This window comes from Paracoccus sp. UBA889 (assembly GCA_002294185.1).
GTDB lineage: Bacteria > Pseudomonadota > Alphaproteobacteria > Rhodobacterales > Rhodobacteraceae > Paracoccus.
Genome location: DBFD01000022.1, coordinates 1 through 43388, shown reverse-complemented (window position 1 = coordinate 43388; position 43388 = coordinate 1). Strand labels below are relative to the sequence as shown.

43 protein-coding genes and 1 pseudogene are annotated in these 43388 nt (G+C 67.1%); 22 read left to right on the top strand and 22 right to left on the bottom strand.

All coding sequences use genetic code 11. From position 1 onward, the window contains the following. Positions 1-147 precede the first annotated feature (147 nt). Positions 148-1194 carry a Leu/Phe/Val dehydrogenase gene (locus B4L36_RS03740; protein WP_292952571.1) on the top strand — a complete coding sequence of 349 codons (1047 nt, stop codon included), beginning with the start codon at positions 148-150 and terminating at the stop codon, positions 1192-1194. 97 nt (positions 1195-1291) lie between these two features. Here the strand turns inward: B4L36_RS03740 and aroB are convergent, their stop codons facing one another. Both aroB and B4L36_RS03730 read right to left on the bottom strand, forming a co-directional pair. Beyond that, on the bottom strand, positions 1292-2413 hold the full coding sequence (gene aroB / locus B4L36_RS03735; protein ID WP_292952568.1) for a 3-dehydroquinate synthase: 1122 nt from the start codon (positions 2411-2413) through the stop codon (positions 1292-1294). Continuing rightward, positions 2410-2961: a shikimate kinase gene (locus B4L36_RS03730; protein ID WP_292952565.1), complete on the bottom strand. Its 552-nt coding sequence runs from the start codon at positions 2959-2961 to the stop codon at positions 2410-2412. Before B4L36_RS03730 ends, aroB begins: the two co-directional genes overlap by 4 nt. A 128-nt stretch (positions 2962-3089) precedes the next feature. Here B4L36_RS03730 and B4L36_RS03725 point away from each other — a divergent pair, with 128 nt between their 5' ends. Genes B4L36_RS03725 through B4L36_RS03710 form a run of 4 tightly spaced genes read left to right on the top strand, consistent with a single transcriptional unit; the run spans position 3090 to position 7068 of the window. Continuing rightward, positions 3090-3230 carry a hypothetical protein gene (locus B4L36_RS03725; RefSeq protein WP_292952562.1) on the top strand — a complete coding sequence of 47 codons (141 nt, stop codon included), beginning with the start codon at positions 3090-3092 and terminating at the stop codon, positions 3228-3230. Next, a complete protein-coding gene (locus B4L36_RS03720) occupies positions 3223-4761 on the top strand; it encodes a hypothetical protein (protein ID WP_292952559.1) in 1539 nt (512 codons plus the stop codon). Before B4L36_RS03725 ends, B4L36_RS03720 begins: the two co-directional genes overlap by 8 nt. Next, positions 4758-5759: a tyrosine recombinase gene (locus tag B4L36_RS03715; protein ID WP_292952556.1), complete on the top strand. Its 1002-nt coding sequence runs from the start codon at positions 4758-4760 to the stop codon at positions 5757-5759. Before B4L36_RS03720 ends, B4L36_RS03715 begins: the two co-directional genes overlap by 4 nt. Beyond that, entirely contained in the window at positions 5740-7068 is a 1329-nt protein-coding gene (locus tag B4L36_RS03710; RefSeq protein WP_292952553.1) for an HlyC/CorC family transporter, read from the top strand. Before B4L36_RS03715 ends, B4L36_RS03710 begins: the two co-directional genes overlap by 20 nt. A gap of 108 nt (positions 7069-7176) precedes the next feature. On the opposite strand, the gene B4L36_RS03705 is transcribed toward B4L36_RS03710, so the two are convergent. From B4L36_RS03705 to gmk, 8 genes and pseudogenes are all read right to left on the bottom strand, one after another. Beyond that, complete coding sequence (locus B4L36_RS03705; RefSeq protein ID WP_414692133.1) at positions 7177-8766, bottom strand: Do family serine endopeptidase; 1590 nt, start codon at positions 8764-8766, stop codon at positions 7177-7179. Positions 8767-9530: 764 nt separating this feature from the next. Continuing rightward, positions 9531-10496: pseudogene (gene hflC, locus B4L36_RS03700) on the bottom strand (protease modulator HflC); the annotation flags it as partial. Between the two features lie 14 nt (positions 10497-10510). After that, entirely contained in the window at positions 10511-11767 is a 1257-nt protein-coding gene (gene hflK, locus B4L36_RS03695) for an FtsH protease activity modulator HflK (RefSeq protein ID WP_292952550.1), read from the bottom strand. Positions 11768-11894: 127 nt separating this feature from the next. Further along, positions 11895-13280: a glutathione-disulfide reductase gene (gene gorA / locus B4L36_RS03690; RefSeq protein WP_292952547.1), complete on the bottom strand. Its 1386-nt coding sequence runs from the start codon at positions 13278-13280 to the stop codon at positions 11895-11897. Continuing rightward, positions 13280-14035 (bottom strand): ribose-5-phosphate isomerase RpiA, encoded by a 756-nt coding sequence (gene rpiA / locus B4L36_RS03685; RefSeq protein ID WP_292952544.1) that lies wholly within the window; start codon positions 14033-14035, stop codon positions 13280-13282. The genes gorA and rpiA overlap by 1 nt, the downstream gene beginning before the upstream one ends. Before the next feature lie 184 nt (positions 14036-14219). Next, the gene (locus B4L36_RS03680; RefSeq protein WP_292952541.1) at positions 14220-15347 is read right to left on the bottom strand and encodes an ATP-binding protein; all 1128 of its coding nucleotides are present in this window, start codon (positions 15345-15347) and stop codon (positions 14220-14222) included. A gap of 7 nt (positions 15348-15354) precedes the next feature. Then, a complete protein-coding gene (locus B4L36_RS03675; protein ID WP_292952538.1) occupies positions 15355-15876 on the bottom strand; it encodes a gamma carbonic anhydrase family protein in 522 nt (173 codons plus the stop codon). Positions 15877-15881: 5 nt separating this feature from the next. Continuing rightward, a complete protein-coding gene (gene gmk / locus B4L36_RS03670) occupies positions 15882-16505 on the bottom strand; it encodes a guanylate kinase (protein ID WP_292952535.1) in 624 nt (207 codons plus the stop codon). A 207-nt stretch (positions 16506-16712) separates the two neighbouring features. On the opposite strand from gmk, the gene B4L36_RS03665 reads away from it, so the two are divergent. Then, positions 16713-17477 (top strand): PAS domain-containing protein, encoded by a 765-nt coding sequence (locus B4L36_RS03665; protein ID WP_292952532.1) that lies wholly within the window; start codon positions 16713-16715, stop codon positions 17475-17477. Between the two features lie 88 nt (positions 17478-17565). Here B4L36_RS03665 and B4L36_RS03660 read toward each other — a convergent pair whose 3' ends face one another. After that, positions 17566-17754: a hypothetical protein gene (locus tag B4L36_RS03660; RefSeq protein ID WP_292952529.1), complete on the bottom strand. Its 189-nt coding sequence runs from the start codon at positions 17752-17754 to the stop codon at positions 17566-17568. A 95-nt stretch (positions 17755-17849) separates the two neighbouring features. Here B4L36_RS03660 and tkt point away from each other — a divergent pair, with 95 nt between their 5' ends. The 4 genes from tkt (at position 17850) to B4L36_RS03640 (ending at position 22889) form a co-directional block, all read left to right on the top strand. Beyond that, positions 17850-19874 carry a transketolase gene (tkt, locus tag B4L36_RS03655; protein WP_292952526.1) on the top strand — a complete coding sequence of 675 codons (2025 nt, stop codon included), beginning with the start codon at positions 17850-17852 and terminating at the stop codon, positions 19872-19874. A gap of 88 nt (positions 19875-19962) precedes the next feature. Next, a complete protein-coding gene (locus tag B4L36_RS03650; protein ID WP_292952523.1) occupies positions 19963-20886 on the top strand; it encodes a DMT family transporter in 924 nt (307 codons plus the stop codon). Further along, entirely contained in the window at positions 20883-21755 is an 873-nt protein-coding gene (locus B4L36_RS03645) for a lysophospholipid acyltransferase family protein (RefSeq protein WP_292952520.1), read from the top strand. The genes B4L36_RS03650 and B4L36_RS03645 overlap by 4 nt, the downstream gene beginning before the upstream one ends. 114 nt (positions 21756-21869) lie before the next feature. After that, on the top strand, positions 21870-22889 hold the full coding sequence (locus B4L36_RS03640) for an LLM class flavin-dependent oxidoreductase (RefSeq protein ID WP_292952517.1): 1020 nt from the start codon (positions 21870-21872) through the stop codon (positions 22887-22889). Between the two features lie 98 nt (positions 22890-22987). Here B4L36_RS03640 and B4L36_RS03635 read toward each other — a convergent pair whose 3' ends face one another. Together B4L36_RS03635 and B4L36_RS03630 are read right to left on the bottom strand one after the other, a co-directional pair. After that, a complete protein-coding gene (locus B4L36_RS03635; RefSeq protein ID WP_292952514.1) occupies positions 22988-24454 on the bottom strand; it encodes an aldehyde dehydrogenase family protein in 1467 nt (488 codons plus the stop codon). A 60-nt stretch (positions 24455-24514) separates the two neighbouring features. After that, the gene (locus tag B4L36_RS03630; protein ID WP_292952511.1) at positions 24515-25102 is read right to left on the bottom strand and encodes a (d)CMP kinase; all 588 of its coding nucleotides are present in this window, start codon (positions 25100-25102) and stop codon (positions 24515-24517) included. A 196-nt stretch (positions 25103-25298) separates the two neighbouring features. Between B4L36_RS03630 and B4L36_RS03625 the strand changes: the two genes are divergently transcribed. After that, positions 25299-26063, top strand: coding sequence for a helix-turn-helix transcriptional regulator (locus B4L36_RS03625; RefSeq protein ID WP_292952508.1), 765 nt, complete (start codon positions 25299-25301; stop codon positions 26061-26063). Positions 26064-26343: 280 nt separating this feature from the next. On the opposite strand, the gene tsf is transcribed toward B4L36_RS03625, so the two are convergent. The 3 genes from tsf to B4L36_RS03610 all read right to left on the bottom strand — a co-directional run bounded on the left by tsf (position 26344) and on the right by B4L36_RS03610 (position 29831). Continuing rightward, positions 26344-27222 carry a translation elongation factor Ts gene (gene tsf, locus B4L36_RS03620; protein ID WP_292952505.1) on the bottom strand — a complete coding sequence of 293 codons (879 nt, stop codon included), beginning with the start codon at positions 27220-27222 and terminating at the stop codon, positions 26344-26346. A 94-nt stretch (positions 27223-27316) separates the two neighbouring features. Next, positions 27317-28114 carry a 30S ribosomal protein S2 gene (rpsB, locus tag B4L36_RS03615; protein WP_292952502.1) on the bottom strand — a complete coding sequence of 266 codons (798 nt, stop codon included), beginning with the start codon at positions 28112-28114 and terminating at the stop codon, positions 27317-27319. A gap of 166 nt (positions 28115-28280) precedes the next feature. Then, a complete protein-coding gene (locus B4L36_RS03610; protein ID WP_292952499.1) occupies positions 28281-29831 on the bottom strand; it encodes a trimethylamine methyltransferase family protein in 1551 nt (516 codons plus the stop codon). A 182-nt stretch (positions 29832-30013) separates the two neighbouring features. Between B4L36_RS03610 and trhA the strand changes: the two genes are divergently transcribed. From trhA to B4L36_RS03595, 3 genes are all read left to right on the top strand, one after another. Then, positions 30014-30682 carry a PAQR family membrane homeostasis protein TrhA gene (gene trhA / locus B4L36_RS03605; RefSeq protein WP_292952496.1) on the top strand — a complete coding sequence of 223 codons (669 nt, stop codon included), beginning with the start codon at positions 30014-30016 and terminating at the stop codon, positions 30680-30682. A gap of 76 nt (positions 30683-30758) precedes the next feature. Then, positions 30759-31403 (top strand): bifunctional 4-hydroxy-2-oxoglutarate aldolase/2-dehydro-3-deoxy-phosphogluconate aldolase, encoded by a 645-nt coding sequence (eda, locus tag B4L36_RS03600; protein ID WP_292952493.1) that lies wholly within the window; start codon positions 30759-30761, stop codon positions 31401-31403. An 8-nt stretch (positions 31404-31411) separates the two neighbouring features. Further along, positions 31412-32602, top strand: a complete 1191-nt coding sequence (locus tag B4L36_RS03595) for an MFS transporter (RefSeq protein WP_292952490.1) — start codon at positions 31412-31414, stop codon at positions 32600-32602. Here the strand turns inward: B4L36_RS03595 and selD are convergent. Further along, complete coding sequence (gene selD / locus B4L36_RS03590) at positions 32523-33665, bottom strand: selenide, water dikinase SelD (RefSeq protein ID WP_292952488.1); 1143 nt, start codon at positions 33663-33665, stop codon at positions 32523-32525. The two genes, B4L36_RS03595 and selD, sit on opposite strands and share 80 nt — an antisense overlap. A 116-nt stretch (positions 33666-33781) precedes the next feature. On the opposite strand from selD, the gene hisF reads away from it, so the two are divergent. The 5 genes from hisF to aat all read left to right on the top strand — a co-directional run bounded on the left by hisF (position 33782) and on the right by aat (position 37499). After that, on the top strand, positions 33782-34543 hold the full coding sequence (gene hisF, locus B4L36_RS03585; protein ID WP_292952486.1) for an imidazole glycerol phosphate synthase subunit HisF: 762 nt from the start codon (positions 33782-33784) through the stop codon (positions 34541-34543). Next, positions 34540-34854: a phosphoribosyl-ATP diphosphatase gene (locus B4L36_RS03580; protein ID WP_292952484.1), complete on the top strand. Its 315-nt coding sequence runs from the start codon at positions 34540-34542 to the stop codon at positions 34852-34854. The genes hisF and B4L36_RS03580 overlap by 4 nt, the downstream gene beginning before the upstream one ends. Before the next feature lie 132 nt (positions 34855-34986). Further along, on the top strand, positions 34987-35505 hold the full coding sequence (gene accB / locus B4L36_RS03575) for an acetyl-CoA carboxylase biotin carboxyl carrier protein (RefSeq protein ID WP_292952482.1): 519 nt from the start codon (positions 34987-34989) through the stop codon (positions 35503-35505). Positions 35506-35512: 7 nt separating this feature from the next. Then, positions 35513-36859 (top strand): acetyl-CoA carboxylase biotin carboxylase subunit, encoded by a 1347-nt coding sequence (gene accC, locus B4L36_RS03570; protein ID WP_292952479.1) that lies wholly within the window; start codon positions 35513-35515, stop codon positions 36857-36859. Positions 36860-36869: 10 nt separating this feature from the next. Continuing rightward, a complete protein-coding gene (aat, locus tag B4L36_RS03565; protein ID WP_292952476.1) occupies positions 36870-37499 on the top strand; it encodes a leucyl/phenylalanyl-tRNA--protein transferase in 630 nt (209 codons plus the stop codon). Here aat and B4L36_RS03560 read toward each other — a convergent pair. The 5 genes from B4L36_RS03560 to B4L36_RS03540 all read right to left on the bottom strand — a co-directional run bounded on the left by B4L36_RS03560 (position 37466) and on the right by B4L36_RS03540 (position 40940). After that, on the bottom strand, positions 37466-37816 hold the full coding sequence (locus B4L36_RS03560) for a DUF2155 domain-containing protein (RefSeq protein ID WP_292952473.1): 351 nt from the start codon (positions 37814-37816) through the stop codon (positions 37466-37468). The two genes, aat and B4L36_RS03560, sit on opposite strands and share 34 nt — an antisense overlap. Then, positions 37813-38298 (bottom strand): outer membrane lipid asymmetry maintenance protein MlaD, encoded by a 486-nt coding sequence (locus B4L36_RS03555; protein ID WP_292952470.1) that lies wholly within the window; start codon positions 38296-38298, stop codon positions 37813-37815. Before B4L36_RS03555 ends, B4L36_RS03560 begins: the two co-directional genes overlap by 4 nt. Beyond that, a complete protein-coding gene (locus tag B4L36_RS03550) occupies positions 38299-38682 on the bottom strand; it encodes an NADH:ubiquinone oxidoreductase subunit NDUFA12 (protein WP_292952467.1) in 384 nt (127 codons plus the stop codon). A gap of 194 nt (positions 38683-38876) precedes the next feature. Continuing rightward, positions 38877-40142 (bottom strand): ATP-dependent Clp protease ATP-binding subunit ClpX, encoded by a 1266-nt coding sequence (gene clpX, locus B4L36_RS03545; protein ID WP_292952464.1) that lies wholly within the window; start codon positions 40140-40142, stop codon positions 38877-38879. Positions 40143-40307: 165 nt separating this feature from the next. Beyond that, positions 40308-40940 (bottom strand): ATP-dependent Clp protease proteolytic subunit, encoded by a 633-nt coding sequence (locus B4L36_RS03540; protein ID WP_292952461.1) that lies wholly within the window; start codon positions 40938-40940, stop codon positions 40308-40310. Positions 40941-41082: 142 nt separating this feature from the next. On the opposite strand from B4L36_RS03540, the gene pth reads away from it, so the two are divergent. The 3 genes from pth to B4L36_RS03525 are packed head-to-tail and all read left to right on the top strand — an operon-like array spanning position 41083 to position 43310. Next, entirely contained in the window at positions 41083-41805 is a 723-nt protein-coding gene (pth, locus tag B4L36_RS03535; protein ID WP_292952458.1) for an aminoacyl-tRNA hydrolase, read from the top strand. Next, positions 41802-42875, top strand: coding sequence for a DUF2332 domain-containing protein (locus tag B4L36_RS03530; RefSeq protein WP_292952455.1), 1074 nt, complete (start codon positions 41802-41804; stop codon positions 42873-42875). The genes pth and B4L36_RS03530 overlap by 4 nt, the downstream gene beginning before the upstream one ends. Positions 42876-42935: 60 nt before the next feature. Next, positions 42936-43310, top strand: coding sequence for a DUF2237 family protein (locus tag B4L36_RS03525; protein WP_292952452.1), 375 nt, complete (start codon positions 42936-42938; stop codon positions 43308-43310). Positions 43311-43388: the final 78 nt, after the last annotated feature.

The window sequence follows — 43388 nt, the reverse complement described above, 5'->3', positions numbered from 1 at the left end:
GCTCGCCAATCCGGCCTTTTGCAAATTGCGCGTTCCGGCCACGATCTTTGCAGATGATCCCTGGCTTGCAATACCGTCTTTCGCGGCGTTTCTGACCGTCCATGTCGATCCGTCATCCGGGATCGCGCGAGATGGGAGGAACCGAACATGGATGTCACGACACGGGATCTGGACCCGCCCCGGGGCTTCGAGAGGCTGGTCCTGGCCGAGGCGCCCGAGGCCGGTCTGCGGGCGCTGATCTGTCTTCATTCGACGGTGCTGGGCCCCGCGGCCGGAGGCTGCCGGATGTGGCCCTATGCCAGTGATGCCGAGGCGATCGCTGATGTGACGCGGCTCGCGGCCGGGATGACATCGAAGAACGCGATGGCCGGGCTGGGGCTGGGCGGCGGCAAGGCGGTCATCATCGGCGACGCGCGACGCGACAAGTCACCTGCGATGATGCGTGCCTTCGGCCGCGCGGTCGAGACCCTGGGCGGCCTCTACTATACCGCAGAAGACGTCGGCGTTTCGCCCGACGACATGGCCCTGGCCGCGCAAGAGACGCGCTATGCCGTCGGATTGTCGCAGGGCTCGGGCGATCCCTCGCCCTGGACAGCCGAGGGCGTGTTCCGCTGTCTTCGGGTCGGCGCGCGGCACGTCTTTGGCAGCGACGATCTGGCCGGGCGCCGGGTGCTGGTCCAGGGGCTGGGCCATGTCGGGCTGTCTCTGGCCGAAAAACTGCATCGGGCGGGCGCGGACCTGATCGTCACCGACATCCACGCACCGGCGCTGGCCGATGCCGGCAGGCGGCTGGGGGCCCGGATCTGCGCGGCGGGCGCGGTCTTCGATCAGCCGGCCGAGATCCTTGCGCCCTGCGCCCTGGGCGGCGTGCTGACGCCGGATGCCGCCGACAGGCTGCAAGCGCGGCTGATCTGCGGCGCGGCCAACAACCAGCTTGCGACGCCCGGCATCGCGGCCCGACTGCACCGGCGCGGCGTCGTCTATCTGCCCGACTACGTCGTCAATGCCGGCGGGATCATCAGCGTCGCCAGCGAAATCCACGGACAGGACGACGCCTGGCGGCAGTCCCGCCTTGAGGCCATCGCCGGGCGGATGCAGACGCTGCTGCAACGCGCCGAGGCCGAGGATCGCACCACGACCGATCTTGCCGATGACATGGTGCGGGCGATCCTGGCGGGCCGCGAAGTCGTCTGACGCCGCGTCCCGGCGCAGGCTGGCGCAGGCTGGCGCGGCTTCGCCCCCCGGCTTGCCGACCGTGCCCGCCGTTTCGCCGTCGGGACCGGCGCCCCCACTACCCGTCGCGGGATTCGCGCAACAATTGGCGCAGCAGATCGCCCGGAACCTGGTCGCAGACGAAAGCCGCGCCGATATCGCGGGCCAGGACAAAGCGAAGCCGCCCGTCCAGCACCTTCTTGTCCTGCCCCATCAGCGCGACCAGCGCCGCATCATCGGGCAGATCGCCCGGAATCTCCGACAGGCGCGCGGGCATCCCCATCTGCCGCAGATGCTGGGCCACCCGCGATGGCGCCTCCTGGCTGCACAGCCCCATCCGCGCCGACAGATCGAAGGCCAACGCGCAGCCGATCGCCACCCCCTCGCCATGCAGCAACCGGCCGGAATATCCGGTCGCGGCTTCCAGCGCGTGTCCGAAGGTGTGGCCCAGGTTCAAAAGCGCGCGCTCACCCTGCTCGGTCTCGTCGCGGCTGACGATGGCGGCCTTCATCGCCACCGAATGGGCCACCGCGTGTTGCCGTGCCGCCGGATCGGATCGCAGCCGCGACGCATTCGTTTCGAGCCAGGCGAAGAAATCCGCGTCCCCCAGCAGCCCGTATTTCGCCACCTCGCCATAGCCGGCCAGAAAATCGCGCGTCTCCAGGCTGTCCAGCAGCGCGATATCGGCCAAGACCAGCGCCGGCTGGTGGAAGGCGCCGATCAGGTTCTTGCCATGGGCGGAGTTGATACCGGTCTTGCCGCCGACACTGCTGTCGACCTGCGCCAGCAACGACGTCGGGACCTGGACGAAGCGCACTCCGCGCCGAAGGATCGCGGCCGCGAAACCCACCAGATCGCCGATCACGCCGCCGCCGAACGCGACCACCATATCGCGTCGTTCGATCCGGTTTTCCAGCAGCCATTCCACCACGCGGGTCAGGTGCGGCCAGCTTTTGGTGCCCTCGCCCGCCGGCAGCACCAGCGCCTCGCAGGCGATGCCCGCCGCCGAGAGCGCGTCGCGAAACGTCGCCAGGTGCAGGCGCGCGACATTTTCGTCGGTGACGACGGCCAGACGCGGGCGGATCAGCAGCGGCGCGATCTCGGCCCCCGCGCGTCTGATCAGACCCGCGCCGATGCGCACCTCGTAGGCACGCGCGCCCAGCGGCACATGAACGGCAACAGGGTCTTCGGCGACAGTCATTTCGTCTCCTGCAAAAGGTCGGCATCGGCGTGGCGGATCGCCTGCAACAGCCGGGTCGCGGATTGTTCGATGCTGTCGCCCGAGCGGACCCGAAAGTCCAGGTCCGCCATCGCATAGACCGGTGCGCGCTGCGCCAGCAGATGCTCCAGCGTGCCCTTGGGATCGGCGGTCTGCAACAACGGCCGGGTCGCGCGTTGCCGCACCCGATGCCACAGGATCTCCAGATCGCAATTCAGCCAGACCGACATGGCCCGCCGGCGGATCATCTCGCGATTGCGCGCCTGCATCCAGGCCCCGCCCCCGGTCGAGATCACGCCCGGTCCCTGACCCAGGATTCGCGCGATGACCTGTGATTCGCGGTCGCGGAAGAAGGCCTCGCCGTCGCGGGCGAAGATTTCCGAGATGGTCATCGCCGCGGCGGCCTCGATCTCGGTATCGGAATCGGTGAAGGGCACGCGCAGACGGCGGGCCAGTTCATGGCCCACGGCGGTTTTGCCCGCCCCCATCATGCCGATCAGCAGAATATGCCGACCCAGACGCTGCGCCATTCCCGTCTCCCCTGTTCTGGGCTGACTGAATGGCGTGATCTTTCGGAAATTGCCATATATATTCAGGCCGAGCGGGCGAAAGACCGGCCGAAAGACACGAAATTTCACGGCGAGCGAGGCAAGATTCGATGCGGTTGATCAAGGTTCTGGTGGTGCTGATTCTGGCGGCTCTGTTCGGGCTGGTCGGTTACGCCTATTTCGGCGACATGCAGGCCGACCGACAGGAAGTCCGCAAACCGATCCCGACCATGGGCGGTTCCGGTGACTAGAGACCTTTCCTTTCGCCTGATGCGCGGCGCGACCCTGGCGCTGATGCTGGGCCTGCCTGCCGCCGCCCAGCAACAGCCCCTGTCGGCAAGCGACTGGCTGTCGGGCAGCCTGAAGGCGCCGCCGCGCGAAAGTTCGTCCTGGCGGCCGGGGCAGAAACCGCCGCCCGGTGTGGAAGGCGCGGCCGGAAATCCGCGCCCGGTGGCCCCTTCCGGCTCGGTCGGGCAGGTTCAGGTGACGCGGCTTGGCCATGGCGATCCGGATGCGGCGGGCACGCAATCGCCGCGCCGCGCGGGTCTGCCCGCCGATCTGTGGCAGGGCAGCGCGACGGCCGATCTGCTGGATCCGATCCGACAGACGCCCGCGCGCCTGCCGGCGATGACCGCGCTGATGCTGCGCCTGCTGACCGCGCAATTGCCGCCGCCGATCCCCGGGCCCGCCGATGCTCCGGCCGATACCGATAGCGGTGCCGATACCGGTGCCGGCCCGGCTGCCGTGGAAAGCGGGCAGCTGCTGCTGGCGCGGGCCGACAGATTGCTGGACATGGGCGCGCTGGACCGGGCCCAGGCGCTGCTGATGGCGACGGGCGCGGGCGATCCGCAGATCTTTCGCCGCCTGTTCGATATCGCGCTGCTCGAGGGCGACGAGAGCCGCGCCTGCGACATCATGAACACCACGCCCGGCATCGCGCCCAGCTTTGCCGCGCGCATCTTCTGCCTGGCCCAGACCGGCGACTGGGCCGCCGCCGCGATCAGCCTGAGCGGGGCCGAACGCCTGCGTCTGATTTCCGCCGATCAGGCGCTGCTGATGCAGCATTTCCTTGACGATACCTTCGTCGATAGCGGCGAGGTGCTGGAACCGTCGCAGCCGATGACGCCGCTGAATTTCCGCATCTTCGAGGCGATCGGCCAGCCGCTGCCCAGCCTGGGCCTGCCCATCGCCTTCGCCCAGTCCGACCTGCGCGCCAATAATGGCTGGAAGACGCGCCTGGAAGCGGCCGAGCGTCTGGCCCGGATCGGCGCCATCGACCCCGGTCGTCTGCGCGCGATCTATGCCGAACAGAAACCCCCGGCTTCGGGCGGGGTCTGGGAACGCGCCGGGGCCATGCGCACGCTTGAGGCGGCCCTGGCACAGGGCGATCCCGCCGCCGCCCTGCCGGCGGCCTTCGATCAGTTCCGCGCGGCCGGCATGGCGGATGTGCTGGCCGCGATGGTGGCCGACGAATTGCCGCCGAACCTGGAAGGCCGCGCGGGCGAGGTCGCGAGCTGGCTGCGCCAATGGCAAGGCCTGCCCGCCGCGACGCCACTGCCGACCGATCCCGTGCTTCTAAGCGGTCAGACCCCGCCTCCGGCCCAACGGCGCGGCGAGGCGCTGCTGGCCGCGATGGCCGATATCGATGCCGGACTTGATGGTGATCTGGCCCGCGCCGGGCGCGGGCTGGCGGTCTTGCGCGGACTGGGCCTCGAGGCGGATGCCGATCTTGCCGCCGCGCAGCTTTCGCTGCTGCCGGTGATGACGAAAGCGCCGCAATGACGCCCGATTACCGCGCCATCTCGGCCTTTCTGGACGCCCAGGCCGCCGAAGCCGGGGCCGCGCGCAATACGCTGCTGGCCTATGGCCGCGATCTGCGCGATCTGTCCGACTGGCTGGCCCGGCGCGAATCCTCTCTGGCGCTACTGGGTCGCGAAACGATCGAAAGCTATCTCGCCCATTGCGACGCCCAGGGCCTGTCGCGGGCCACGCGCGCAAGGCGGCTGTCCTCGATCCGCCAGTTCACCCGCTTTGCCCTGGAAGAGGGTTGGCGCCAGGACGACCCGGCCATCCGCATCACCGGTCCCGGCCGCGCCCACCGCCTGCCCGCGACGCTGGACCGGGCCGAGATCGAGGCCATGCTTCGGGTCGCCCCCGAGATCGGCCGGACCCGGACTGATCGGACCCGCAACCGGTGCCTGATCGAGCTGCTCTATGCCACCGGAATGCGCGTCAGTGAACTGGTCGCGCTGCCGGTCGCGTCCTGCCGGGGCGATCCTGCCGTGCTGCTGATCCGGGGCAAGGGCGGCAAGGAACGCATGGTCCCGCTGACCGGACCGGCCAGGACGGCGCTTGCGGAATGGCTGCGGATCCGCGATCGGGCCGACAGGTCCAGCCCGCTGGGCCGGGCGATTGCCGACAAAGGCGCGCGCTGGCTGTTTCCCGCCCCCGGCGCCGCCGGTCATCTGCCGAGGCAGGGCCTTGGGCGCATCCTGAACGACATGGCTGCCCGGGCGGGCGTCGATCCGTCCCGCGTGACGCCGCATGTGATCCGCCATGCCTTTGCCACCCATCTGCTGGAGGGTGGCGCCGATCTGCGCAGCATCCAGTCCCTTCTGGGCCATGCCGATCTGGGCACCACCGAAATCTATACCCATGTGCTGGACGAGCGGATGCGCGATCTGGTGCTGAACCATCATCCGCTGGCCGGCGTTCCGGCGCCGGACGAATCCCTTCCCGCCAACCAGGACCGACAGGACCATGGACGACCCTCCGATTAGTTTCGACGCCGCCATCTGGCTGACCGCCGCCGCCATCGTGGTCCTGCTGGCCCTGTCCGCCTTCTTCTCGGGATCCGAGACCGCGCTGACGGCCGCCAGCCGGTCCAAGCTTCGCTCGCGCGCCGATCGCGGCGATGCGGGCGCGATCGCCGCGCTGAACGTGACCGAGGACAGCGAAAAGCTGATCGGCGCGATCCTTCTGGGCAACAATGTCGTCAACATCCTCTCGGCCAGCCTCGCCACGGCCATGTTCACGCGGCTTCTGGGATCCAGCGGCGTCGCCATTGCCACGCTGGTGATGACGGTCCTGGTGCTGATCTTCGCCGAGGTGATGCCCAAGACCTACGCGATCTCCGGCCCCGAGACGCTTGCCAGCCGGGTCGCCCGGCCGATCCGCTGGGTCACGCGGGCCCTGTCGCCCATCGTGGCCATCGTGCGCATGATCGTGCGCGGCATCCTGTCTGCTTTCGGGCTGAAGACCGATCCCGGATCCCACATGTTTTCGGTGCAAGAGGAAATCGCCGGCGCCCTGTCCATCGGCCACGCCGCGGGCGCAGTTCAGAAAGAGGATCGCGACCGGCTGCTGGGCGCGCTGGATCTGGGCAACCGCACCGTCGAAGAGATCATGCTGCACCGCTCGCAGATCCAGATGATCGACGCCGAACTGGCCCCCAGCGAAATCCTGGACCGGGTGCTGGCCAGCCCGCATACGCGGCTGCCGGTCTACAAGACCGAACGCGAGAACGTGGTGGGCGTGGTCCATGCCAAGGATCTGTTGCGCGCCGTCAACCGCGCCGTGCGCGAGGCCGGGGACGCGGCGGCGGCGCGGAACTTCGACGTCATGGCGGTGGCGATGCAGCCCTATTTCATCCCCGACACCACGGCGCTGGACGAACAGATGCGCGAATTCCTGAAGCGCCGCACGCATTTTGCGCTGGTCGTGGACGAATATGGCACCCTGCGCGGCCTGATCACGCTGGAGGATATCCTGGAAGAAATCGTGGGCGAGATCGCGGATGAACACGACACCGAGGCCGACCAGACCCTGACGCCCAATGCGCAGGGCGATTACACGGTGGATGGCGGCATGACCATCCGCGACCTGAACCGCCAACTGGACTGGAACCTGCCCGATGACGAGGCCAATACCGTCGCGGGTCTGGTCATCCACATGGCGCAATCGATTCCGGAACAGGGCCAGGTCTTTTCGTTCCACGGCTACCGGTTCGAGGTCGTCACCCGTCGCGAAAACCGCATCACCCGCCTGCGCATCCGCCCACTGGCCAACGGCGCGGCCACCAAGGAGTAGGCCGGGCCTTGCCCGTGGCGCCGTTTCCGGGCCGTCTGTCGGCGCCACCGCCCGAAACGCGAAAGGGGCGGCCCGCCCGACCGCCCCCTTGCAATTCTTTCAGCCGCCTTACTGGCTGTCGCTTTTCGCGTCTCCGATCGGCAGGGCGACAAAACGGGGCTCGCCCTCGCGGCGGATCAGCACCAGCACGGATTTCCGGCCGGCCTTGCGGGCGTCATCGATCCGGGCCTTCAGATCGGCGATGCTGGCGACCGGCTGCTGGCTGGCCTCGGTGATGACGTCACCGGCGGCCAGTCCCTTGTCGGCGGCAACGCCTTCGGGATCGAGTGCCTCGATCAGCAAACCCTTGGTGCTGGGATCGGCGCCAAGCTGGGATGCGATTTCGGGCGTCAGGGGCACCAGGCTCATTCCCAGCATTTCCTGATTGCCACCCTGGTCCGGCGTCGCGCCGCCATCGGCGTTGTTGCCGCCCACGGCGGTCTCGCGCCGACCCAGCGTCACCGACAGGGTCTTCTCGCCGTCGCCGCGCTGGACGACGACCTCGACCGCCTGGCCCGACGGCGCCTCGGCCACGCGCTTGACCAAGCCGCGCGTATCCTCGACCGGCTGACCGTCGAAGCTGGTGATCACGTCGCCTGCCTTCATCCCGGCATCCTTGGCCGGCCCGTCAGGCACATCGGTGACCATCGCACCGCGATCGGCCTTCAGTCCAAGCGCCTCGGCCATGTCTGGGGTCACGTCCTGGATCTTGACGCCCAGCCAGCCGCGACGGGTCTCGCCATATTCCTGAAGCTGGTTAATGACTTCGCTGACCACGTTGGAAGCCATCGAGAAACCGATCCCGATCGAGCCGCCGTTGGGCGACAGGATCGCGGTGTTCACGCCAATGACCTCGCCATCCATGTTGAACAGCGGACCCCCGGAATTGCCCCGGTTGATCGCCGCGTCGGTCTGGAGAAAATCGTCATAGGTGCCCGACAATTCGCGATTCCGCGCCGAGACGATCCCGGTCGAGGCCGAGAACCCCTGCCCCAGCGGGTTGCCGAGGGCCATGACCCAGTCGCCCACGCGGGCCTTGTCGGAATCGCCGAACTTCACGAAGGGCAGCGCGCTGTCGCTGTTCACCTTCAGCAGCGCCAGGTCGGTATTGGGATCGGTCCCCACCACCTTGGCGGGCAAGGTCTTGCCGGAATATAGCTCGATCTCGATCTCGTCGGCGCCGTCGATGACGTGGTTGTTGGTCACGATGAAGCCGTCGGCGGAAATCACGAAGCCCGAACCCAGTGAATTCGATCGCTGCGGCATCTGCCGGCGCGGCTGACCGTGCTGCCCGGGCTGGCCGGGTTCGCCAGGCTGGCCCTGAAAGCCGAAATCGCGGAAAAGTTCGGAAAACGGGCTGCCTTCGGGAAAGGTCGGCCCGCCGGCCGGCTGGGTCACGACCGAGGTCGTGGTGATGTTGACGACGGCGGGGGCGACCTTCTCGACCAGATCGGCAAAGCCGCCGGGCATCATCTGCGACGATTGCTGCGGCGAAACCGTCGTGTCCAGAGGCTTGTTGTTGTTCGCCGCTTCCTGCGCCTGCTGGCTGACTTGCGGCGAGACGTCGGAGTTGCTCTGCTGCGCGCCGGCCACGCCAAGGCCTATGGTCAGCGCCAGGGCAGAGGCGGTCAGAAGATGCTTGGGGGAAGGCGTTTTCATTATGGATGTCCTCTTGATTCAATCACTGCGCCGGGGCGAGGCCGTCCCGGAACTCGACTGAATACAAACGGGATCCGCCTCCGAGTTGCAAATAAACCACGCTCTCGCAAAGTGAACTGATCGTGACATTTGTTTCAACATCCCGCGTCCCCGTTCCATCCGCGCAATCCTGCACCGATTCTGCCGATGATACCAGAAATCCGTGGCGCCATGCCGGGGAAGGAAACGGACCGGGCGCTGCCCGGTCCGGTCGCTGCCGCTGGGCGCGAAGCCGCGCGGCACGCGCGGCGGGAACGCGAAGGGGGATCCGGGACCGGCGTCGAGCGGAAACGAAAAAAGGGCGAATGCCGCACGGCATCCGCCCCGTCCTTCTCTGTCGCCGCCACCCGGCCTCAATTGCCGCCGGTCGTGTCCCCCGCGGTTCCGTTCCGGGGCCGCGCTGTATCGGAACTGCCGCCAGCCTCGGGCGCCGGATCGGCGGCGGGCGTCTGTTCGGCGGGTGCCGCGGCGGGTGCCGGCGTCTGCGGTTGAGACGATTGCCCGGCCCCGCCGGCGGAAGCGTCACCAGCCCCCGGGGTCGTTTCGGGCGCCGCTGTCTGGCCAGCGGGCTGATCGGCGGTCGCCGAGCCCCCGGTCATGGGGCGGACCACCTCGGACGGCCTTTCGGGCGGGGTGGCCAGGCTTTCGGGAACCGGTGTCAGCTTGACGCCCGCGCTTTCGCCCAGGGGCTTGCCTTCGCGGTCGGTCACGGTCGGCGTCACCAGATCCTCTTCCTCAGTCGTCGCTGCGCCATCGGCACCGCGCGCGGCATTGCTTTGCGCCGAGGAACCGGGCGGCGTGGCCACCGGGGCGGGATTGGCCCGGCTTGCGCCATCGTCGCGCAGATAGCTGAAGAACTCGCCGTCGGGCTGGATCACCATGCTGCTGTTCTGGCCCTTCAGCGCGCGTTCATAGGAGGTCATCGAGCGCGTGAAGGCAAAGAATTCCGGATCGCGGCCGAACGCGTCGGCATAGATTGCGTTGCGTTCCGCATCCGCCTCGCCGCGAACGATCGAGGCGCGCTTCTGGGCTTCGGAGGTCAGCTCGACCACGGTCCGGTCGGCAGCCGCGCGGATGCGCTGCGCGGCCTCTCCACCACGGGCAATCTCGTCCGCCGCCTCGCGCTGACGTTCCGCCCGCATCCGGGCATAGGTCGCGGTCAGGTTCTGTTCGGGCAGATCGGTCCGGGTCAGGCGCACGTCGATGATCTCGACGCCAAGGCCGGTCGAATTGTTGCGCGCCTCGTCGCGGATCTGGTTCATCAGCCCGGTCCGGTCATCCGACAGCACGCTGGTCGAGGGAACCGAACCCAGAACCTCGCGGATGGCGGTGTTGACGATCGGCTCCAGCCGGCCAAGGGCGGTCTGGATGCCGCCGGTGCCGACGGCCTGCCGGAAGCGCACCGGGTCGGTGATCCGCCAGCGAGCGAAGGCGTCGACGACCAGCCGCCGATCGTCCAGCGGTGTCACCTCCAGCGGCGAGGTGGGCAGGCCCAGGATACGATCGTCGTATTTCGCGACGTTGTCGAGGAACGGCACCTTGACGCCAAGGCCGGGCTGCTCTTGCACATCGACGACCCGGCCAAGGCGCAGCACCAGCGCCTTCTCGCGTTCGTCGACAATGAAGATCGAGGACATGGCGACGACGCCCACGACGATCAGCGCGGGGATCGCCAGCGCGGAAATGGTCAGTCTGCGGGCGGCCATCAGTTATTCCCTCCGGTCGTCATGTTGCTGCGATTGGTATTGTCGGTCTGGCTGGCGCCATTGCCCGAACCCGAACCGGATCCGGATGGCCGCCGCAGCTGATCCAGCGGCAGATAGGGCACCACGCCCGATCCGTTCGCGCCGCCGCCGATCCCCTCGCCGATGATGACCTTGTCCACACTTCCCAGAACATTTTCCATTGTTTCCAGATACATCCGGCGGCGGGTGACCTCGGGGGCCTTGATATATTCCTCGTAGATCGAATTGAAACGCGCGGCCTCGCCCTGGGCGTTGTTGACAGCCTCGGCGCGATAGCCCTCGGCCTGTTCCAGCGTCGCGGCGGCATCACCGCGGGCCTGGGCCAGGACGCGGTTGGCATAGGCGTCGGCCTCTTTCTCCAGCCGGTCGCGTTCCTGCTGCGCGGCCTGCACCTCGCGGAAGGCGTCGATCACCTCGCCCGGCGGGTCGGCCCGGTCGAGGTTGACGCGGACCACGTTGATCCCCGACTGATAGGCGTCCAGCGTGCGCTGCACCGCATCCTTCAGGTCATTGGCGATGGAGCCGCGATCGCGGTTCAGGATCGGCGCCAGTTCCGACCGCGCGATGATGTCGCGCATGGCCGATTCGGCGACCGCCCGGATCGTGTCGGCCGGATCGGCAAGGTTGAACAGGAATTTCTCGGGATCCGAGATGTTCCAGACGACCTGATATTCCATGTCCACGATATTCTGGTCGCGGGTCAGCATCAGCCCGCTGTCCATCGGACCGGACCGGCCGGTGCCGATCTCGGTCACGCGTTCATTGGTGACGGGGACGACTTCTGCGGTGACGAAAGGCCAGGGCGCAAAGTTCAGACCCTCGCTGCCCACCGCAACGGCGCGGCCGAACAGGAATTCGACGCTTTTCTCGTTGGTCTGGACCCGGTAGAAACTGGCAAAGGCCCACAGGCCAAGCGCGACCAGCCCGCCCAGCACCAACGTCGAGCGGTTGAAGCCGAAGCCCGGCCCCGACGGCCCGCGACCCGAACCGTTCGGACGGCCGCCGCCGCCGCCACGCCCGCCCATCAGCACGCGCAGACGTTCCTGGCCCTTCTTCATCAGTTCCTCGATCTCGGGCATCTGTTCGCCGCCGCCGGGCCGGCGCGGACCCTTCGGCGGCTGATCGTTGCCCCAGGGGCGGTCCGACGGGCGCTTGCCGCGATCCTCGTCATCCCCGCCGCCATTTCCGCCGCCGCCCCACGGGCCCTGACTTGCCATGCGCTCGATCTTCCTTTCGTCGATGAATTTCCCTGACTGACACTTAAGGGGCCGGGGCCGATGGTCAACCCTTGCCGGCCAGCCGGTTTCCCCGGCCGCCTGCGGCACGGGGCCGCGCCTCCATCCGTCAGACCGCCATCGTTTCGATCCGGTGCCGGCGGACCGGATGCCGCATCGTCACCAGTTCCTCGGCCGCGGTCGGATGGACGGCGATGGTTGCATCGAACTGCGCCTTGGTCGCGCCCAGGGTGATCGGGATCGCGGCCAGCTGGATCATCTCGCCCGCCTCGGGGCCGAAGATCTGGCAGCCCAGCACGCGGTCGGTCTCGGGTTCGACCAGCAGCTTCATCATCGTGCGCGCGTCCGAACCGGCGAACATCGACCGCATCGGTCTGAAGGTGGTTGCATAGACATCGACCGATCCCGCCACGCGGGCCTGTTCCTCGGTCAGCCCGACCGTGCCCAGTTCATGCGGGCGCAGATAGACGGCGCTGGCGACGATGCCGTGATCGACCTTGCGCGGGCCATCGCCGAAGATCGTGTCGGCGAAACTGTGCCCCTCGCGGATGGCGACCGGGGTCAGGTTGACCCGGTCGGTGACATCACCCACCGCGAAGATCGAGGGAACCGAGGTCTGCGACCATTCGTCCACCGCGACGGCACCGTTCGCCCGCAGCGTCACCTCGGTCCGTTCCAGGCCCAGATCCTGGCTGTGCGGCGCGCGCCCGGTCGCAAAGATCACCCGGTCCACGATTTCGTGGCTGCCATCGGCAAAATGCACCGCGATCCGGCCGTTCCGTTCGTCCAGCCGCGACGGCGTCAGGCCCAGCCGCAGATCGATCCCGATATCCTGAAGCTGCCGCGTCGCCATCTCGCGCGCTTCCAGATCGAAGCCGCGCAGCACCGCGTCGCCGCGATAGGTCTGGATGACATCGACGCCCAGCCCGTTCAGGATGGTCGCAAACTCGCAGGCGATGAAGCCGCCACCGACGATCAGCGCGCGCTGCGGCAGGGTTTCCATCAAGAACAGGTCGTCCGAGATCATCCCCAGTTCCTGACCCGCGATGCCCGGCCAGACGGGCCGGCCGCCGGCGGCGATCAGGATGTGCTTGGCGCTCAGCCGCGTGCCATCGGCCAGTTCCACCTCGTGATGGCCGGCCAGCCGGGCGCGCTGGTGGTGGATCGTCACCCCGGCCTTTTCGGCGTTGGTGGTATAGGCGCGCTCCAACCGGTCCAGTTCCGCATCCAGTTTCTCGCGGAAGATCTGCCAGTCAAAGCGACCGGACTCGGCATCGCTCCAGCCATAGCCGCGCATTTCCTCGGCCATCAAGCCGGCCTGACTGGCAAAGATCATCAGCTTCTTGGGCACGCAGCCGCGAATGACGCAGGTGCCGCCCATGCGGCTTTCCTCGGCCAGTCCGACCCTGGCGCCATGTTCACCCGCCGCGATGCGCGCCGCGCGCACCCCGCCCGAGCCGCCGCCGATGACGAAGAGATCGTAATCGAAACCCATCAGAACTGCTCTCCCTCGCCGGCCAGGAAATCGGCATCCATGCCCGCGTCGCGGTTCAGTTCCACGACGCTGCCATCAGCCTTGCCAATGATGGCCAGATCGCACATGCCGAGGAACAATCCATGTTCGACCACGCCCGGAATGGCCGACAGCGCATGGGCCAGCGCGACCGGCTCGGGGATCGCATCCAGATGCAGATCCAGGATCCAGTTGCCCTCGTCGGTCAGCCAGGGATCGCTGCCCCGCAGCCGGTGCATGACGTCGTGTCCGCCAAGGCCCAGATCGTCCAGCGCACGGCGGATCAGCTTGCGCGTCGTCTCGAAGCCGAATTGCAGCACCTCGACCGGCAGGGGGAACTTGCCCAGCTGATCGACGATCTTGCCGGGATCGGCGATCACCACCATGCGGTCACTGGCGGCGGCCACCACCTTTTCGCGCAGATGCGCGCCGCCGCCGCCCTTGACGAGATGCAGATCGGGATCGACCTCGTCGGCACCGTCGATGGTCATGTCGAGCCAGCCGAGCTGATCGAGGCTTTCGATGCCTATGCCGTTGCGCAGGGCCAGATCGGCGGTCGTCTTCGAAGTCGCCGCACAGCGCAGCTTCAGACCCTCGGCCTGCACGCGGGCGCCCAGCAATTCGACCATGATGCTGGCGGTCGAGCCGGTGCCGAGACCCAGCTTCATGCCGTCCTCGACCAGGGCCACCGCGGCGCGGGCGGCGGCCAGCTTGGCCGGATCGGGTTCTTGCGGCATGAGCGGATCTCCTTCGAAGGCTGTTCCGGCGCTGTATAGACCAAGGCAGGCGCAAGGGCGAGAGGCGCCTTCGATCCCCGCTCGGGCATGCCGCGCGCCCGACGAGGGGGCGGACCGGGGCCCAGCCCCGGCCCGGTCGCTGCCGCTGGGCCTTGAAGCCGCGCGGGACGCGCGGGACGCGACCTCAATCCCCCGCGGACCCGCCCGACGCCGCGCCCGCCTCCGGCAGGATCACGGTGAAGCGGCTTCCCTGGCCTTTCGTGCTTTCGATCCGGAAGCGGCCGCGATGACGGTTCACGATATGCTTGACGATGGCGAGGCCGAGGCCCGTCCCCCCCTGCGCCCGCGAACGGTGGGTATCGACGCGATAGAACCGCTCGGTCAGGCGCGGAAGATGGATCTCGTCGATCCCCTCGCCGCGATCCTCGATCGCGACCGCCCAGCCGGGACCGCGCAGCATCGGCTCGTGCGGGATGCGGCGCAGATGCAGGCCGAGATACCCCCCCTCGCCGCCATATTTCAGCGCATTCTCGACCAGGTTCTGAAACACCTGCACAAGCTGATCGGCATCCCCCGCAAGCCGCTGGCTGCCGTCGAGTCCCGTTGCCTCGACCCGCACATCCAGGGCCTCGGCGGCCGGGCCCATCGTCGCCAGCACCCCGCGCAGCAGCAGCGGCAGATCGACCAGGGTCTGCGGACGGCGGCGCTCCTCGGCCTGGACCCGGCTCAGCGACAACAGATCGCCGACCAGCCGGTTCATCCGTCCCGCCTCGCGTTCCATGATGTCCAGAAACCGCGCGCGCGCCTTGTCGTCGTTGCGCGCCGGGCCGCGCAGGGTCTCGATGAACCCGGTCATCGCGGTCAGCGGCGTTTTCAACTCGTGGCTGACATTGGCGACGAAATCGCGGCGCAGTTGTTCCCCCTCTTCGGCGGCCGAGCGGTCGAGGATGGCGACGACGGCGCCCGCACCCAGCGAGGGGGCAAGTCGCGAAACGGTGATCTCGGCGGCGACATCGCGGCGGTCGGCGGCAATCTGGGCGCGCAGGACCGCCCCTCCCTCGGGCGGGGTCGGCAGCACGGGATCGGGCGGCGGCGCGGGGTGGCGGTCCGGTGACAGCACCCGGTCCAGCGCCTGAAGCACGGCCGGATGGCGGATGACGGTGACGAAGGGACGGTCCAGCAGATTCGGGCCGAACAGCGCTTCGGCGGCGGGATTGGCGCCGATCATGCGGGCCTGCGCATCGACGATCAGCACCGGCAGCGGAATGCCGTCCATGATCCCGGCCACGCGCCTGCACGCCTCGCGCGTCATCGCAGCTTCAGTCCAGCCGCCGCAGACCGGCGCGGAAGCGCGCCGCATTGGCGCGATAACGGGCCGCAGAGCGCAGCAGGTCCGCCTGCGCCGCCTCGTCCAGCATCCGCACCACCCGGCCCGGCGCGCCCATGACCAGCGCGCCCGCCGGGATCTGCTTTCCCTCGCCGATCAGCGCCCCCGCGCCGATCAGCGCCCCCGCCCCGATCACCGCGCCGTTCAGGATGGTCGCGCCCATCCCGACCAGCGCGCCCGCGCCGATGGTGCAGCCATGCAGGATCGCGCGGTGGCCGATGGTGCAATTTGGCCCGACGACCAGCGGATGACCCGGATCGGTGTGACAGACGCAGAGATCCTGAAGGTTCGATCCGCGACCCAGCCGGATTTCCTCGTTGTCGCCGCGCAGAACCGCGCCCCACCAGACCGATGCACCCGGTTCCAGCACCACCCGCCCGATCAACTGCGCGTCGGGGGCGGCCCAGGCGTCGCCGTCCAGTCGCGGTGCGATTCCGTCCAGTTCCCAGATCATGCGCCCTACCCCTCCATCAGCCGCTTCACGAAGGCCCCAAGGCCGCCCTGCCGATCCCGGCGCAGACGCTCGGCGGTCAGGATCGCGCGCAGATGTGCCTCGGTCCGGTCAAGATCGTCATTGACCAGAACATAGTCATATTCGGCCCAATGGCTGATCTCGGCCCGGCTCTTGGCCATGCGGCCGGCGATCACCGCCTCGCTGTCCTGACCGCGCGCGCGCAACCTCCGTTCCAGTTCCGGCAACGAGGGCGGCAGCACGAAGATCGACACGACATGCCCGCCCAGGGCCGAGGCGCGGATCTGCTGGCCGCCCTGCCAGTCCACGTCGAACAGCGTGTCGCGGCCCTCGTTCATCGCCGCCTCGACCGGCGCGCGGGGCGAGCCGTAGAAATTGCCGAAAACCTCGGCATGTTCCAGCATCTGCCCGCGGCTGACCAGGGCTTGGAAATCCCGTGGCGTGATGAAATGATAATGCTGACCATCGATCTCGCCGGGCCGGGGCGCACGGGTCGTGGCCGAGACCGAAAAGCGCAGGGCCGGATCCCATTCCATCAGCCGTCGCGCCAACGTCGATTTGCCCGCGCCCGAGGGAGAGGACAGGATGATCAGCAAACCCGTTCGATCCATCGGCACCCTTTCCCGGTGGCATCCCTGTGTCGCCGCCGGGGATGAACCAGCCCGCCTTCGTGGTCAAGTCCCGGCCCCGTCGCGGCGCGGAAAGTCTTAACCATTCGTTAGGAATCGACTCGGCAAGCGTGCTGCGATTGACATAGGATCACAGCGGGACCGATTGTTTTCCGGTCCCTGTGCAAGGTGACATGTGAGGGTTTTCCGTTGGCAGACGAAAAGGGCAACAGCGATCGTGACGGGCCCGATCCGGCATCCGGTTCGGCCCAGTTGCTGCGGCTGGCCGATTACGACCGGGTGCAGCCCGGACACATCATCGCCGAGATGCGCGATTACTGGCACGGCCTGCGGCGCGGCCGCGCCATCCCCGCACGCAGCGATGTCGAGCCGCGCGGGATCAGCCGCGCCCTGGACTACGCCTTCATTCTTGAACGGATCGCGCCCGGGGCCGCGCGGATGCGCCTTGCCGGCCGCCACCTGATCGACCTGATGGGAATGGAGGTGCGCGGGATGCCGATCTGCGCCTTCCTGCAATCCAGTTCCCGGGGACGCCTGTCGGATGTGCTGGAATCGGTCTTCAAGGCGCCGCAGATCGCCGAACTGACGCTGCATTCCAGGGGTGAATATGCCCGGCCCGAACTGAACGCGAGGATGCTGCTGCTGCCGCTGAGATCCGATCTCGGCGATGTGACCCGGGCCCTGGGGTGCCTGATCTCGGATGGCGAGACCGGTGTGGCGCCGCGCCGTTTCGATCTGGTCGCGGACAGGGTGCTGCCGATCATCGAGGGGGGCACGACCGTCGCGCCATCGCCTTCGGGCTTTTCCGAGCCGCCATCGCGCTTTGATGGCATGGATACGCCAAAACGGCGGCGGGGCGATGCGAAGGGCGCCCCTGCCGCGCCCCTGCCCGATCCAGGCCGCACAGCGACACCCGAGGAACGGCGGGCCGGCTTTCGGGTCGTGACCGACTAGTGCACGCACCCATCCATGACGAACGCGGTTTTCTTTCTGTGAAAGAGGAAAGCAGCCGGTCCCAGCGTTGCGACGAACTGACAGAGTTCTAAAGGTCGACGACCAGGCCGCTCTTGCCGTCCTCGACCGCGACGCCCGCCGAGGACGCGACCGGATCGAACGGTTCTTGTCGAAACGCAAGCATTGCCGGGCCATCGCGACCGGATTCGAGAAACACGATGACAATTTCCTTGCCCTCGTCAAACGCACCGCAACACGCATCTGGTTTCGCGTTCATGAGCCGGTGACCCGGGCCTGCGCCGCACGGCTTGCAACAGGACCGCATCGCCCCTAACAGAACGGGAACAGTCATTTGCCCCCGGAGGGAAAGCCATGGATATCGAAGCCCGCCGCGAAGCCGACCCGCAGCACTGGAAACTGGCCAGCGCGATCCGCGTCCTGGCGATGGACGCGGTCGAGGCCGCCAGTTCCGGCCACCCCGGAATGCCGATGGGCATGGCGGATGTCGCGACAGTGCTGTTTCGCAAGCACCTGACATTCGACGCCTCGGATCCGCACTGGTTCGACCGCGATCGTTTCGTGCTGTCGGCCGGCCATGGTTCGATGCTGCTCTACGCGCTGCTGCACCTGACCGGCTATGCCGACATGACGATGGATCAGATCCGCAATTTCCGCCAGCTGGGCTCGATCACCGCGGGTCATCCCGAATACGGCCACGCAACCGGGATCGAGACGACGACCGGCCCGCTGGGCCAGGGCCTGGCCACCGCCGTCGGCATGGCCATGGCCGAAGAGGCGATGCGCGCGGAATTCGGCGCCGAATTATGCGATCACCGCACCTGGGTCATCGCCGGCGACGGCTGCCTGATGGAAGGGATCAGCCAGGAGGCGGTGGCGCTTGCCGGCGCGCAGAGGCTGGGTCGGCTGATCGTGCTGTGGGACAACAACGACATCACCATCGACGGCCGGGTCAGCCTGTCCGACAGAACCGATCAACGTGCCCGGTTCGAGGCTTCGGGCTGGCGCGTGCTGTCCTGCGATGGACACGATGTCGCCGATATCGAACGCGCCCTGTCCAAGGCCGCCACGGATGACGGCCGACCGGTCCTGGTCGATTGCAAGACCATCATCGGCTTTGGCGCGCCCAACAAGTCCGACAGCGCCAAGGCCCATGGCTCGCCCCTCGGCGCCGAGGAAATCGAGGCCGTCCGCCGCGCCCTTGGCTGGACCGCGCCGGCCTTCGAGATCCCCGACGACATCCTGTCCGACTGGCGCGAGATCGGCGCGCGGGGCGGCAAGGCGCGCAAGGCCTGGGAAGACCGCGTCGAAGCCCTCGCATCCGACAACCGCGAGGAATTCCGCCGCCGGACCGGGAACGGCGCCAATCCGCACCTGGTGCCGACCATCGTGGCGCTGAAGACGCAGGCGGCCGAAAGCAAGCCCAAGATTGCCACCCGCAAGGCCAGCGAGAACGTGCTCGAGGTGCTGAACCCGCACATGCCCGAGAATTTCGGCGGCTCGGCCGACCTGACCGGCTCGAACAACACCCGCACCCCCGATCTGGGCATCTTCGGACCCGAAGACCGGATGGGCCGCTATATCCACTACGGCATCCGCGAGCACGGCATGGCGGCGGCGATGAACGGGATCTGGCTGCATGGTGGCTTTCGCCCCTATGGCGGCACCTTCCTGACCTTCACCGATTACGCCCGCGGCGCGATCCGCCTGTCGGCGCTGATGGGCCTGCCCGTCATCTATGTCATGACCCATGACAGCATCGGCCTGGGCGAGGACGGGCCGACCCACCAGCCGGTCGAACATCTGGCCATCGCGCGCGCGACGCCGAACATCCTGACCCTGCGACCCTGCGATCAGGTCGAGACCGCGGAGGCCTGGGAACTGGCCCTGACGCAGACCGCCCGCCCCACGATCATGGCGCTGTCGCGGCAGGGACTTCAGGCCCTGCGCACCAGCCATCAGGACGAGAACCTGTCGGCCAGGGGGGCCTATGTGCTGCGCGAGGCCTCGGGCGGGAAACCCGCGGTGGTGCTGATGGCATCGGGCTCCGAGGTCGAGATCGCGGCGACCGCCCGCGACACGCTGGAGGCCGAGGGCACACCCGCCCGCGTCGTCTCGGTTCCCTCGATGGAATTGTTCCGCGATCAACCCTCCGCCTATCGCGAAGAGGTTCTGCCGGCCGGCACCGTGCGCGTCGCGATCGAGGCCGCGGTGCGCCAGCCCTGGGACTGGCTGCTGCTGGGCGAACGTGGCCGCGAGGAGAAATCAGATTTCGTCGGCATGACGGGCTTTGGCGCCTCGGGGCCCGCACCCGCGCTCTACAAGGAATTCGGGATCACCGCCGACAATGTCGTGGCCAGGGTGAAGGCGATGCTGTGAGGCGACATTTCGCCTTCGGCGAGGGTATTTGGACAACAGAGAAGCCGCCGCTTCTTCGTTGCTCAAATACCCATGACGCCCACAGCTGATGCGAGTCCTGGCGCGGGCCTTCGCGCTGATGGCGCGCGAACGTGACGGCCCTCGCCAGCCGCGGCCCGCACAGACGGCGGGAATCGTCTTTCTTCTGGCCGCGATCATCGGTTTCACGCTGATGGACGCGACCGCCAAGCATCTGACCCGAACCTATCCTCCGGCACAGATCGTCTGGGCACGATTTCTGGGAAATCTTCTGATCTTTCTGGCGATCTTTCGCGGACGGGTCTTCGTTTTGATGCGGTCGCGCCAGCCGGGCCTGCAACTGGCGCGCGCGGGGATGCAGCTTGCCTCGGTCGGGTTGTTCTTCACCGCGCTGCAATTCATCGGGCTGGCCGAGGCGACGGCGATCATGGATCTGAACCCGGTCCTGATCACGCTGGGTGCGGCGCTGTTTCTGGGCGAGGCGATCGGGCCGCGCCGGATCGCCGGCATCGCTGCGGCGCTGATCGGGGCGCTGATCATCATCCGGCCGGGCCTTGGCGTGTTCCAGCCCGCGGCCCTGCTGCCGCTGGCCGGTGCCTTCACCTATGCGGCGGGGGCGCTGCTGACAAGGATCGTCCGGGCGGATTCGGTGGCGACCTCGGTGCTGTGGTCGGCGGTTCTGGGCACGGTGGCGACCTCGGCGCTGGTGCCGTTCTTCTGGCTTCCGGTCGCGGCGGGCGATCTGTCGGCCTTCGCGGCGCTGGCGCTGTTCGGCACCGCCAGCCAGTATTTCCTGGTGCGTGCCTTCACCGTTGCCGAGGCCGGCGTTCTGGCTCCGTTCGGCTATACCGGTCTTGTCTGGGCGGGATTCTGGGGCTGGCTGTTCTTCGGACAATTGCCGGATCGCTGGACCGTCGCGGGCGCTGCGCTTATCGTCGGCGCGGGCCTCTACGTCTGGTCGCGCGAGGCCGGTGCCGCCCGGAAGGACCGATGAGCGACGACGACAGGACATCCTTCACCGACCGCCTGGCGAACGCCGCCTTTCTGGCGGTGATGGCGGCGGCGCGGCTGCTGCCCTATGATCGCAGGATACCGGTGATGGGCTGGGTGTTCGCCCATCTTCTGGCCCCGGTCGCGGGCTGGCGGCGGCGGATTCGCGACAATCTGGCGCTGGCCAGGCCCGATCTGGATCACGAGGCGGTCGAAATCCTGGTCCGGGCCGTGCCGGAGAACACCGGCCGGTCGCTGGCCGAGATCTATTCCGGCGACGCCTTCACTGCCCGGATACGCGCCTCGGATCCGCTGGAGGGTCCGGGCCTGCCGGCGCTGGAGACGGCGTTCGAGACCGGGCGACCGGTCATCATCGCCTGCGCGCATTTCGGCAATTACGACGCCATGCGCGCCGCCCTCGCCGGTCGCGGCTGGCCGGTCGGCGCGCTTTATCGCCCGATGAACAACGATGCGTTCAACCGTCACTATGTGCCCACCATCAGCGCCATCGCCGAACCGCTGTTTCCGCGCGGGCGTGGCGGGCTGGCCGCGATGCTGCGCTTTCTCAAGGGCGGCGGCTGGCTGGCCCTGGGCTTTGACCAACATGACCGGCACGCGCCGGAACTGCGCTTCTTCGACCTGCCGGCCAGGACCGTGCTGACCCCGGCCGAGTTGGCGATCCGCTATGACGCGCTGATCCTGCCGGTCCACGGTATCCGGCAGCCCGATGGTCTGTCCTTCCGTGTCCATGTTGGCGAACCGCTGGAAAAGGCCGCTCCGGACCGGATGATGCAGGCCCTGAATGACGATCTGGAAATGCTGGTCCGCCGGCATATGGATCAATGGTTCTGGGTGCACCGGCGCTGGAAATGAAGCCCCTGCGACAGCGCACAGCCGATGTGCGCGAACCGGCATTGCCTGCCGCGCAGGCCGACCATATCTGCCGGCAGAAGCGCGCGGCATGACGGTCGCGAGAAAGGATTATCCATGAAAAAGATCGGTTTCCTGTCCTTCGGGCATTGGGCGCCCGAGCCCGGCTCGCAGGTGCGTTCGGCCAGCGATGTCCTGCTGCAATCCATCGATCTGGCCGTCGAGGCGGAAAAACTGGGCCTCGACGGGGCCTATTTTCGCGTCCACCATTATGCGCGGCAACTGGCCTCGCCCTTTCCGCTGCTGGCTGCGATCGGTGCGCGGACATCGACGATCGAGATCGGCACCGGCGTGATCGACATGCGCTATGAAAACCCGCTTTATATGGTCGAGGATGCCGGCTCGGCGGATCTGATCGCGGGCGGGCGGCTGCAACTGGGGATCAGCCGCGGCTCGCCCGAACAGGTGATCGAGGGCTGGCGGCATTTCGGCTATCAGCCCGCCGAGGGGGAAACCGACCAGGACATGGCCCGCCGCCATACCGAGGTCTTCCTGCAACAGCTGGAAGGCAAGGGCTTTGCGCGCCCCAATCCGCGCCCGATGTTTCCCAATCCACCCGGGCTGCTGCGCCTGGAACCCCATTCCGAGGGGTTGCGGGACAGGATCTGGTGGGGATCGGCCTCGGATGCGACGGCGGTCTGGGCCGCGCGGATGGGAATGAACCTGCAAAGCTCGACCCTGAAGGTCGATGAAGGGGGCGAGCCGTTCCACGTCCAGCAGGCCCGCCAGATCCGCGCCTATCGCGCGGCATGGATCGAGGCCGGACACGCGCGCGACCCGCGCGTTTCGGTCAGCCGCTCGATCTTTGCCTTGGTCAGCGACATGGACCGGCGCTATTTCGGACGCGGCGGCAAGGACAGCGACCAGATCGGCAATATCGACAATTTCCGCGCGGTCTTCGGCCGCTCCTATGCGGATGAACCGGATCGGCTGGTCGAGGCGCTGCGCCAGGACGAAGCCATCGCCGAGGCCGATACGCTGTTGCTGACGGTGCCGAACATGCTGGGCGTCGAATACAACGTCCATGTCCTCGACGCGATTCTGAAACACGTGGCCCCTGCCCTCGGCTGGCGGTGATCACGTGCCCGGCGCGCCAGCGCGCGCCGGGTTGTCGCTGCGGGCGCCGGGATTCGGCGTCCAAGCCGCGCACCCGGCGGTGGTGCCGACGCCGACCCCTAGTCGTGGCGGATCACCATGGTCCGGGTCGCGGCAAATTCGTAGAGCGCATCGAACCCCTTTTCGCGGCCATGGCCTGATTTCTTCATGCCGCCGAACGGCAACTCGATCCCGCCGCCCGCGCCATAGGCGTTCACGAAGACCTGCCCGACCATGATCTGCCGGGCGACTCGGATGGCGCGGCTGCCATCGCGCGACCACACCCCGGCGACAAGGCCGTAATCGGTATCGTTGGCAAGGGCGATTGCATCGGCTTCGTCGGAAAAGGTCATCAACGACAGGATCGGGCCAAACACCTCCTGCTGCGCCAGCGGGTGATCGCGCGGAACCGGGCCGTAGGCGCGGGGGGCGACGAAATTGCCGTCCCGCGCGGCCTGCGGATCGATCCGGCCCTCGGCGATCAGCGGGATGCCATCGGCATCGGCGCGATCGCAAAAGCGGCGGACCCGCTGCATCTGTTTCGGCGAGATCAGCGGCCCGAGATCGCGATCCGCATCCTGCGGGGCTGCGGTCAGGGCGGGAAAATCGCGACGCAGGCGTTCCGTCACCGCCTCGGCGATGCCGTCCTGAACCAGAAGCCGCGCCCCGGCCGAACAGGTCTGTCCCGCATTCTGGGTGATCGCCTTCAGGACCACCGGCATGGCATGGTCCAGATCGGCATCGTCGAACAGGATCTGAGGCGATTTGCCGCCCAGTTCCAGCGTGCAGCCGATATGGTGGCCGGCCGCCGCCTGCTGGACCGCCGCGCCCACCTCGGGGCTGCCGGTGAAGCTGATGAAGTCGATGCCGCGGTGCGCGGCCAGCGCCGCCCCGGCCCGATCACCGCGTCCCGGCACGCAGTTCAGCGCCCCGGCGGGCAGCCCCGCATCGCACAGGATCTGGGCCAGGCGCAGCGGCGTCAGGCAGGCATCCTCGGCCGGTTTCAGCACGCAGGCATTGCCCATCGCCAGCGCAGCGGCGATGGTGCGGCCGAACATCTGCGCCGGATAATTCCATGGGATGATATGTCCGGTCACGCCGAAGGGCACGTATTCGGTGGTCACGAAATGGCCGGGCAGGAAGGGAATCGTGTCGCCATGCAACTTGTCCGCCGCGCCGCCGTAAAATTCCAGATAACGTGCCGTCGCCGCGATATCGGCGCGCGCCTGCGAGATGGGTTTGCCGGTATCGCGCGCCTCCAGCGCCGCCAGATCCCCGGCCGCCCCGGCAACCAGGGCGGCGGCGCGCGACAGGATGCGGCCGCGCTCGGTCGCGCTCAACGCGCCCCATGCGCCATTGCGCGCACGTCGCGCGGCGGCGACGGCGGTGTCGATATCGGCCGCATTGCCCGAGGCGATGCGGCTGAATGCCTCGCCGGTGGCGGGGTCGATCACCGGCAGCGTCTCGCCGCTGGCCGAGGGGCGCCATTCGTTGTCTATGAACACACCGTCGATGACGGAATCGGGATTGCGCGCGGCGATGTTCATCGGACCCTCCTCGTGATGCCCGGGGATCCTTGCGCATCGCGGCGCGGCGCGCAAGCGGGGCTAGGTGGCGCGACGCCGGCCGACGGCTGACAGAGCCGCGGCGACCGCCTGTTCGATGGTCAGATCGGTCGTGTCCAGCACTACCGCGTCATCGGCCGGCCGCAGCGGTGCGCTGGCGCGCTGGCTGTCACGGCGGTCGCGTTCCTGCAACTGGGCCAGCATCTCGGCCGGGTCGGCGCCCAGTTCGGACGCCCGGCGCATGGCCCGCACCTGGTCCGAGGCGACGACATACAATTTCAGATCCGCCTGCGGGCAGATCACCGTGCCGATATCGCGCCCGTCCAGCACCGCGCCGGGTTCGCGCATCGCGAAGCGGCGCTGGAAATCGATCAGGGCCGCGCGGACCTCGGGGATCGCCGCGACGCGGCTGGCGGCCTGACCGGCCTCGGCGCTGCGCAGATCGTCGCGTGCCAGATCCGCTGCGACCAGCCCGCGGGCCGCTGCGACCGGATCGCCGCCCTTCACCCCGGTCGCCCGGTAGAGCAGCCCGGTATCAAGATGATGAAAGCCCAGATCGGCGGCCAGCGCCCGCCCGATCGTCCCCTTCCCCGAGGCCGCCGGCCCGTCGATCGCAATGATGAACGCCATGTCCCCGGCCTGCCGTTTTACCCGTCACCGCCTCTTTGCATATCCGCGCGGCAAAGGTCCAGCCGGCAGCAGAGGTCGCGGAACGGCCCTTGTCGGACCGGCAAGAGGGCGGTCGGGCGGGCGAATTCTTCTTGGCATCACCGTGATTCTGCATTTCTATCGCCGAAATGAAGAATTTATTTCGGTTTAGTGATTTATGTCGATCAATTATCTTGATCGTGTCGCCAATGCCCGATCGGTGCCCGAGGCAAGCGATGCCTATCTTTCGGCTTTGCGCGAACACGGTTTTCAACACGGTCTCTATATCGCGCGCTTCCTGCTGTCGCTTCCCGCCGCCGTGCTGCGCGAAGAGCCGATCCTGTTCGGCAATTTCCCCGACGGCTTTGTCGCACGGCTAGGCGCCGGGGGGCTGCTGGCCACCGCGCCCTGGGCGGTCTGGGCGCTGCAGAATTCCGGCAATGCCTCGTTGCGGGATGCGTGCCTGGGGCATGAAGACGGGGCCGCGGAAATCCACCCTGCGATCCGTCTGGCGATGGATCACGGCGTCGAGGCGGGTCGAGTCATCAGCCTCAGGAACAGGGTGCCGCGCAGTCATGGCGCGGTATTGCTGTGCCCTGGCGGCGGGATCAGCCACGAGCGCGCCGAAACGGCCTGGCAATCCGCGCGCGGCGAGATCGGGATTCTGACCTCGGTCCTGCATCTTCGGCTGGCGACGCTGGGCCGGCGGCTGGTCGAAACCCGCCTGACGCAGCGTCAGCGCGAGGTTCTGGAATGGAGTTCGGCCGGAAAGACGGTGGCCGAGATCGGCACGATCCTGGGCGTAGCGGCCGCCACGGTCGAAAAACATCTGCGTCTGGCGCGGCAGGCGATCGGGGCCGATACGACCGCCCACGCCATCCTCCGCGCCCATCTGGCCCACCAGATTTTCCCGCACGGCCAAGACCTGAACCCGTTCACGTGAGGATAGGCCAATAGGGGTAGGGTTTGCCTGACTTTCTCTTTGCGGCAAATCGGCCTTGAATCGTGACGTTCCGTGAGTGGTGACACAGAATGTGTCAGGAACCTGCGCAAGGGTCCGAGTGTTGCCCGGGCCGCGCATCCCGTCAGAAACGGGGGGCATCTGCCGATGGCGGTCTTGTCGTCGTCGGCGGATGTCGCGCGTTCCCGGCCGATGTCGCAAAACGACGAAAGACGCCGGCCATCGCTGACCGGCGTCTTCGCAGAAAACGGCAGGGAACGGATCAGGCGCCGCCCAGGGTCTTGGCGACCTCGGCCGCGAAATCCTCTTCCTTCTTCTCGATGCCTTCGCCGACCGCGACGCGGGCAAAGCCCACGATCCTGGCACCGGCGTCCTTGGCCGCCTGTTCGACCGTGACATCGGGATTGATGACGAATTTCTGACCCAGCAGCGTCACTTCCTCGAAGAACTTGGCCATCCGGCCGACGATCATCTTTTCGATCACCGCTTCCGGCTTGCCCGATTCGCGGGCCTGTTCGGTCAGGACGGACTTCTCGCGTTCCACCAGGGCCGGATCCAGATCGTCCTGGCTCAGCGAGGCGGGTGAGGTCGCGGCGACATGCATCGCGATCTGGCGGCCGATTTCCTCGTCGCCCCCGTCCAGACCGACCAGAACGCCGATCTTGCCCATCCCCTCGGCTGCGGCGTTATGGACGTAAGAGACGACCAGCGGCGCTTCGACCTTGACCATGCGGCGCAGGGTCATGTTCTCGCCGATCTTGGCGATGGCGTCGGTCAGAACCTCCGAGACGGGTTTGCCGTCGATCCTGGCGGCGTTCAGTTCCTCGGTATTCTGCACGTCCAGACCGGCCTCGGCGATCTTGCGGACCATGCGCTGGAATTCCTCGTTCTTGCCGACGAAGTCGGTCTCGGAATTCACCTCTACAGCGACGCCCTTGCCGTTCCTGACGGCCACGGCGACCAGACCCTCGGCCGCGACGCGACCGGATTTCTTCGCGGCCTTGGCCAGGCCCTTGGTCCGCAGCCAGTCCTGCGCGGCCTGCATGTCGCCATCGGTCTCGGTCAGCGCCTTCTTGGCGTCCATCATCCCTGCGCCGGTGGTCTCGCGCAGTTCCTTCACCATCGCGGCGGTGATAGCCATGATCCGTCTCCTTTGATCAACACGTCAGGCGGGGCATATCCCCGCCTGACGACGTTTCCGTAAATGCATCCGGGGTCCGGACGGGCCGGATCGATCAGGCGTCGGCCGTCGCCTGCTCGTCGGCTTTCGCCTCGGCCTCGCCCTCGTTCAGCGCCTCGTCGGGCGTTTCGGACAGGGCGCCCAGATCGACACCGGCGGCACCCATCTGCGCGGTCATGCCGTCCAGCGCCGCACGGCTGGCCAGATCGCAATACAGCGCGATGGCGCGGGCCGCATCGTCGTTGCCCGGAATGATATAATCCACGCCGTCGGGCGAGCAATTGGTATCGACCACGGCGACGACCGGGATCCCCAGCTTCTTCGCTTCGAGGATCGCCAGGTCTTCCTTGTTCACGTCGATGACGAACAGCAGATCCGGCAGGCCGCCCATGTCGCGGATGCCGCCAAGGCTGGCCTGCAGCTTGGCCTGTTCGCGTTCCAGCCCCAGGCGCTCTTTCTTGGTCATGCCTTCGGCGCCGCCGGCCATCGTCTCGTCGATGGCCTTGAGGCGGTTGATCGACTGGCTGACGGTCTTCCAGTTGGTCAGCGTGCCGCCCAGCCAGCGGTGGTTCATGTAAAACTGGGCCGAGCGTTCGGCCGCATCCGCGATCGGCTTCTGCGCCTGGCGCTTGGTGCCGACGAACAGCACGCGGCCGCCCTTGGCGACGGTGTCGCGCACGACCTGCAGCGCGGCGTCCAGCATCTGGACGGTCTGGGTCAGATCGACGATGTGGATGCCGTTGCGGTCGCCATAGATGAATTCCGCCATGCGCGGATTCCAGCGTTGCGTCTGGTGGCCGTAATGGACGCCAGCTTCAAGAAGCTGACGCAGGGAAAATTCGGGAAGCGCCATTCCAATGTCCTTTCCGGTTTGCGCCTTGGCAGGGGTTCTGAAGGCTTTTGCCTCAACCGGTGGACCCACGGGGATGTCTGTCCGCAAGGCCCGCCCACTGCCTGTGAAGTGAGCGCGCAGATAGACGCTGTGCGCACGCTTTGCAAGGGGTAACGGGCCTGTCCGCTCACATGAAGCTGTCGGGCACGGCGGCTTTCCGGCCCGCGACATATTCCGACAGCGCCTCGGCGATGCCCGGATCCAGATCGGGGGCCTGATACTCGCCCAGCATCCTGGCGACCTTCAGCGCGGCCAGCGTCGCCGTGTCGCGCGCGCCTTCCTCCTCCCAGGTTTCGAAGGGCTTGTAATCCAGGATGCCGGTGCGCCAGAAGGCTTCCTTGTAATTGGCCTGCGTATGGTCACAGCCCAGATAATGCCCGCCCGGCCCCACTTCGCGGATCGCGTCCATGGCCTGCCCGTTCTCGGACATGTCCACGCCCGCCGCGATCCGGTGCAGCAGGCCCAGCTGATCGGCGTCCATCACGTATTTCTCGTAGCTGCTGACAAGCCCGCCTTCCAGCCAGCCGCAGGAATGCAGCATGAAGTTCACCCCCGCCAGCAGCCCGATATTCAGCGTGTTCGCGGTCTCGTAGGCCGCCTGTGCATCCGGCAGCTTCGATCCGCAGAACGAGCCCGCGCTGCGATAGGGCAACCCCATCCGCCGGGCCAGTTGCCCCGCCCCCAGCGTGATCTGGGCGGCCTCGGGCGTGCCGAAGGTGGGCGCACCGCTGTTCATGTCGATCGAGGTGACGAAGGCGCCGAAGATCACCGGCGCGCCGGGACGGATCAGCTGGCTGTAGGCCACGCCCGCCATCACCTCGGCCAGAACCTGCGTCAGCGTGCCCGCGACGGTGACGGGCGCCATCGCGCCGCCGACGATGAAGGGACTGATGATCGCGGCCTGATTGGCCCTCGCATAGACCTCCAGCGCGCCCATCATCACCGAATCGAAGGTCAGCGGGCTGTTGATGTTGATCAGGCTGGTCATCACCGTGTTGCGGTCGACGAAATCCGACCCGAACAGGATCTTCGACATCTCGACCGAATCGGCCGCGCGTTCCGGCAGGGTCACCGAACCCATGTAGGGCTTGTCCGACAGGGTCATGTGGGCGTGCAGCATGTCCAGATGGCGCTTGTTCACCGCCACGTCTGTCGGTTCGCAGACGGTGCCGCCGCTGTGATGGACCCATTTCGACATCTGGCCCAGCTTCACGAAATTGCGGAAATCCTCGATCGTGGCGTAGCGCCGGCCGCCGGCCTGATCGCGCACGAAAGGCGGGCCGTAGACCGGTGCCAGAACCAGATTGCGTCCGCCGATCTCGACATTGCGTTCGGGATTTCGGGCGTGCTGGGTAAAGCTGGCCGGCGCGGTGGCGCAAAGCTGTCGCGCCAGCCCCCTGGGCAGCCGCACCCGTTCGCCGTCGATGTCGGCCCCCGCCTCCTTCCACCGCGCCAGCGCGTCGGGATTGTCGACGAAGTTCACGCCGATTTCCGCAAGCACCGTCTCGGCATTGGCCTCGATGATTTCCAGCGCCTCGTCGTTCAGAATCTCCAGGTTCGGGATGTTGCGGCTGATGAAGCGCGCATATTCGAAGCGCGTCGCCGTGCGTTCGGCCCGGCGCGCGGCCCCGCCTCCGCTGCGGCGGCCACGGCGTTCGGCGACGGCATCCTCGGTCATGGCGATCCCCTTCCTGCAAACATGACTGCGTCCCGTGATAGGCTGCGCGCCGAAGGCCGTGCTGCCCGTTTGCGCCTTTCCCTTGCCATGATGCGACATCGACGCGCGGCCGCGACGCTTTCACGCAGGGTTGACCAAAAGGGTGAATTGCCTTGGCTTCCCGCCTGCCCCATCTTCCGGGGATGACAATGCAATTCCGCTTCGGCCGAGACTACGATTTCCTGGAAACCCTTGCCGACGCGATCGTCCATGGGGTCGGCGTCGTGGCCGCCCTGATCGGTGTGACCGTGCTGATCTTCCAGACAACGGTCTGGGGCACGCAGGCGGCGATGCTGGCCGCCTGGATCTACGGGCTGGGGCTGATCGGGGCGCTGGCAATCTCTTTCATCTACAACATGTTGCCGCCATCGCGTTTCAAATGGATCATGCGGCGGCTGGATCATTCGGCCATCTTCATCCTGATCGCGGCAACCTACACGCCGTTTCTGGAACCCGGCGCCTCCAGCGACCCGATGATCCTGACGCTGCTGGTCGCGATCTGGTTCATGGCCGGGATCGGCGTCGCGGTGAAATGTCTTTTTCCGGGGCGCTATGACAGGCTGGCGGTGATCCTCTATCTCGCGATGGGATGGAGCGGCATCCTGGCGATCCGGCCCATCGCCATGCATCTGCCCGCGACCTCGATGGTTCTGATCGTCATTGGCGGACTGCTCTATACGGCGGGCGTGATCTTCCACCTGTGGCAAAAGCTGCGGTTCCAGAACGCGATCTGGCACGCTTTCGTGGTGACGGCGGCGGCGGTGCATTACGTCGCGGTGCTGACGGCGGCGGTGTCGCCCGCGACGCTGTAGCCGACCGGCGCCAAGCCGCTTGCATCCGGCCGCCGCAGGCGTCAGGTTCGGAGCGATCCTGCCAGCGAGGTGACGCATGACCCCCCAAACCCAATCCCGGAAAAGCCGCGCGCTGTGCGACATCGCGCCGGTCATCCCGGTGATCGTCATCCAGCAGGCGGCGAAGGCCGAAGCTCTGGCCCGCGCCCTTGTCTCGGGCGGCCTGCCGGTGCTGGAAGTCACCCTGCGTTCTGACGCGGCGCTCGACGCGATCCGCGCCATGTCAGGGGTCGAGGGCGGCCATGTCGGCGCCGGCACCGTGCTGAGCCCGGACGACGCCAAGCGCGCCAAGGACGCCGGCGCGACATTCGCGGTCTCGCCCGGGCTGACCGACCCGCTGATCGCGGCCTGCGCGGATCTGGACCTGCCGCTTCTGCCCGGCGCCGTCACCGCCTCGGAGGTGATGCGGGCGGCGGATGCGGGATATGACATGCTGAAATTCTTCCCGGCCGAAACCTCGGGCGGTGCGCCGGCGCTGAAATCGCTGGCCGGCCCGCTGCCGCGGATCAGTTTCTGCCCCACCGGCGGCGTCTCGCCGCAGAACGCCCGCGACTACCTGGCTCTGCCCAATGTGGTCTGTGTGGGCGGCAGCTGGATCGTCACCGATGCCGATGTCGCATCCGAAGACTGGGATGCGATCGAGGCCCGCGCAAGGACCGCCGCCGCCCTGCGCCAAGGCTGATCGCGGCCATGGACAGGGCAAGGCGGAATGTCGCGGTCCTGGTGGCCGCGCAAGCGATACTTGGCGCCCAGATGCCGGTGCAATTCATCGTCGGCGGTCTGGTCGGGCAAAAACTGTCGCCCAGTCCCTGCCTTGCAACCCTGCCCATCTCGCTGATCGTGCTGGGCTCGGCGATCAGTGCGCGGCCGCTGGCCCGGTTCATGCAGATGCGGGGACGGCGCGCGGGCTTTCTGCTGGCGGTTGCCGCGGGCGGCTCCGGCGCGGCGGTGTCGGCGGCCGGAATCTGGCTGGGCTCGTTCCTGCTGTTCCTGACGGGCGGACTGCTGAGCGGGGTCTACTTTTCGGCGCAGGGATTTTTCCGCTTCGCCGCGACCGATACCGCCAGCGACCATTTCGCACCGCGCGCGATCTCGTGGGTGATGGCGGGTGGCCTTGCCTCGGCCATCATCGGGCCGGGTCTGGTCCGTGCCACCGGCGATCTGACCGCGATTCCGTTTCTGGGCACCTATCTGGCGGTGATCGGACTGAACCTGATCGGCCCGATTCTCTTCGCCTTTCTCGATATTCCCCGCCCGCCGCGCGCCCGGCCCGGACAGGATCGGGACCGCCCGCTGGGCCAGATCCTGCGCGAGCCGCGTATCGTCGTCGCCATGATCTGCGCGATGGTGACCTATTCGCTGATGAACCTGGTCATGACTTCGACGCCGCTGGCGGTGGTGGGCGGCGGCTACCGGCCCGAACACGCCGCCAATATCGTCAGCGCGCATGTGCTGGCGATGTTTGCGCCCAGCTTCTTCACCGGCTACCTGATCAACCGTTTCGGCGCCGCGCGCATCGTCGGCACCGGGCTTGCGATCCTGGCCGGCGCGGGGGCGGTCGCGCTGAGCGGGATCACGCTTTCGAATTTCTTCGGCGCGCTGATCCTGCTGGGACTTGGCTGGAATTTCGGCTTCATCGGCGCGACCACGATGCTGGCGCGCGCACATCGCCCCGAGGAACGCGGCCGGGTGCAGGGCATCAACGACCTGTTCGTCTTCGGCGGCGTCTTTCTGGCGTCGCTGTCCTCGGGCGGACTGATGAACTGCACCGGAGGCTCGAACGAGGGCGGCTGGTATGCGGTCAATCTGGCCATGCTGCCGCTGCTGGCCCTGGCCGGCGGGGCGCTGATCTGGCTGTTGATGCGCCCGAAAACGGCCTGAGACCGTCCTGGCCCAGCACCAGCCGCCCGGCCCCGTCCTCGGCGCGTCCGATCACGGCCGCTTCGGCAAAGCCGTGATCGCGGAAGATGGCCAGAACCCGGTCCGCCTCGGCCTCGGCGCAGGCGACCAGCAGGCCGCCGCTGGTCTGCGGATCGGATATCAGCGCGCGATCCTCGGGTGCGAAACCGTCGGGCAGCGCGACCTCGCCACCATAGCTGGCCCAGTTGCGCCCCGAAGCGCCGGTCACGAAGCCGCCGGCGGCAAGATCGCGCGCGCCCGCCAGCAGCGGCACCGCCGCCCAGTCCAGCCGCAGCGTGCAACCCGATCCGCGCGCCATTTCCAGCGCGTGACCGGCCAGCCCGAACCCCGTCACATCGGTCATCGCATGAACGCCCGGCAATCGCGCCAGATCGGGACCGGGCGTGTTCAGCCGCGTGACGGTTTCGATCATCATTGCGTAATCCTTTGGCGACAGGGCCTCTTTCTTCAGCGCCGCAGAGAAGACGCCAACCCCCAGCGGCTTGCCCAGGATCACCACATCGCCCGGTTTCGCGCCCGTGTTGCGCCTGACATGATCGGGATGGACCAGGCCAAGCGCCACCAGGCCATAGATCGCCTCGACCGAATCAATGCTGTGGCCGCCGCCGATGGGAATGCCCGCATCGCGGCAGGCCATCGCGCCGCCTTCGAGGATGCGGGCGATGGTTTCGGGCGACAGCCTGTCGATCGGCATTCCCACCAGCGACAGGGCCATGATCGGGGTGGCGCCCATGGCATAGACATCGCTGATCGCGTTGGTCGCGGCGATGCGGCCGAAATCCAGTGGATCGTCCACGATCGGCATGAAGAAATCGGTCGTGGCCACCAGTGCCTGCTGATCGTTCAGCCGATAGACCGCGGCATCGTCGGATGTCTCGATGCCCACCAGCAGCTCGTCCGGGACCGGCAGCATCGCGGTTCCGCGCAACAGGCCGGTCAGCACGCCGGGCGCGATCTTGCACCCGCAGCCGCCGCCATGGGACAGCGAGGTCAGGCGCGGTTCGGTCGGGCTTTGGTCGTCCATCGGAGCCTCCGGAATTTTGGTGAAGACTAGCACCGCCTCCGGTCGGCGGCAATCGAACGCCTCTGGCCCGCGCCGCCGTTTCCGCCTATCAGGGGCGCCACGAACGAGGATCGGCCATGCTGAAGACCCGCATCATTCCCTGCCTCGACGTGGCCGATGGCCGCGTGGTCAAGGGCGTCAACTTCGTCGATCTGATCGATGCGGGCGATCCGGTCGCGGCGGCGCGCGCCTATGACGCGGCGGGCGCGGACGAGATCTGCTTTCTGGACATCCACGCCACTCACGAGAACCGCGGCACCATGTTCGATCTTGTCACGCGCACGGCCGAACAATGTTTCGTGCCGCTGACGGTGGGCGGCGGTGTGCGCACAGCCGAGGACGTGCGCGCCCTGTTGCTGGCGGGCGCGGACAAGGTCAGCTTCAACTCCGCCGCCGTCGCCGATCCCGACGTGATCGCGCGGGCCGCCGACCGGTTCGGCAGCCAATGCGTGATCTGCGCCATCGACGCCAAGACCGTCGCCGGCGGCGGTTGGGAGATTTTCACCCATGGCGGGCGCAGGCCGACCGGAATCGACGCGGTCGCCTTCGCGCGGACCGTCGCCGAACGCGGCGCCGGGGAAATCCTGCTGACCTCGATGGACCGCGACGGCACGCGCGCTGGCTTCAACCTGGCGCTGACCCGTGCCATCGCCGATGCGGTGCAGATACCGGTCATCGCATCGGGCGGGGTCGGCACCCTGGATCACCTGGTCGAAGGCGTGACCCAGGGCCATGCCAGCGCCGTCCTGGCCGCCTCGATCTTCCATTTCGGCTCCTATTCCATAACCGAGGCCAAGGCCCACATGGCCGCAGCCGGCATTCCGATGAGACTGACATGAGCGCCATCGACAGACTTGCCGCCACCATCGCGACGCGCCGATCGGCCGATCCGGAAAGCAGCTGGACGGCGAAACTGCTGGCCGGGGGGCCGGAAAAATGCGCCGAGAAATTCGGCGAAGAGGCCGTCGAGGCGGTCATCGAAGCGGTTCGCGGCGACCGCGCCCGGCTGACCGCGGAGGCCGCTGACGTGATCTTCCATCTGCTGGTCATGCTGGCCGCGCGCGATGTGGCGCTGGCCGATGTCGAGGCGGAACTGGCGCGGCGCGAAGGCCTGTCGGGCCTTGCGGAAAAAGCCGCGCGGGGCGACTGAAGGCGGGATCAAGGCGCGGCAAGACAGGGTTCTGGCGCGAATCCCTTCCCCTCGGGCAGGCTTGGGGGCTATAAGCGGCGAAACCGCCGCGACAGGCAGGCAGACGGCAGTGAAAACATGACAGAGGATGGCATGAGCGACGATTCGATGAACGGCAAGCATCACGAAGGCGACGTCGCCTTCATCCAGTCCCTCGCGGAATTGCTGAACGCCAGCGAATTGAGCGAAATCTCGGTCAAGCGGGAATACGGCGAACATGACCGCCTGACCGTCAGCCTGTCGAAATACGGCAAGTCCGCGCCGGCAGCCCCTGCCGCGCCGGCACCACCGGCCCTGCCCCCCGCCGCGCCCGTTTCCGGCCCCGCCCCCGCCCCCGCCGCTGGCGCGCATTCGGCCGACTCCGATCCGGCCAGCCTGCCGGGTGCCGTGACCTCGCCCATGGTCGGGACCGCCTATCTGTCGGCCGAACCCGGCGCCGCGCCCTTCGTCCAGATCGGCCAGCAGGTCGCCGAGGGCGAGACGCTGATGATCGTCGAGGCGATGAAGACAATGAACCACATCCCCTCGCCCCGCGCCGGGACGGTCAAGCGGATCCTGGTCGACGATGGCAGCCCGGTGGAATTCGGCGCCCCCCTGATGGTCGTCGAGTGAGGGCGGAATGTTCGACAAGATTCTGATCGCCAACCGGGGCGAGATCGCCCTGCGCGTGATCCGCGCCTGCCGCGAGATGGGCATCGCCTCGGTCGCGGTTCATTCGACCGCCGACGCCGATGCGATGCATGTCCGCATGGCCGACGAATCGGTCTGCATCGGGCCTGCGCCTTCCTCGGCCAGCTATCTGAACATGGCGGCCATCGTCTCGGCCTGCGAGATTACCGGGGCGCAGGCGATCCATCCCGGCTACGGATTTCTGTCCGAAAATGCCGGATTCGTGCAGATGCTGGAAGATCACGGCATCACCTTCATCGGCCCGCGCGCGGAACATATCCGCATCATGGGCGACAAGATCACCGCCAAGGACACGATGAGGGCGCTTGGCGTGCCCTGCGTTCCGGGCAGCGAGGGCGGCGTCGATGACGTGGAAGCAGCCCGCCAGGTCGCGGCCGAAATCGGCTATCCGGTGATCATCAAGGCGACGGCGGGGGGCGGCGGTCGCGGCATGAAGGTGGCGGCCGACGAAAAGGGGTTGGAGGTCGCCTTCCGCACCGCCCGGGCCGAGGCCAAGGCCGCCTTCGGCAACCCCGATGTCTATATCGAGAAATATCTGCAAAAGCCGCGTCACATCGAGATCCAGGTCTTCGGCGACGGCCGCGGCCGCGCCGTCCATCTGGGCGAGCGGGATTGTTCCCTGCAACGCCGCCACCAGAAGGTTCTGGAAGAGGCGCCAGGCCCCGCCATCACCCCCGAACAGCGCGACCGGATCGGCAAGACCTGCGCCGATGCAGTGGCCAAGATCGGCTATGCCGGCGCCGGCACGATCGAATTCCTGTTCGAGGACGGCGAATTCTACTTCATCGAGATGAACACCCGCCTTCAGGTCGAACATCCCGTGACCGAGGCGATCTTCGGCGTCGATCTGGTTCGGCAGCAGATCCGCGTCGCCGCAGGCGAGGAGATGGAGTTTCAGCAAGACAAGCTGTCGATCCGTGGCCACGCGATCGAGGTTCGCATCAATGCCGAAAAGGTGCCGGCCTTCAGCCCCTGCCCCGGCAGGATCACCCAATACCACGCGCCCGGCGGGTTGGGCGTCCGGATCGATTCCGCGCTGTATCAGGGCTATTCTATCCCGCCCTATTACGACAGCCTGATCGGCAAATTGATCGTGCATGGCCGTGACCGTCGCGAGGCGCTGGCGCGGCTCGACCGCGCCTTGGGCGAGATGATCGTGGATGGGATCGACACCACGATGCCGCTGTTCCGCGCCCTTCTGCAAGAGCCGGACATCCAGACCGGAAATTATTCGATTCACTGGCTGGAACGCTGGCTCGACCGGGCTTTCGGCTGAGCCGGCCGGGGTGATCGGCGCCGCGCAATTGCTGGCAGGCTACGCGCGCGGCGTCTTTCCCATGGCCGAAAGCGGTGACGACCCCAATCTTTACTGGTTCGATCCGCCGATGCGCGGGCTTCTGCCGGTCGGCGGTGTCCACGCATCGCGATCGTTGCGACGAGACTTGCGGCGTGGCGGCTGGTCGGCGCATCTGGATGGCGATTTCGACGCGGTGGTGGCTGCCTGCGCCGCCCGCGACGTGACCTGGATCAACGCTCCGCTGCGGCGGTTGTATCGCGAACTGCATGAGGCGGGCCATGCCGAGGCGCTTGAAATCCGTCGTGATGGTCATTTTGCCGGCGGCATCTTCGGGGTGACGCTTGGTGGCGCATTCTTTGGCGAATCCATGGCCTCGGCCCGGACGAACGGGTCCAAGCTGGCGCTGATCTGGCTGTCGGGCCACCTGGCGCGTTGCGGCTTCACGCTGTTCGACACCCAGTTCCTGACCCCGCATCTGGCGCGGATGGGCGGTTTCGAATTGCCGCGCGGAACCTACCGCCAGCGATTGCAGGCCGCACTGGATCGCGATGCCGATTTCCGTCGCGCGACATTGCCCACCGCCGATCAGCTTTGGCAGGAAATCACCCAGACATCATAGCGGGCGTCGTCCAGGGCAGACAGGGCGGGCGACGAGGCGATCATCCAGCCGCTGAACAGCGTGACGTTCTGCGCCAGATCGGTGATGGTCAATTGCGCGAATGCGTCAGAGCTGGGATCGCCCGCCGGAAACCGGCATTCGCCCAGCCTGATCTGCAGCCGGTCATAACGCTTTGCCTCGCCCACCTGCAGCCGGATGTCCGTCGTCCGCCCCGACACCTTGTCCAGTCCGCGCAGCAAGGCGCCCTGTGCCCGCGCCACGTTTTGCGCGGCAGCCGGCTGGACCAGCGCCAGCACCAGAAGCGCGGCGCGGATCATGGCTGCGGCGGTCCCCTGTCGCCGCTGGCCTGGCTGTCGACGAATTTCATCATCAGTTGCAACAGGCTGACGGCGCCCTGAACCTCTTCGATCTCGTCGCCCGGGCGCAGGTCATCGGGGCTGCCGCCCGGCTGGATCAGGATATAGGAACCGCCCAGCAGCCCGTCCGACTGGATGATGGCGGCGCTGTCGACCGGCAGCGCCACGGTGTCGGGCAGGCTGATGCGCGCGTCGGCCATGTAGGTCTGCGAGTTCAGACTGATGGCGCTGACCCGGCCGACCTTGACGCCCGCCAGCCGAACCTCGGTGCCGACATCGATGCCGTCCACATCTGGAAAAGAGGCTGTCAATTCATAGCCGCCGCGTCCGGCCATCGTGCCGCCCAGGGCCCAGATCAGAAAGCCCGCGGCGACGGCCAGAACGACGCCGCCGGCCAGCAATTCGGCGCGCTGCTCTGCCCGCTGCTCGACCGCTGCCGTCATCTACTCGGGCTGCCACGCATCATAGTCGCGCCGCGGCGCGGGATCGGCCCGATACAAAGAGCCGGGTGGATAATAGGCGCCCGGGGTGCCGGTCATGTTTGGCACATGCGGCTTTTCCCAGGTCTTGTGGATCAACGGTGCTTCGGTCGGCGGCTCGGCCCAGGTGTGGTGCAGCCAGCCGTGCCATTCCGGGCTGATCCGGCTGGCCTCGGCCTCGCCCGAATAGATCACCCAGCGGCGCGAGCCGTCCTTGTTCCGATAGAAGAGATTGCCCTGATCGTCCTCGCCGACCTTGATGCCGTTCCGCCAGGTCCAGAACTGGGTGTTCAATGTCTGGCCGTTCCACCAGGTCAACATGCGCAGCAGCTTGGATTTCAGGGACATCGGCACCGGCCTCTTCATCATCTTCGCCGCAAGCTATGGCGCAAACAGCTTCTCAGGTCCAGCCTTCGCAGCGCGCAGGGGCATCGCCGGCACAGGGAAAAAGCCAGGCCGTCCGATTGCGGTTTTCGCCGGCCTGTCTGCGGCGCTCCCGGCCGGAACCGGCGCTGTCCCCGCAGCAGGCGCCAGCGTCGCCGTCAGCCGGCCGAGGCGCTTTCCTTCTTCTGATCGGCATGGATCAGAAGCGGTTTGACCGACGCATTCAGCACCGCATCCTCGTTCACGACAACCTCTTCGACGCTGTCCATGCCCGGCAGGTCGAACATCGTGTCAAGCAGGATATCCTCCATGATCGAACGCAGGCCCCGCGCGCCGGTCTTGCGCGCGATGGCGCGCTTGGCGATGGCGTCCAGCGCATCTTCGGTGAAGGTCAGCTGCACGCCTTCCAGATCGAACAGGCGCTGATACTGCTTGACCAGCGCGTTCTTAGGCTTGGTCAGGATGATGATCAGCGCATCTTCGTCCAGATCGGTCAGGGTCGCGATCACCGGCAGACGGCCCACGAATTCCGGGATCAGGCCGAATTTCAGCAGATCCTCGGGTTCCAGGTCCTTGAACGTCTCGCCCACGCCGCGGTCATCGTTCTCTTTCACCTCGGCGCCGAAACCCATCGCCGTGCCCTTGTTGCGCTGCGAGATGATCCGGTCGAGTCCCGCGAAGGCCCCGCCGCAGATGAACAGGATATTGGTCGTATCCACCTGAAGGAATTCCTGCTGCGGATGCTTGCGGCCACCCTGCGGCGGCACGCTGGCCACCGTTCCCTCCATGATCTTCAGAAGCGCCTGCTGCACCCCCTCGCCGCTGACATCGCGGGTGATCGAGGGGTTGTCCGACTTGCGCGTGATCTTGTCCACCTCGTCGATATAGACGATGCCGCGTTGCGCGCGTTCGACATTGTATTCGCTGGATTGCAGCAGCTTGAGGATGATGTTCTCGACATCCTCGCCGACATAGCCGGCCTCGGTCAGGGTGGTTGCGTCGGCCATGGTGAAGGGCACATCCAGGATCCGCGCCAGCGTCTGCGCCAGCAGGGTCTTGCCGCAACCGGTCGGGCCGATCAGCAGGATGTTGGACTTGGCCAGTTCGATATCGGATTTCGCGCCATGGTTCAGCCGCTTGTAGTGATTGTGCACGGCGACCGACAGAACCCGCTTGGCATGTTCCTGCCCGATCACGTAATCGTCCAGAACCTGGCAGATCTCCTTCGGCGTCGGCACGCCGTCACCGGATTTCAGACCGCTGGACTTCGTTTCTTCGCGAATGATGTCCATGCACAATTCGACGCATTCATCGCAGATGAACACGGTCGGACCCGCGATCAGCTTGCGGACCTCGTGCTGGCTCTTGCCGCAAAAGCTGCAATAAAGCGTGTTCTTGCTGTCACCGCCGGACTGGTTGGCCATCGTCCACTTCCTTCATTTCCGCCCGCCGCCGGGGCCTGACGGGCGGCACGGCCGGGGCCCGGTCCGCGCCGCATTGGTCTGTTCCGCCGCCACCAGGATCGGCGGCGCGGATCGTCCTGCTCATGTTAGGGATGACGCGCCCGCGTCACAATCCCCCAAACGTGTCTATTTCTTCCCACTCTCGGCCTTGCCGCGCGGCTGCACCACCTCGTCGATCAGGCCCCATTCCTTTGCCTCGTCGGGCGACATGAAGCGGTCGCGTTCCAGCGCCTCCTCGACTTCGGCCAGTGATTTCCCGGTATGCTTCACATAGATTTCATTCAGCCGCCGCTTCAGCTTTTCGGTTTCGCGGGCGTGGATCAGGATATCGGTTGCCTGGCCCTGATAGCCGCCCGAGGGCTGGTGCACCATGACCCGGCTGTTGGGCAGCGAAAACCGCAGCCCCGGTTCGCCCGCCGCCAGCAGCAGCGATCCCATCGAGGCCGCCTGCCCCACCACCAGGGTCGAGACCTTGGGCCGGATATATTGCATCGTGTCATAGATCGACAGGCCAGAGGTCACGACCCCGCCAGGGCTGTTGATGTACATGCTGATGTCCTTCGACGGATTCTCCGCCTCGAGAAACAGCAATTGCGCGCAGACCAGCGTGGACATGCCGTCATGGACCGGACCCGAAACGAAGATGATGCGTTCCTTCAGCAGCCGCGAGAAGATGTCGTAGGCCCGTTCCCCGCGAGAGGTCTGTTCGACCACCATGGGAACGAGGGTGTTCATGTAGAATTCCGCCGGATCGCTCATCGTCTGTCCTTGCCTGTTATTCCCGTCCGCGCGATTCGACCGGGCGCTGTCCCATCCCTTAGCCGCGAAAGGTTGACAGAGTCTTAGTAACCGGCAAGGTCCGCCGCAAGGCATGGAACGAATTTCGCGCCGGGAGAGGCAGATGAAACTGATCGTGGGCCTGGGCAATCCGGGCATGAAATATACAGGGAACCGTCACAATATCGGTTTCATGGCGGTTGACCGCATCGCGACCGACCACGACCTGGGTCCGTGGAGGGCACGGTTTCAGGGCCAGAGCATCGAGGCACGGCTGGGTGAAAACCGCATTGCCCTGTTGAAACCGGGCACGTTCATGAACCTGTCGGGGCAATCGGTGGGCGAGGCCATGCGCTATCTGAAGCTGACGCCTGCCGATGTGATCGTGTTCCATGACGAACTGGATCTTGCGCCGGGCAAATGCCGGGTAAAGTCGGGCGGGGGTCACGCCGGCCATAACGGGCTGCGATCGATCCATCAGCATATCGGGCCGGAATACCAGCGTGTGCGGCTGGGCATCGGCCATCCGGGACACAAGGACCGGGTGGCGGCCTATGTTCTGTCGGACTTCGCCAGGTCCGATCGCGACTGGCTGGATGATCTGCTGCGCGGAATCGCGGATGGATCGCCGTTTCTGGCCGCAGGCGATGGCGGGCGGTTTCAGAACGCCGTCGCAGCCCGCACCCAGCCTGCGCGGAATACCGGCAGGACCGGGCCGGACGGGGCAGGATCCACAAAACCCTCGCCCGGCAGGACCGAAGGCAATCCCGCTCCGGCGACCGAGATCGAGGCCGCTCCGGCCAGCATGGCCGAGCGTCTGCGCGCATTGACCCGGCGGTTCCGATGAACGAAGCGGCGGTTCGGGCCGCGTTTCGCGATCAGGCGCGATCCTGCCGCGATCTGGGCTCACCGCTGACTGCGCGCGTCTGCGATCTGCTTGCGGATTGCCTGCGCCACGATTCGGGCGCGGTCGCGCGGCGCGTTCTGGACTGGCGCGGCGATCCCTCATCCAGCGCCGATTCCGTGCCTCTGCGGCTGTGCGGCGGGCTGCACGCGCTGGTCCTGCGCGGCGCCGCCCCAGCCTTGGCCCGCGCCTATGCCTCGGGCAGGGTGGACGCGGCGCTGTTGCTGTCGGTCCTGACCGCGCATGAGGCCTGTCTTCTGCGCTGGCTGGACAGTCCGCCGCAGACGAACGAGGTCGCGCGGTCGGCGGCGATCATCGCAGCGGCCCGGTTCCTCGCACAACGATGTGGCTTGCCGCTGAGGGCGCTGGAACTGGGCGCCTCGGCCGGTCTGAACCTGAATTTCGCGCATTACCATCTGCGGCCCGCGCGCGCGCAGCCCGGCGCCCATTCCGACCGGCCTGCGTCCGACCAGGGCGCCGGCGTGACCTTGCGGCCGCGATGGGACGGACAGGTTCCAGCCGGAGAGTTCCGGTTGGCCGAGGCCGAGGGCGTCGATCTGCGGCCGGTCGATCCGGTGGCGGACCGGCTGCGGTTGCAGGCCTATTGCTGGGCGGATCAGTCGGCCCGGCTGGCCCGGCTGCGCGGCGCGCTGGATCTGGCGCGGGTCTTTCCGCCGCAGGTGGCGCAGGGCGATGCGGGCGACTGGCTGATTGCGCGTCTGGCCAAGGCCGCGCCGGGGCGCGTGACATTCGTCTGTCACACCGTGGCGGCACAATATTTTCCGGAAGCGACGCAAGGGGTTTGCGCGGCCGCCCTGCAGGCTGCGGCAGCGCGGGCCGGCCCGGACGCACCACTGGCGCATTTCGCGATGGAATCCGACGGGTGCGGCCCCGGCGCGGCGCTGTCGCTGCGGCTGTGGAACGGCGCCGTCCATGGCTGGTCGCTGGGGCGCGCGGATTTTCACGGCCGATGGGTGTCATGGCACCCTGCCCCCCTGCCATCGGGCTTGTGAACGGCGGGGGATTGGCCGACAGGCGCGGCTGGTTTATCCTGTTTCCAGGAGGAGACGAGGATGGAGCGATCCCTGAACGTTCTCGGCGGGCCGTTGGAGACGTGTTCGGACCGGCCGAAGACCGGCTTCTTTCGCAACGGATGTTGCGATACCGGACCTGAGGATCGCGGCAGCCATACGATCTGCGTGATCGTGACCGACGAATTTCTGGCCATGTCGAAATATCTGGGCAACGATCTGTCCACGCCCCGACCGGAATTCCGCTTCGCCGGGCTGAAGGCTGGCGATCGCTGGTGCCTGTGCGCCGCGCGCTTTCTGCAGGCGGCGCAGGAAATGGCCGCGCCCAAGGTGGTCCTGGATGCGACGCATCGACGGGCGCTGGATATCGTTCCGCTGGAATTGCTGCAGGCGCATCAGGCGGAAGCGAATGGATGACAGGCCCCGGCGCAGGGGGCCACCTGCGCCCGACATGAATCCTTTGCGTGCGAAGACGACGTTTTCCAGGCCGGTCCG

Excerpts from the sequence above, each read along its gene's own strand:
- B4L36_RS03740 (WP_292952571.1), top strand. The coding sequence starts at position 148 with ATGGATGTCACGACACGGGATCTGGACCCGCCCCGGGGCTTCGAGAGG.
- aroB (WP_292952568.1), bottom strand. The coding sequence starts at position 2,413 with ATGACTGTCGCCGAAGACCCTGTTGCCGTTCATGTGCCGCTGGGCGCG.
- B4L36_RS03730 (WP_292952565.1), bottom strand. The coding sequence starts at position 2,961 with ATGGCGCAGCGTCTGGGTCGGCATATTCTGCTGATCGGCATGATGGGG.
- B4L36_RS03725 (WP_292952562.1), top strand. The coding sequence starts at position 3,090 with ATGCGGTTGATCAAGGTTCTGGTGGTGCTGATTCTGGCGGCTCTGTTC.
- B4L36_RS03715 (WP_292952556.1), top strand. The coding sequence starts at position 4,758 with ATGACGCCCGATTACCGCGCCATCTCGGCCTTTCTGGACGCCCAGGCC.
- B4L36_RS03710 (WP_292952553.1), top strand. The coding sequence starts at position 5,740 with ATGGACGACCCTCCGATTAGTTTCGACGCCGCCATCTGGCTGACCGCC.
- B4L36_RS03705 (WP_414692133.1), bottom strand. The coding sequence starts at position 8,766 with ATGAAAACGCCTTCCCCCAAGCATCTTCTGACCGCCTCTGCCCTGGCG.
- hflK (WP_292952550.1), bottom strand. The coding sequence starts at position 11,767 with ATGGCAAGTCAGGGCCCGTGGGGCGGCGGCGGAAATGGCGGCGGGGAT.
- gorA (WP_292952547.1), bottom strand. The coding sequence starts at position 13,280 with ATGGGTTTCGATTACGATCTCTTCGTCATCGGCGGCGGCTCGGGCGGG.
- rpiA (WP_292952544.1), bottom strand. The coding sequence starts at position 14,035 with ATGCCGCAAGAACCCGATCCGGCCAAGCTGGCCGCCGCCCGCGCCGCG.
- B4L36_RS03680 (WP_292952541.1), bottom strand. The coding sequence starts at position 15,347 with ATGACGCGCGAGGCGTGCAGGCGCGTGGCCGGGATCATGGACGGCATT.
- B4L36_RS03675 (WP_292952538.1), bottom strand. The coding sequence starts at position 15,876 with ATGATCTGGGAACTGGACGGAATCGCACCGCGACTGGACGGCGACGCC.
- gmk (WP_292952535.1), bottom strand. The coding sequence starts at position 16,505 with ATGGATCGAACGGGTTTGCTGATCATCCTGTCCTCTCCCTCGGGCGCG.
- B4L36_RS03660 (WP_292952529.1), bottom strand. The coding sequence starts at position 17,754 with ATGAACGCGAAACCAGATGCGTGTTGCGGTGCGTTTGACGAGGGCAAG.
- tkt (WP_292952526.1), top strand. The coding sequence starts at position 17,850 with ATGGATATCGAAGCCCGCCGCGAAGCCGACCCGCAGCACTGGAAACTG.
- B4L36_RS03650 (WP_292952523.1), top strand. The coding sequence starts at position 19,963 with ATGCGAGTCCTGGCGCGGGCCTTCGCGCTGATGGCGCGCGAACGTGAC.
- B4L36_RS03645 (WP_292952520.1), top strand. The coding sequence starts at position 20,883 with ATGAGCGACGACGACAGGACATCCTTCACCGACCGCCTGGCGAACGCC.
- B4L36_RS03640 (WP_292952517.1), top strand. The coding sequence starts at position 21,870 with ATGAAAAAGATCGGTTTCCTGTCCTTCGGGCATTGGGCGCCCGAGCCC.
- B4L36_RS03635 (WP_292952514.1), bottom strand. The coding sequence starts at position 24,454 with ATGAACATCGCCGCGCGCAATCCCGATTCCGTCATCGACGGTGTGTTC.
- B4L36_RS03630 (WP_292952511.1), bottom strand. The coding sequence starts at position 25,102 with ATGGCGTTCATCATTGCGATCGACGGGCCGGCGGCCTCGGGGAAGGGG.
- B4L36_RS03625 (WP_292952508.1), top strand. The coding sequence starts at position 25,299 with ATGTCGATCAATTATCTTGATCGTGTCGCCAATGCCCGATCGGTGCCC.
- tsf (WP_292952505.1), bottom strand. The coding sequence starts at position 27,222 with ATGGCTATCACCGCCGCGATGGTGAAGGAACTGCGCGAGACCACCGGC.
- rpsB (WP_292952502.1), bottom strand. The coding sequence starts at position 28,114 with ATGGCGCTTCCCGAATTTTCCCTGCGTCAGCTTCTTGAAGCTGGCGTC.
- B4L36_RS03610 (WP_292952499.1), bottom strand. The coding sequence starts at position 29,831 with ATGACCGAGGATGCCGTCGCCGAACGCCGTGGCCGCCGCAGCGGAGGC.
- trhA (WP_292952496.1), top strand. The coding sequence starts at position 30,014 with ATGACAATGCAATTCCGCTTCGGCCGAGACTACGATTTCCTGGAAACC.
- eda (WP_292952493.1), top strand. The coding sequence starts at position 30,759 with ATGACCCCCCAAACCCAATCCCGGAAAAGCCGCGCGCTGTGCGACATC.
- B4L36_RS03595 (WP_292952490.1), top strand. The coding sequence starts at position 31,412 with ATGGACAGGGCAAGGCGGAATGTCGCGGTCCTGGTGGCCGCGCAAGCG.
- selD (WP_292952488.1), bottom strand. The coding sequence starts at position 33,665 with ATGGACGACCAAAGCCCGACCGAACCGCGCCTGACCTCGCTGTCCCAT.
- hisF (WP_292952486.1), top strand. The coding sequence starts at position 33,782 with ATGCTGAAGACCCGCATCATTCCCTGCCTCGACGTGGCCGATGGCCGC.
- B4L36_RS03580 (WP_292952484.1), top strand. The coding sequence starts at position 34,540 with ATGAGCGCCATCGACAGACTTGCCGCCACCATCGCGACGCGCCGATCG.
- accB (WP_292952482.1), top strand. The coding sequence starts at position 34,987 with ATGAGCGACGATTCGATGAACGGCAAGCATCACGAAGGCGACGTCGCC.
- accC (WP_292952479.1), top strand. The coding sequence starts at position 35,513 with ATGTTCGACAAGATTCTGATCGCCAACCGGGGCGAGATCGCCCTGCGC.
- B4L36_RS03560 (WP_292952473.1), bottom strand. The coding sequence starts at position 37,816 with ATGATCCGCGCCGCGCTTCTGGTGCTGGCGCTGGTCCAGCCGGCTGCC.
- B4L36_RS03555 (WP_292952470.1), bottom strand. The coding sequence starts at position 38,298 with ATGACGGCAGCGGTCGAGCAGCGGGCAGAGCAGCGCGCCGAATTGCTG.
- B4L36_RS03550 (WP_292952467.1), bottom strand. The coding sequence starts at position 38,682 with ATGTCCCTGAAATCCAAGCTGCTGCGCATGTTGACCTGGTGGAACGGC.
- clpX (WP_292952464.1), bottom strand. The coding sequence starts at position 40,142 with ATGGCCAACCAGTCCGGCGGTGACAGCAAGAACACGCTTTATTGCAGC.
- B4L36_RS03540 (WP_292952461.1), bottom strand. The coding sequence starts at position 40,940 with ATGAGCGATCCGGCGGAATTCTACATGAACACCCTCGTTCCCATGGTG.
- pth (WP_292952458.1), top strand. The coding sequence starts at position 41,083 with ATGAAACTGATCGTGGGCCTGGGCAATCCGGGCATGAAATATACAGGG.
- B4L36_RS03530 (WP_292952455.1), top strand. The coding sequence starts at position 41,802 with ATGAACGAAGCGGCGGTTCGGGCCGCGTTTCGCGATCAGGCGCGATCC.
- B4L36_RS03525 (WP_292952452.1), top strand. The coding sequence starts at position 42,936 with ATGGAGCGATCCCTGAACGTTCTCGGCGGGCCGTTGGAGACGTGTTCG.